General features: G+C 48.1%; 42 protein-coding genes. 28 read left to right on the top strand and 14 right to left on the bottom strand.

The window, feature by feature from the left end; all coding sequences use genetic code 11:
* Positions 1-2504: ribonuclease E (gene rne, locus C9J01_RS21260; protein WP_107300154.1), on the bottom strand; the 2504-nt coding region annotated here is incomplete at its 3' end.
* Between the two features lie 437 nt (positions 2505-2941).
* Between rne and rluC the strand changes: the two genes are divergently transcribed.
* The gene (rluC, locus tag C9J01_RS21255) at positions 2942-3889 is read left to right on the top strand and encodes a 23S rRNA pseudouridine(955/2504/2580) synthase RluC (protein ID WP_107300146.1); all 948 of its coding nucleotides are present in this window, start codon (positions 2942-2944) and stop codon (positions 3887-3889) included.
* A gap of 52 nt (positions 3890-3941) precedes the next feature.
* Here rluC and C9J01_RS21250 read toward each other — a convergent pair whose 3' ends face one another.
* On the bottom strand, positions 3942-4523 hold the full coding sequence (locus tag C9J01_RS21250) for a Maf family protein (RefSeq protein WP_107300145.1): 582 nt from the start codon (positions 4521-4523) through the stop codon (positions 3942-3944).
* Positions 4524-4825: 302 nt separating this feature from the next.
* Between C9J01_RS21250 and yceD the strand changes: the two genes are divergently transcribed.
* The 14 genes from yceD to ptsG all read left to right on the top strand — a co-directional run bounded on the left by yceD (position 4826) and on the right by ptsG (position 17254).
* Positions 4826-5341: a 23S rRNA accumulation protein YceD gene (gene yceD, locus C9J01_RS21245; protein ID WP_107300144.1), complete on the top strand. Its 516-nt coding sequence runs from the start codon at positions 4826-4828 to the stop codon at positions 5339-5341.
* A 19-nt stretch (positions 5342-5360) separates the two neighbouring features.
* Positions 5361-5531, top strand: a complete 171-nt coding sequence (gene rpmF, locus C9J01_RS21240) for a 50S ribosomal protein L32 (RefSeq protein ID WP_039468809.1) — start codon at positions 5361-5363, stop codon at positions 5529-5531.
* A 9-nt stretch (positions 5532-5540) separates the two neighbouring features.
* The gene (gene plsX / locus C9J01_RS21235) at positions 5541-6566 is read left to right on the top strand and encodes a phosphate acyltransferase PlsX (protein ID WP_107300143.1); all 1026 of its coding nucleotides are present in this window, start codon (positions 5541-5543) and stop codon (positions 6564-6566) included.
* 5 nt (positions 6567-6571) lie between these two features.
* Positions 6572-7528 carry a beta-ketoacyl-ACP synthase III gene (locus tag C9J01_RS21230; RefSeq protein WP_107300142.1) on the top strand — a complete coding sequence of 319 codons (957 nt, stop codon included), beginning with the start codon at positions 6572-6574 and terminating at the stop codon, positions 7526-7528.
* 92 nt (positions 7529-7620) lie between these two features.
* Positions 7621-8544 (top strand): ACP S-malonyltransferase, encoded by a 924-nt coding sequence (gene fabD / locus C9J01_RS21225; RefSeq protein ID WP_107300141.1) that lies wholly within the window; start codon positions 7621-7623, stop codon positions 8542-8544.
* Positions 8545-8569: 25 nt separating this feature from the next.
* Positions 8570-9304: a 3-oxoacyl-ACP reductase FabG gene (gene fabG / locus C9J01_RS21220; protein ID WP_107300140.1), complete on the top strand. Its 735-nt coding sequence runs from the start codon at positions 8570-8572 to the stop codon at positions 9302-9304.
* Positions 9305-9461: 157 nt separating this feature from the next.
* Positions 9462-9698, top strand: a complete 237-nt coding sequence (gene acpP / locus C9J01_RS21215; RefSeq protein WP_007467184.1) for an acyl carrier protein — start codon at positions 9462-9464, stop codon at positions 9696-9698.
* An 86-nt stretch (positions 9699-9784) separates the two neighbouring features.
* Entirely contained in the window at positions 9785-11023 is a 1239-nt protein-coding gene (gene fabF, locus C9J01_RS21210; RefSeq protein ID WP_107300139.1) for a beta-ketoacyl-ACP synthase II, read from the top strand.
* A gap of 89 nt (positions 11024-11112) precedes the next feature.
* The gene (gene pabC / locus C9J01_RS21205; protein WP_107300138.1) at positions 11113-11922 is read left to right on the top strand and encodes an aminodeoxychorismate lyase; all 810 of its coding nucleotides are present in this window, start codon (positions 11113-11115) and stop codon (positions 11920-11922) included.
* Positions 11916-12929: an endolytic transglycosylase MltG gene (gene mltG / locus C9J01_RS21200; RefSeq protein WP_107300137.1), complete on the top strand. Its 1014-nt coding sequence runs from the start codon at positions 11916-11918 to the stop codon at positions 12927-12929. Before pabC ends, mltG begins: the two co-directional genes overlap by 7 nt.
* Entirely contained in the window at positions 12929-13558 is a 630-nt protein-coding gene (gene tmk / locus C9J01_RS21195; protein ID WP_107300136.1) for a dTMP kinase, read from the top strand. Before mltG ends, tmk begins: the two co-directional genes overlap by 1 nt.
* 1 nt (position 13559) lies before the next feature.
* The gene (gene holB / locus C9J01_RS21190; RefSeq protein ID WP_107300135.1) at positions 13560-14537 is read left to right on the top strand and encodes a DNA polymerase III subunit delta'; all 978 of its coding nucleotides are present in this window, start codon (positions 13560-13562) and stop codon (positions 14535-14537) included.
* Between the two features lie 51 nt (positions 14538-14588).
* Positions 14589-15368 carry a TatD family hydrolase gene (locus C9J01_RS21185; protein WP_107300134.1) on the top strand — a complete coding sequence of 260 codons (780 nt, stop codon included), beginning with the start codon at positions 14589-14591 and terminating at the stop codon, positions 15366-15368.
* A gap of 455 nt (positions 15369-15823) precedes the next feature.
* Positions 15824-17254, top strand: a complete 1431-nt coding sequence (ptsG, locus tag C9J01_RS21180) for a PTS glucose transporter subunit IIBC (RefSeq protein ID WP_107300133.1) — start codon at positions 15824-15826, stop codon at positions 17252-17254.
* Positions 17255-17753: 499 nt separating this feature from the next.
* Here the strand turns inward: ptsG and C9J01_RS21175 are convergent, their stop codons facing one another.
* The 3 genes from C9J01_RS21175 to C9J01_RS21165 form a co-directional block, all read right to left on the bottom strand.
* Positions 17754-18653, bottom strand: coding sequence for a LysO family transporter (locus tag C9J01_RS21175; protein WP_107300132.1), 900 nt, complete (start codon positions 18651-18653; stop codon positions 17754-17756).
* Between the two features lie 205 nt (positions 18654-18858).
* Positions 18859-19782, bottom strand: a complete 924-nt coding sequence (locus C9J01_RS21170) for an HDOD domain-containing protein (RefSeq protein ID WP_107300131.1) — start codon at positions 19780-19782, stop codon at positions 18859-18861.
* A 98-nt stretch (positions 19783-19880) separates the two neighbouring features.
* Complete coding sequence (locus tag C9J01_RS21165) at positions 19881-20462, bottom strand: LON peptidase substrate-binding domain-containing protein (protein WP_107300130.1); 582 nt, start codon at positions 20460-20462, stop codon at positions 19881-19883.
* Positions 20463-20754: 292 nt separating this feature from the next.
* Between C9J01_RS21165 and C9J01_RS21160 the strand changes: the two genes are divergently transcribed.
* Together C9J01_RS21160 and dsdC are read left to right on the top strand one after the other, a co-directional pair.
* On the top strand, positions 20755-21342 hold the full coding sequence (locus C9J01_RS21160) for a TfoX/Sxy family DNA transformation protein (protein WP_107300129.1): 588 nt from the start codon (positions 20755-20757) through the stop codon (positions 21340-21342).
* A 147-nt stretch (positions 21343-21489) separates the two neighbouring features.
* Positions 21490-22392, top strand: coding sequence for a DNA-binding transcriptional regulator DsdC (dsdC, locus tag C9J01_RS21155; RefSeq protein ID WP_107300128.1), 903 nt, complete (start codon positions 21490-21492; stop codon positions 22390-22392).
* A gap of 81 nt (positions 22393-22473) precedes the next feature.
* Here the strand turns inward: dsdC and C9J01_RS21150 are convergent, their stop codons facing one another.
* The 4 genes from C9J01_RS21150 to C9J01_RS21135 all read right to left on the bottom strand — a co-directional run bounded on the left by C9J01_RS21150 (position 22474) and on the right by C9J01_RS21135 (position 26831).
* A complete protein-coding gene (locus C9J01_RS21150) occupies positions 22474-23022 on the bottom strand; it encodes a hypothetical protein (RefSeq protein WP_107300127.1) in 549 nt (182 codons plus the stop codon).
* Positions 23023-23252: 230 nt separating this feature from the next.
* Positions 23253-24242 (bottom strand): 2-hydroxyacid dehydrogenase, encoded by a 990-nt coding sequence (locus C9J01_RS21145; protein ID WP_107300126.1) that lies wholly within the window; start codon positions 24240-24242, stop codon positions 23253-23255.
* A gap of 133 nt (positions 24243-24375) precedes the next feature.
* A complete protein-coding gene (locus C9J01_RS21140) occupies positions 24376-24882 on the bottom strand; it encodes a response regulator (protein ID WP_107300125.1) in 507 nt (168 codons plus the stop codon).
* Positions 24879-26831, bottom strand: coding sequence for an ATP-binding protein (locus C9J01_RS21135; protein ID WP_107300153.1), 1953 nt, complete (start codon positions 26829-26831; stop codon positions 24879-24881). Before C9J01_RS21135 ends, C9J01_RS21140 begins: the two co-directional genes overlap by 4 nt.
* Positions 26832-27099: 268 nt before the next feature.
* Here C9J01_RS21135 and C9J01_RS21130 point away from each other — a divergent pair, with 268 nt between their 5' ends.
* The 6 genes from C9J01_RS21130 to C9J01_RS21105 all read left to right on the top strand — a co-directional run bounded on the left by C9J01_RS21130 (position 27100) and on the right by C9J01_RS21105 (position 34179).
* A complete protein-coding gene (locus C9J01_RS21130) occupies positions 27100-28413 on the top strand; it encodes a DUF945 family protein (RefSeq protein ID WP_107300124.1) in 1314 nt (437 codons plus the stop codon).
* A gap of 279 nt (positions 28414-28692) precedes the next feature.
* Positions 28693-29109 carry a CBS domain-containing protein gene (locus C9J01_RS21125; protein WP_107300123.1) on the top strand — a complete coding sequence of 139 codons (417 nt, stop codon included), beginning with the start codon at positions 28693-28695 and terminating at the stop codon, positions 29107-29109.
* A gap of 203 nt (positions 29110-29312) precedes the next feature.
* Positions 29313-30716 (top strand): MATE family efflux transporter, encoded by a 1404-nt coding sequence (locus tag C9J01_RS21120; RefSeq protein WP_237157031.1) that lies wholly within the window; start codon positions 29313-29315, stop codon positions 30714-30716.
* Positions 30717-30946: 230 nt separating this feature from the next.
* On the top strand, positions 30947-32362 hold the full coding sequence (locus C9J01_RS21115) for an SLC13 family permease (RefSeq protein WP_107300122.1): 1416 nt from the start codon (positions 30947-30949) through the stop codon (positions 32360-32362).
* 10 nt (positions 32363-32372) lie between these two features.
* Positions 32373-33695: an ATP-binding protein gene (locus C9J01_RS21110; protein ID WP_107300121.1), complete on the top strand. Its 1323-nt coding sequence runs from the start codon at positions 32373-32375 to the stop codon at positions 33693-33695.
* A gap of 10 nt (positions 33696-33705) precedes the next feature.
* A complete protein-coding gene (locus tag C9J01_RS21105; protein WP_039466044.1) occupies positions 33706-34179 on the top strand; it encodes a response regulator in 474 nt (157 codons plus the stop codon).
* Positions 34180-34256: 77 nt separating this feature from the next.
* Here the strand turns inward: C9J01_RS21105 and C9J01_RS21100 are convergent, their stop codons facing one another.
* The 4 genes from C9J01_RS21100 to C9J01_RS21085 all read right to left on the bottom strand — a co-directional run bounded on the left by C9J01_RS21100 (position 34257) and on the right by C9J01_RS21085 (position 39413).
* Positions 34257-34991 carry a YrhK family protein gene (locus C9J01_RS21100; RefSeq protein WP_107300120.1) on the bottom strand — a complete coding sequence of 245 codons (735 nt, stop codon included), beginning with the start codon at positions 34989-34991 and terminating at the stop codon, positions 34257-34259.
* A gap of 116 nt (positions 34992-35107) precedes the next feature.
* Positions 35108-35389, bottom strand: a complete 282-nt coding sequence (locus C9J01_RS21095) for a hypothetical protein (RefSeq protein WP_107300119.1) — start codon at positions 35387-35389, stop codon at positions 35108-35110.
* A 110-nt stretch (positions 35390-35499) separates the two neighbouring features.
* Positions 35500-36501 (bottom strand): substrate-binding domain-containing protein, encoded by a 1002-nt coding sequence (locus C9J01_RS21090; RefSeq protein WP_107300118.1) that lies wholly within the window; start codon positions 36499-36501, stop codon positions 35500-35502.
* 155 nt (positions 36502-36656) lie between these two features.
* Positions 36657-39413: a glycoside hydrolase family 3 protein gene (locus C9J01_RS21085; RefSeq protein WP_107300117.1), complete on the bottom strand. Its 2757-nt coding sequence runs from the start codon at positions 39411-39413 to the stop codon at positions 36657-36659.
* Between the two features lie 467 nt (positions 39414-39880).
* Between C9J01_RS21085 and C9J01_RS21080 the strand changes: the two genes are divergently transcribed.
* From C9J01_RS21080 to C9J01_RS21060, 5 genes are all read left to right on the top strand, one after another.
* Positions 39881-42304: a zinc/cadmium/mercury/lead-transporting ATPase gene (locus C9J01_RS21080; RefSeq protein WP_107300116.1), complete on the top strand. Its 2424-nt coding sequence runs from the start codon at positions 39881-39883 to the stop codon at positions 42302-42304.
* A gap of 199 nt (positions 42305-42503) precedes the next feature.
* Positions 42504-44627 (top strand): methyl-accepting chemotaxis protein, encoded by a 2124-nt coding sequence (locus tag C9J01_RS21075; protein ID WP_107300115.1) that lies wholly within the window; start codon positions 42504-42506, stop codon positions 44625-44627.
* Positions 44628-44756: 129 nt separating this feature from the next.
* Positions 44757-45206 carry a methyltransferase family protein gene (locus C9J01_RS21070; protein WP_107300114.1) on the top strand — a complete coding sequence of 150 codons (450 nt, stop codon included), beginning with the start codon at positions 44757-44759 and terminating at the stop codon, positions 45204-45206.
* A 39-nt stretch (positions 45207-45245) separates the two neighbouring features.
* Entirely contained in the window at positions 45246-45542 is a 297-nt protein-coding gene (locus tag C9J01_RS21065) for an antibiotic biosynthesis monooxygenase family protein (RefSeq protein WP_107300151.1), read from the top strand.
* 7 nt (positions 45543-45549) lie between these two features.
* Positions 45550-46068, top strand: coding sequence for a CPBP family glutamic-type intramembrane protease (locus C9J01_RS21060; protein ID WP_158264580.1), 519 nt, complete (start codon positions 45550-45552; stop codon positions 46066-46068).
* Positions 46069-46121: 53 nt separating this feature from the next.
* Here C9J01_RS21060 and C9J01_RS21055 read toward each other — a convergent pair whose 3' ends face one another.
* Complete coding sequence (locus tag C9J01_RS21055) at positions 46122-46298, bottom strand: CCGSCS motif protein (RefSeq protein ID WP_107300112.1); 177 nt, start codon at positions 46296-46298, stop codon at positions 46122-46124.
* Positions 46299-46474 lie beyond the last annotated feature (176 nt).

The following is a 46474-nucleotide window of genomic DNA, read 5'->3' as shown; positions in this document are numbered from 1 at the left end:
CCTGTCGCAGGGCGGGTGTCACGGATACGGCGGCGGCGCTGGCCACTTGCACGTAGGTGGCGAGGGGAGCGGCGGTTACGACGCTGGCCTTCTTGCTCACCGTTTTTCTCTTCAGACGTTTCTGCAACTGCTTTCGCTTCCTGAGCCATCGCAGTGCCCATTTCTTGAAGCTCAGACTTTGCTACTGGTGTTTCAGCAACTTCAGGCTTCGCCGCTTCGGCTGCATTCAACTCGGCATTGTCGACAATACGCACTTTCTTGCGCATTTCACGACGTTGACGGCGCTGTTTCACCTTGGCAGTTTTTTCCTGCTCCTGACGCTGCTCTTCAACAACCGGCTTGTCAGCTTTGGCTTTTTGCTCCTGATCGCGTTCGCGACGAGGTTTTTGGGCCTGGGCATCATCACGGTCACGACGCTGGCGTTTCTGGTCTTTGTCTTTACGCTGCTGCTGGGTTGGCTTCTCAGCGTTTTGCTCCGGCTTGTCTTTCGCTTTTTCATTGCGACGACGCGCCTGGCGCTGTTCACGCTGCTCAGCTACCTGCTGCTTCTTGTTGCTGTCCGCTTCCTGGCGGTCTGTACGCTCCTGACGACCACGGCGGTTGTCTTTGCCACCACGACGGTTGTCTTGCTGGCGCTCACCACGACGGCCTTCCTGACGCTCACCACGACGGTTGTCTTGATTGCGACGGTTGTCTTTGCGATCGCGACGGTTACGTTTATTCGCCTCTTTCTTCTCTTTAGGCTGCTCTTCTTGTTCAGGGCCTGAGAAGAAGCTTGCAATTGCCGAGAAGATACGGCTGAAGAAACCTGGCTTCTCTTCGCTCGCTTTAGCCGCCGGTGCCGTTTTCTTAGTTGGCTGTGGCTTGGCTTTCGGCGTTGAAGGTGTTTGTGCCGGTGCACTGAAGCCCTGAAGAACAGGCTCTTCGCGTTTCTTCGTTACACGCTCTTGTGGAGCCGTTTCTGCTGACTCGGCTTCACGTAGTGCTTCCAACGTGCTTGGCAGGTTGTAAGACAGCGTATCGTGCTCATCACCAGAACGGACACGAACCACTTCAAAGTGAGGGGTTTCCATGTTGGCATTTGGTACGATGATCACGCGTACATTGTGTGATTTCTCAATGTACTGTACCGAGCGACGTTTCTCATTAAGCAGGTATGAGGCAATCGCCACCGGCACAATGGCCAGTACCTGAGAGGTATTGTCTTTCAGTGCTTCTTCTTCGATCAGGCGAAGGATTGAAAGCGATAGAGACTCACTGTCACGGATGACACCAGTACCGCTACAGCGAGGACACACATGGTGGCTAGCTTCAGCAAGAGACGGGCTCAGGCGCTGACGAGACATTTCCAACAGGCCGAAGCGAGAAATACGGCCGATCTGAACACGGGCACGATCCATACGTACCGCTTCACGCAGTCGGTTCTCTACTTCACGCTGGTGGCGTACCGGCGTCATATCGATGAAATCGATAACCACCAAGCCGCCTAGGTCACGAAGACGAAGTTGGCGAGCAATTTCGTCTGCGGCTTCAAGGTTAGTTTGAAGTGCAGTCTCTTCGATATCGCCACCCTTGGTTGCACGGGCAGAGTTGATATCGATTGAGGTCAGTGCTTCAGTTGGGTCGATAACAATCGAACCACCAGATGGCAGGCGAACTTCACGCTGGAAGGCGGATTCGATCTGGTTTTCAATCTGGTAGTGGTTAAACAGCGGTGTTTCTGTGTTTTCGTATAGCTTCACACGGGACAGGAAGTCTGGACGAACCTGTTGGATGTGATCGCGGGCACGGTCAAAGATTTTCTTGCTGTCGATAACAATCTCACCGATATCACGGCGTAGGTAGTCACGAATAGCACGGGCAATCACGTTACTTTCCTGATGGATAAGGAAAGGCGCAGGTGCCGAGTCAGCAGCGTCTTTGACACGCTCCCAATGGTTAAGTAGGTAGTTCAGATCGTATTCCAGATCTTCAGCTGATTTACCAACACCGGCTGTACGTACAATCAAGCCCATGCCCTGAGGCAATTCAAGCGTGCTTAGCGCCGCTTTAAGCTGGGTACGCTCTTCACCCTCGATACGGCGAGAAATACCGCCAGCACGTGGGTTATTTGGCATTAGTACTAGGTAGCTACCTGCAAGAGAGATAAAGGTGGTAAGGGCGGCGCCTTTGTTGCCTCGCTCTTCTTTGTCAACCTGAACAATAACTTCCTGACCTTCTTTCAGCACTTCCTTGATATTAGGGCGGCCTTGGTAAGAGTAGTCAGCAGGGAAGTAATCGCGGGCGATTTCTTTAAGAGGGAGGAAACCGTGGCGTTCAGCACCGTAGTCAACGAACGCTGCTTCGAGACTTGGTTCGATACGTGTGATGCGTCCTTTGTAGATATTTGCTTTTTTAGATTCGTGGCCAGGGCTCTCGATATCAAGATCGAACAGCTTCTGTCCATCAACTAATGCGACGCGCAACTCTTCCTTCTGAGTTGCGTTAATCAACATTCTTTTCATTATATTGTACTCGTTTTTTTCATGTGCTAGTGCACTTAGCAACGTGTCTTTACTGGTGGTGCCGGACCCCAAGTCTGATCTCAAATGCAACCTCACGGCTGGAATTCAGGGGTGCTATGTGGCAACACGTATCATCCAACTGTACCAAGATGTTTAGATCTGAAAATGTACAGCTGGCTCACCGATGGTGACGGCGGTATCTGTCACACCAATAAATAATTTGCCACTAAAGGGCACTAAAAAAACACTCCGAAGAAATAAACGTCTTACGCCACATGCTGCGTTTTTCATCAGAGCGGTATATATAGTCATCAGTCGGGTGTTATTCTGTTCACCCTGTTGGCAAAGTAGGCAAATTTTCCTACCTCTGCACGCCAATGATAGCAGGGTGACTTTTTTGCGGCAATCTGCTTTGCATGCATGTTAGAATGAAACCCATGAAAGATGATAAACCAAAAGTGCAGTTCATCGAAATATCTGATGACTTTGCAGGCCAGCGGATCGATAACTTTCTTCGCGCACGGCTAAAAAATGTACCAAAAAGTATGATTTACCGCATTTTGCGTAAAGGTGAAGTGCGAGTGAACAAAAAACGTATAAAACCAGAATACAAATTGCAGGACGGTGATCTTGTTCGGGTTCCTCCGGTAAAGGTACCGGAAAAAGAAGACCAAGCACCGATTAGCACTAAGCTGGACAAGGTCGCTGAGCTTGAGGCGTGCATCATCTATGAAGATGACCACATGCTGATCCTCAACAAACCGTCCGGTACAGCGGTTCATGGTGGCAGTGGCTTGAAATTCGGCGCCATTGAAGCATTGCGGGCTCTGCGTCCCGATGCGCGCTTCCTCGAGCTCGTTCACCGTATCGACCGTGATACTTCCGGTATCTTGCTGGTAGCGAAGAAGCGTTCTGCGCTGCGTAAGCTACAGGAGCAGTTCCGCAACAAGACGGTACAGAAATACTACTTTGCCTTGGTGATGGGCGAGTGGAAGGCGAGTTGCAAGAAAGTGACAGCGCCATTGCTAAAAAACGAGGTCAACAGCATTGTCCGGGTTAACCCGAATGGTAAGCCGTCTGATACTCGTTTCAAGGTGCTAGAGCGGCTAGAGCAAGCGACGCTGGTACAAGCGAGCCCGGTAACAGGCCGTACCCACCAGATCCGTGTTCACTGCCAGTATACTGGCCACCCGATAGCTTGGGATGACCGCTATGGTGATCCGCGTTTTGATGCTTTTACCAAAAAGGTTGGGCTAGACCGTTTGTTCTTACATGCGGCAAACATTAAGTTTACCCACCCGGGTAGTGATGAACAGATGGACATCAGTGCGCCGATGGAGAGGAAGCTCAAGCAAGCAGTAGAGAAATTGCGCCGAAAAGCTTAATACCTTCCTTATATTGCTTTGTGACAAAACGGCAGTTCAGACTGCCGTTTTTTTATAGAACGCTGACGCCTTGCTTGGCGAGCATTTCCCTTAATGCAATGAGCGGTAAACCGACCAAGGTGTTCGGGTCGCGACCTTCCAGTTTGTCGAATAGAGCTATACCTAGCCCTTCACTTTTGAAGCTGCCTGCACAGTTGAGGGGTTGCTCACGTTCGACATAATTGCGGATTTCTTCATCGGTCAGGTCACGGAAGTGGACATGGAAAGGCTCACAGATAACCTCGCTAACGCCTGTTTGGACGTTGTGTAGGCATAGCCCAGTATAAAAGGTGATGGTTTTTCCACTGGCGGCTTTGAGTTGGCGGCAAGCATTCTCTACCGTATGGGGCTTGCCAATGATTTGGCCATCAATCACGCAAACTTGGTCGGAGCCTATAATAAGGTGCTCTTCATGCTCACTGGCACAGGCCCGAGCTTTTGCTTCGGCCAACCGGGTCACCAACTGTTCGGCTTGCTCGCCGGGTAATGGGGTTTCATCGGCATCAGGTTTGGCCGTGGTGAAAGGCAGGCCAAGTTTGTGCAATAAGGATTTACGAAAAGGAGAGGTTGAAGCCAGAACAAGTGGTTGGCGCATGATGATTACCGGGTTATTGCTAGGTTGTGTTAGTCTACGCATCTTGCTTTGTGAAGGCTACGTTATAATGGTAAGTAAAGCGGGGCTGCTGGTTGGGTTTTCACCAGTTTTTGTGTGTTATTTGAGCTGATGTGTGCTGCAGTACAAGTTGTTGGTGGATAGGCAGATAACAGACAAAATGGTGGAAGTGGTAGTGCTGGAGAGCTTGTATCAGGCATCGAGCATACGAATTGGCTAAATGCTGTTAATTCGCACACATTTCCTTTGACTCAAACTGATTACAAGGCTAATATTCGCGCCCTATGCAAAAGGTAAAATTGCCGCTTACGGTTGATCCGGTTCGCGCTGCTCAAAAAAAACTCGACTATGATGGCATCATCAAAGCCGAATTACTTGAGCGATTGGCCGAGTCAACGCAGAGCGTAACACGTGATGCAAACGTCACCTTGTCATTTGACTTGGACCAGCGTCGAATCGCATTTATGCGCGGTAGCGCAGATATCGAAGTGATGCTGACCTGTCAGCGATGTCAGGAAGGATTCAAACACGAGTATCGTGTTGAGTTCTGTTACAGTCCGCTCCTCAAACCAGAGGCAGCAGATGATTTACCGGAAGCTTATGAGCCGGCTGATGTCGACGAAAATGGTGAGATCAACCTGATTCAAATTGTCGAAGACGAATTGATTCTGGAATTACCTCAAGTCGCTATGCATGATGAAGCTGACTGCAAAGCCAGTGGAAACATGACTTTTGGTGAGATCCCCGTTGCTGATGAGCGTCCGAATCCGTTTGCAGTATTGAAAAATCTAAGTAAGTAATTTAACAGGAGTAGGGTTAATGGCCGTACAAAAGAGCAAAAAATCACGTTCAGCACGTGGTATGCGTCGTTCTCACGATGCACTAACAACTGCAGCTGTATCTGTAGATTCTGCAAGTGGTGAAACTCACCTACGTCACCACGTAACTGCTGACGGTTTCTACCGTGGCCGTAAGGTTATCAACAAGTAAGGTTGAGCCTTGAGTGGTCTAACCGTTGCACTTGATGCAATGGGCGGGGACTTCGGTCCTCATGTAACAGTGCCTGCCTCCGTGCAGGCACTGTTGCAATTCCCAGAGCTCAAAGTCATTTTATTTGGTGATCTAAGTGCGATCACTGCCCAACTATCCCTCCTGAATCAAACGAATCACCCTCGTCTTCGCATTGTTCACTGCGACCACGTAATAGCAAACGATACCCGCCCGTCTCAAGCGTTGCGCCGTAGCCAAGGCTCGTCAATGCGTGCAGCTTTAGAAGCGGTTTCAGAAGGTTCAGCCGATGCCTGTGTCAGTGCAGGGAATACCGGCGCCTTGATGGCTTTGTCCCGTTATATCCTCAAGCAGTTACCTGGGGTAGATCGCCCTGCATTGGTTTCTGCTATTCCGACTCAGAACGAGACCAAGACCTGGCTGCTAGACTTAGGGGCTAATGTTTCTTGTGATGCCGATACCCTGTTCCAGTTTGCGGTAATGGGGTCAGTATTGGCTGAACAGGGACATGCTGTCCCCCCACGGGTCGCGTTGCTCAATATTGGTGAAGAAGAGATTAAAGGTAATGATCTCGTCAAGCGTTGTGCCGAAATGCTGGCCGAATCACCAGATATCAATTACATCGGATATCTTGAAGGTGATCAGCTTTATAGTGGCAAGGCGGATGTGATTGTCTGCGATGGTTTTGTCGGTAATGTCAGCCTGAAAACCAGCGAAGGGGTGGCTAACCTGTTTATTAGTGCGATCAAACGTGCTATTTACGGTAATCCGGTTAAGCGGTTGATTGCTAGATGGCTGTTTAGTGACCTATTTAATAGCTTGAAACAGTTGAACCCCGACCAGTATAACGGCGCGAGTCTGTTAGGATTGCGCGGTATTGTGGTGAAAAGCCATGGTAGTGCTGATACAACTGCCTTTACCAATGCGATTGGTGAAGCGGTACACGAGGTCAAACGGCAAATACCGACAAAAATCAGTGACCGTTTGGAAGAAGTCTTACTCGAGAGGCATTATTAGTCTTCATGTATAGCAAAATTTTAGGTACTGGCAGCTATCTGCCGGAGCAAGTACGTTCTAATGCCGACTTAGAACAAATGGTTGAAACCAGTGATGAGTGGATTGTTGCTCGTACCGGTATTCGAGAGCGCCGCATTGCCGCCGAAGATGAAACTGTCGCGGTGATGGGGTATCAGGCTTCATTGAATGCTATTGAAATGGCAGGCATTGAAAAAGATGACATCGACCTGATCATTGTAGCGACTACCAGTGCGAGCCACGCGTTCCCATCGGCCGCTTGCCAAGTGCAAGGTATGCTGGATATCAAAGGCTGTCCAGCGTTTGATATTGCTGCGGCCTGTTCTGGTTTTGTTTATGCCTTGAGTGTTGCTGATCAGCATATCAAAACGGGTATGGCGAAAAATGTTCTGGTGATCGGTGCCGATGCACTTTCACACAAGTGTGATCCAGAAGATCGTTCGACGATCATCTTGTTTGGTGATGGTGCAGGCGCTGTTGTCATCGGTGCTAGCGAAGAGCCGGGTATTATTTCTACTCATCTTCATGCTGATGGCCATTTTGGTGGTCTACTCAGCCTTGCTACGCCAGAACACGGCCAAGCATTTAGTGACGACAAGTGGCTTTACATGGCAGGCAACGAAGTGTTCAAAGTTGCCGTTACCCAGTTGTCCAACCTAGTGAAGGATACGCTGGCTGCCAATAATATGGATAAGTCAGAACTCGATTGGTTGGTTCCGCATCAGGCAAACCTGCGTATTATCAAGGCAACAGCGAAGAAGTTGTCGATGTCGATGGATCAGGTTGTTGTTACACTGGACCGTCACGGTAATACCTCTGCAGCGACTGTACCGACAGCACTGGATGAAGCGGTCCGTGATGGCCGTATCCAGCGTGGCCAGACGCTACTGCTTGAAGCCTTTGGTGGCGGTTTCACCTGGGGTTCTGCGCTGGTGAAGTTCTAAACACCATTTTTTTAGTTTGGGCGAGTCAGGATTGTCTATTCGCCCGATTTAGCAAAACTGAGTTTTCAGTTACACAGAATAAGGATTCTCGAATGTCTAAGTTCGCGATTGTATTTCCGGGTCAAGGTTCTCAAACCGTAGGTATGCTGGCTGATTTGGCTGAGCAGTACGATGTGGTTAAGCAAACTTTTGCTGAGGCATCTGAAGTCTTGGGTTATGACCTGTGGGCACTGGTACAAGACGGCCCAGCTGAAGACCTAAATCAAACTCACCGTACCCAGCCTGCGCTACTGACTTCTTCAGTGGCTATCTGGCGTGTATGGCAAGAAGTGGGTGGCGCTCAGCCAGAAGTATTGGCTGGCCACAGCCTAGGTGAATACTCGGCATTAGTTTGTGCAGGCGTTATCGAATTCAAGGACGCTGTAAAGTTGGTTGAGCTACGTGGTCAACTTATGCAAGCGGCTGTCCCTGCTGGTGTCGGTGCAATGTCTGCCATTATTGGCCTGGACAACGACGCAATTGCCAAGGCATGTGAAGAAGCAGCCCAAGACCAGGTGTGTTCGCCAGTTAACTTCAACTCGCCGGGACAGGTTGTTATCGCAGGTAACAAAGAAGCGGTTGAGCGTGCTAACGTGCTTTGTAAAGAAGCCGGTGCCAAGCGTGCAATGCCACTACCTGTTTCTGTGCCTTCTCACTGTGCACTGATGCAGCCTGCCGCTGATAAACTGGCAGAAGCCCTAGAGAACATCACTTTCTCAGCGCCAGCACTACCAGTCATCAACAATGCTGACGTAGCGACAGAGACTGATCCTGCTGCGATCAAGACAGCGCTAGTTAAGCAGTTGCACAGCCCTGTTCGCTGGACAGAATCGGTTGAGCGTATGGCTGCTGAAGGTATTGAGTCTCTGCTTGAGCTAGGCCCTGGTAAAGTATTGACTGGCCTAACAAAACGAATCAATCGTTCACTGAGCGGCGCAGCGGTTAATGATACCGCTAGCCTTGACGCTGCTAAGTAACACATTTCATCAAAGAGGATTAACAATGAGCCTGGAAGGAAAAATTGCGCTGGTAACAGGTGCGAGCCGTGGTATCGGTCGTGCGATTGCCGAGATTCTAGTTGAACGTGGTGCAACGGTTATCGGTACTGCAACCTCTGACAACGGCGCAGAAGCGATCAGCGCTTATCTGGGTGACAATGGTAAAGGCCTTGCGCTAAATGTCACTTCACCAGAGTCTATTGAAGCTGTGCTAAAGCAGATCAAAGAAGAGTTCGGTGACGTAGACATCTTGGTTAACAATGCAGGTATTACCCGTGATAACCTACTGATGCGTATGAAAGACGACGAGTGGCAAGACATCATGGACACTAACCTGACGTCTATCTTCCGCCTGTCTAAAGCGGTACTACGTGCAATGATGAAAAAGCGTCACGGCCGTATTATCAGCATCGGTTCAGTGGTAGGTACCATGGGTAACGCTGGCCAGACTAACTATGCAGCGGCTAAAGCGGGCCTTATCGGCTTTACCAAATCTATGGCACGTGAAGTCGCTTCTCGTGGCATTACGGTGAACGCTGTAGCACCAGGTTTCATTGAAACCGACATGACAAAAGCCCTAAACGACGAGCAGCGTGCTGCCACACTGGCTGGTGTTCCAGCAGGTCGCCTGGGTGATCCGCGTGAAATTGCGGCAGCAGTGGCCTTCCTAGCCTCTGAAGATGCTGGTTATGTGACCGGTGAAACTTTGCACGTCAATGGCGGCATGTACATGATTTAATCAAAAAAGTTGCATAACTTGATGATGCAAGTCAAACTCAACTAGTTTTCACCGAAAATCGTGGTTTGACCAGCATCTTGAGTATTGCAACTTTTGCAGTATTGAATAAACTACAGCAAATCGCATTAGCGAATTCTTGTTTTAAGGAAATAGATTAATGAGCAACATCGAAGAACGCGTAAAAAAAATCATCGTTGAGCAACTAGGTGTAGACGAAGCAGAAGTTAAGAACGAAGCATCTTTCGTTGACGATCTAGGCGCTGACTCTCTAGACACTGTTGAACTAGTAATGGCTCTTGAAGAAGAATTCGACACTGAGATTCCAGACGAAGAAGCTGAAAAAATTACTACAGTTCAAGCTGCAATCGACTACGTTGTTGGCGCTTCTGAGTAATTAAAGAACTCCCTCCAGGCGGTCACCATGACCGCCTGATTTTCTTTTGAAACCTGTTTTATCCCCAATTCCCGGAGAAATTAATCGTGTCTAAGCGTCGCGTAGTTGTTACTGGCATGGGTATGCTATCACCGGTAGGTAATTCTGTTGAATCATCTTGGAAAGCCCTACTAGCCGGTACTAGCGGTATCAGCACTATTGAACATTTTGATGCTAGCGCATTCGCTACCCGTTTTGCTGGTATGGTCAAAGACTTCAACTGTGAAGAATACATGTCGAAGAAAGATGCCCGTAAAATGGATCTGTTCATCCAATACGGCATTGCAGCAGGCGTCCAAGCATTAAAAGACTCTGGCATTGAAGTCACTGAAGAAAACGCAGCCCGTATCGGTGTTGCTATCGGTTCTGGTATTGGTGGTCTTGGCTTGATTGAAGCTAACCATCAATCATTGATGGAAAAGGGCCCGCGTAAAATCAGCCCGTTCTTTGTTCCATCAACAATTGTAAATATGATTGCTGGCCACATGTCTATCATGCACGGTCTTCGTGGTCCAAATATCGCAATCTCTACCGCGTGTACAACTGGCCTTCACAACATTGGCCATGCTGCACGTATGATCGCATACGGTGATGCCGATGCGATGCTAGCTGGTGGTGCAGAAAAAGCATCGACTCCGCTAGGCATGGGCGGCTTCGCAGCTGCTAAAGCACTTTCTACCCGTAACGACGATCCTCAAGGCGCATCTCGCCCATGGGACAAAGAGCGTGACGGTTTCGTACTGGGCGACGGCGCCGGTATGATGATGCTTGAAGAATATGAGCATGCTAAAGCACGTGGTGCGAAAATTTATGCTGAGCTTGTTGGCTTTGGTATGAGTGGCGATGCTTACCACATGACCTCACCAAGCGTTGACGGCTCTGGTGGTGCATTGGCAATGGAAGCGGCTATCCGTGATGCTGGCATTAATGCTGACCAAATCGGTTACGTGAATGCTCACGGTACTTCTACCCCTGCAGGCGACGTTGCTGAAACGCTTGGTATCAAGCGTGCAATGGGCGCAGCCGTAGATAACGTGATGGTTTCTTCTACCAAGTCTATGACAGGTCACTTGCTAGGTGCTGCTGGCTCTGTTGAAGCTATTATTACTGCCATGGCTCTGGTTGATCAGGCTGTTCCGCCGACAATTAACCTAGACAACCCTGATGAAGGCTGTGATCTGGATTACGTCCCAGGCGAAGCGCGTCAGGCAAACCTTGAGTACGCACTGTGTAACTCATTCGGTTTCGGTGGTACAAACGGCTCGCTGCTGTTCAAGAAAATCTAACGATAACCTGTTATCATAGAGCGGCCCGGTGTTATGCACCGGGCCGTTTTTTTATCTATCGAATGTGAAACTAGCAGGTAAGCAGCAAGATGATCCTGATCAACGGGAAACCAGGCAACCAGGTTGCGGTAACAGACCGGGCGATGCAGTACGGCGATGGCTGTTTTACGACTATGCTGGTAGAAAATGGTGAAATTCAGCTGTGGAACTTTCACCTTGAGCGATTAAAGGAAACCCTTGCCTTGCTGGCTATTTCCGAGCCTGATTGGAATGATCTCACCGGGTTGGTCTGCAAATTGGCAGCCAACTACCCGCATAAAGGTGGCATCAAGGTGCTGATCAGTCGGGGGAGTGGTGGCCGGGGATACAGCGACTCAGGTTGCGAGGATACGCAAGTTGTTGTGTCTGATTTTGCGTGGCCTGCACATTATGAGAGTTGGCAACAAGATGGCATTGCACTGGGAGTATGCCAGCAACGTCTGTCACATTCGCCGATGCTAGCGGGTTATAAGCATCTCAACCGGCTAGAGCAAGTGATGCTTAAAAGGGAAGCAGAGCAGCACCAGTGGTTGGATGCAGTGGTACTGGATGTTGCTGGCAATGTGGTGGAGTCCATTGCCTCAAATATCTTTTGGCGCAAAGGTAACACCGTATATACCCCTAGCCTTGAGTTGTCGGGTGTGAGGGGAGTCATGCGGCGGCACGTAATACAGTTGGTAAGCGAATTGGATTATTGTTTAGAAATTGTCAATTCACCGCTCGATGGCTTGCTTTGTGCTGATGAAGTCTTTATTACTAATGCCCTTATGGCATTAGTGCCAGTTAATGAAATCAATGGAATAACATTTGCCCAGCGCTCCTTGCTGGGTGAACTGAACAAGAGGTTGTACACGTGCTAAAGAAGTTGGCAATAGCTGTGATCCTGCTGGGCCTAGTGGCTGCTGGTGGACTGGGGTGGTCTTATCAGCAAGTGAAATCATCGCTGGATATGCAGGCGGAAAACCAACAGGAAGTCTTGTTGACCGTTAAGGCTGGTACGTCATACCGTGGCCTGCTCAACCAGTTAGTGAGAGAGGATCTTTTTGCCGAGTCGCCATGGACACGCTGGATCCCAAGGCTTGAGCCGCAATTGGCAAACTTGAAATCAGGTACCTATCAGATCAACCCGGCGATGAGCCTGAAAGAGGTGCTTGCACTGGTCGCTTCTGGTCGTGAGCAACAGTTTGCCATTACTTTGGTGGAAGGCGAGCGCTTTGTCGATTGGCTGGCACAATTACAGCAAGCGCCACACGTGACCCACGCAACAGCGGGAATGAGTGAAGCAGATATTGCTAAAGCCCTAGGCGCTGATGTCGAAAAGCTCGAAGGCTACCTGTTGCCTGAAACTTACCATTACACAGCCGGTACGTCAGATCTGGAATTGCTACGCCGGGCTTACCGTGATATGCAGAACCTGCTGGGCACAGCATGGGATGAGCGCGATGCTGAAATTCCACTGAAAACCCCGTATGAAGCGCTGATTATGGCGTCGATCATCGAGAAAGAAACGGCAGTGGATGACGAGCGCGGCTTGGTGTCCTCGGTATTTATGAATCGTCTTCATAAGGGTATGCGCTTGCAGACGGATCCAACTGTGATCTACGGCATGGGTGATAAGTACGAAGGCCGGATCCGCAAACGCGATCTGCAAACACCGACGCCGTATAACACATATACCATGTTTGGCTTGCCGCCGACGCCTATCGCCATGCCAAGCGAAGCATCGGTACTTGCCGCAGTCAACCCAGACGACAGCACCTATTACTACTTTGTGGCTGATGGCAAAGGCGGCCATAAATTCTCGAGAACACTGACTGAACACAACCGTGCTGTCCGTGAATATTTAAGAATCCTAAGACAAAAATAATGACTGGTAAATTTATCGTAATTGAAGGGTTGGAAGGCGCAGGGAAAAGCACTGCCATCCAGCAAGTGATGCAAGTTCTGGTGGAGCAGGGGATTGGAGAGATCACTTCAACCCGTGAGCCGGGTGGTACACCGTTGGCTGAGCAGATGCGTGCCTTGGTGAAAGAAGGTCACCCTGACGAACCATTGACGGATATGGCTGAGCTACTGCTGCTTTATGCTGCCCGTTCGCAACTGGTTGAAAATGTTATCAAACCCGCTTTGAACCAAGGCCATTGGGTCGTAGGAGACCGTCATGATATGTCTTCGCAAGCTTACCAAGGCGGTGGTCGTGGCTTTGACCGTGTGGTGATGGAGCGCCTTCGCGACACGGTGTTGGGTGATTTCCGCCCAGACTTTACTCTCTATATGGATATTGATCCGGTACTTGGCCTTGAACGCGCCCGTGGGCGTGGTGAGTTGGATCGCATCGAAAAGATGAATATCGACTTTTTTCACCGCGCACGTGCACGCTTCCTAGAATTGTCTGAAGCTGACCCGAGTGTTGTGATTATTGATGCGAGCCAGACACTGGATGCGGTAACAGCCGATATTCGTCAGGCTGTAAAACACTGGCTGGAGCGTCAGTAATATGCTTTATCCTTGGCAGGAAAGTGTATGGCAAGGCTGGCAGCAGTTGCTCGCACAGGGAAGGATGCACCACGCTATCCTTCTTGTGGCCCCGCATGGTAGCGGCCGTGAAGCATTGGCCCACCACCTGGGTAAAACGGTATTGTGTCAAAATAGTGCTGCGGGCGCAGGTGGCGAACCTTGTGGGGTTTGCCATAGCTGTAAGCTATTTGAAGCCGGCACCCACCCGGATTTCCATGTTGTTGCTCCAGTCCAAGAGGGCAAGCAAATTGGGGTTGATGCGGTTAGGCAATGCAACCGCTGGGCGCTTGAAACCTCGCAACTAGGTGGCGAGCGTATTATCTTGATTGATGGTGCGGATGCCATGGGGGAAGCGGCGGCCAATGCGTTGTTGAAAACCCTAGAAGAGCCACCGTCTGGTTGCCAGTTTATCCTGTTGGCTTCTTCTCTTGATAATTTGCTACCAACCATTAATAGCCGCTGTAATAAGTGGCGTTTGGCAATGCCCAATGAGCAGGACACTAAGCGTTGGGTAGAAAAGCAATTGATGCAGACGATCAAGCTTGAGACCGTCAGGCTCAATGGTTCAGCACCGCTTGCAACCCAGCAGTTTATTGAGCAAGGTCAGGATATCCGCTATGCCAAGTTGCTGGCGGCTTTTGCTGAGTTTCTGCGACCGCCTTTTTTCGGCTTGTATGATGTCGCAGGCTTGTGTACCCAAGAAGGTCACCATAGTCTTAAATGGTTGAGCTATTTCTTGGTTGACTGTTTGAAGTGGCAACAGGGTGTCACGGCGCACTTGGTGCACAGTGAGTCACTGCCTTTGGTCGAGCAAGCGGCAAGTATGATCGCACCCATGACCCTATTGGATCAAACCCGGGAGGCGAGTAGTCTTTACCAGAAGCTTGAACGGCACCCGGGGCTGAATGCTGAACTGCTGATTGTTGAGTGGCTAACCGGCTTTATGGGCCAGCATTAATGCTTCAATTAAAGAAGCATCATTAAATTAGAGAATATAGAGGAAAGAACCGTGCTAGTTGATTCGCATTGTCACCTGGATAAATTGGATTACGAACAACTTCATACAGGGATTGATGATGTGTTGGCCAAGGCGAAAGCCCGTGGCATTGATTACTGCCTGTCTGTCGGGGTGACGCTTGATAGCTTCCCGACCATGATGGAGATGATTGAGCCTCATGACAACGTCTTTGCTTCATGTGGTGTCCACCCGCTGGATATCGAAGCGGGCTTTGATTACGACAAGCTTAAAGAGTACGCCCAACATGAGCGAGTGGTGGCGATCGGTGAAACTGGCCTTGATTACCATTACCAGCCTGAACTTGCTGAGCAGCAGAAAGAGATTTTCCGCCAGCATGTCCGTTTGGCTGTTGAACTGAACAAGCCACTGATCATCCATACGCGACTGGCTCGTGAAGATACCTTGCAGATCTTGCGTGAGGAAGGGGCTGAGAAGTGTGGGGGTGTATTGCATTGCTTCACGGAAAGTCTAGAGATGGCGCAGGCTGCCATCGAGTTGGGTTTCTATATCTCTATTTCGGGCATTGTGACCTTCAATAAAGCGTCTGAGCTGAAAAATGTTGTTAATCAGTTGCCTCTTGAGCGTTTGCTGGTTGAAACAGACTCGCCATACCTGGCACCGATCCCATACCGTGGCAAACAGAACCAGCCGGCCTATGTTCGTGAGGTTGCTGAATATATTGGCCTGTTAAAAGGGGTGTCGGTTGAAGAAGTCGAGCGGGTAACCACTGATAACTTCTTTACGCTTTTTTCGCGAGCTAAACGAAGCTAAGTATAAAAAAGGAGCCTAGGCTCCTTTTTTTTATACTTTTTGTCTCTCATTTATTCATTATTCAAAAAAGCTCAACAAAAGCTGCAAATAAAATCAAAAAACACTAATTAAAATTGATTTTTAACTTCGTAACGTAAAGTAACACAGCTTACATTACTGAAAGATAATTACAGGTTGGTGTAAGTGGTTTTTGTTGGTGTTTTTATTCTATAAATCAAGTATTTAAATTTAATTTGCATCTTTTGTAGTCGAAATTTCAACTGTGATCTATATTGAGTTTTGAAATTATATTTCATGACGTATTGGTAATTTTGACGGCCATCAAGTTATATTTAGCGCCACATTTTATACTTAACCTGTATTAAAAATGACGGTCTTGTTGGCAAGATGGCTACGGGGGTAGGCCGCCAATAAAGACTGAAAATCTAAATAAAACACTCACTCAGGAGCACATTATGTTTAAGAACCTTTTTGCGAACCTGCAAAAAGTCGGTAAGGCACTGATGCTTCCAGTATCAGTACTACCGGTTGCCGGTATCCTACTTGGTGTTGGTGCAGCTAACCTTGGCTTCATCCCAGAAATCGTTTCTAACCTGATGGAACAAGCAGGTGGTTCGGTATTCGGCCAGATGGCCCTTCTATTTGCTGTTGGTGTTGCACTAGGCTTCACTAACAACGACGGTGTTGCAGGTCTTGCAGCTATCGTTGGTTACGGCATCATGACCGCTACACTAAGCGTAATGGCTGGTGTGATGGGTGTTGAGTCAATCGACACTGGTGTACTAGGTGGTATCCTAGTCGGTGGTGTTGCGGCTTGGGCATTCAACCGCTTCTTCCGTATCCAACTTCCTGAATACCTAGGTTTCTTCGCTGGTAAGCGTGCAGTGCCAATCATTACTGGTTTCTCTGCTATCGGTCTAGGTATCGTACTTTCTATCGTATGGCCACCAATCGGCGGCGCTATCGGTGCATTCTCTGACTGGGCTGCTCACCAGAACCCAACAGTTGCATTCGGTATCTACGGTATCGTTGAGCGTTCTCTAATCCCATTCGGTCTACACCACGTATGGAACGTACCGTTCTTCTTCGAAGCTGGTACTTGTGTTAACGCTGCAGGCGAAACTCAGAACGGTGTTCTAACTTGTTACCTAGTTGCTGATGAAGCTTCTCGTATCGCTGGTAACGGCTTCGGTCAGCTAGCGGGCGGTTACATGTTCAAGATGTTCGGTCTACCAGCTGCTGCAATCGCTATTGCTCACTGTGCTAAGCCTGAAAACCGCGTTAAGGTAATGGGTATCATGGCATCTGCTGCTCTGACTTCATTCCTAACAGGTATTACTGAGCCAATCGAATTCTCTTTCCTATTCGTAGCTCCAGTACTATACGGAATTCACGCACTACTAGCAGGTTCTGCATACGTTGTTGCTAACATCCTAGGCTTTGTACACGGTACATCTTTCTCTCACGGTCTAATCGACTTCCTAGTTCTGTCTGGTAACGCACAGAAGATGGGTCTGATGGTTGGTGTTGGCCTAGTTTACGCTGCAATCTACTACGTAGTATTCCGCACTGTAATCACTAAGCTTGACCTGAAAACACCTGGTCGTGAAGAAGAAGAAGCAACTGCAGGCGCTGCAGCTGAAGGTTCTGAACTAGCGAAAGACCTAGTAATGGCATTCGGTGGTAAAGACAACATCACAGGCCTAGACGCATGTATCACTCGTCTACGTGTTGCAGTAGCAAGTGTTGACAACGTTGACCAAGACAAACTGAAGAAACTAGGTGCAGCCGGTGTTGTTGTTGCTGGTGGCGGTGTTCAGGCTATCTTCGGTACTAAGTCTGACAACCTAAAATCTGACATGGATGAGTGGATTCGTAACAACTAATACGAATTACTGATTCAATGATTCAAAAGGGAGCTTCGGCTCCCTTTTTGTTTTGTTGGAGCAGGTGCTGGATCCTGGGTCCTTGATCCTAGGAAAAGCGAGAAGAGCACGAAGAGCTAGAGCTTGGTGGGGCTAGGAGGAGTGGGGAAAGCATGAGATGCTGGGACTAAATCCGAAAACCTAGCTTCTCGAAGGATCTAAAATGGAAGAGTAAATATCTATAAATGGTTCCATCTAAAACTTAAGGCTGATTTCTATAGGGATTACCCTCTAGGCTCTATGGACATTTCTGCTCTTATCTAGGTTCCAGGAACTAGGATCTTTTCCGCCTTACCCAAGGCCAAGCACCCAGGACCGTTTTTCTAGGAACTCTGTATCAATAAAAAAGCGAGAGCCTCAGACTCTCGCTTTGCTTTTTGCTCTTACCTAGGTTCCAGGTTCTAGGATCTATTCCGCTCTTACCCAGCACCAAGGACCCAGATACCTGCTCTTCCTGCCTTTACAACGACAAAAAGAACAACATCAATACAGGAACAAGCAAACTAAGGATAAAGCCGCTGACGATAGCGATAGGCACACAACGGATACCGCCGCAGTTCTGGATAACGGGTAGGGTAAAGTCCATTGCTGTTGCACCGGCATAGCCGATAGCTGTGCTTGGGTAGCGGCTGATCATCATCGGGATGAGGCTAAGGGCGACAAGCTCACGCAGTAATTCATTGAGGAAGGCGACGCCGCCCATGACAGGGCCAAGGCTATCACCAATCAATATGCCCGCCAACGAGTACCAGCCAAAACCCGAGGCCATCGCAAGGCCCTGGTTGTAGGGTAGGTCAAGTAACCAAGCTGCAATCAAGCCACCGGGCAAAGACGTTGCAATAATGGTCAGCGCAATGATGATGCCTTTCTTGTTTAGCAATATTTGCTTGAGCGTCATACCGCTGTTTCTCAACTGGATCCCAATTAGAAATAGTAATAGCAGCAGAATCACTTCGCTGGCCTGATCGACCCAGCTAAGATCAATCCCCGCCATTAAACCGACAATCAGCCCACCGGCCACGACAAAGATCAGCTTTATAGACTCCATGACCATATCACGTAGCGGAAGTGTCTGGTGGCCATGTTCGGTTTCCGTGGGCATTAATCTATCTAGCAACGGCAAAGCCAGCAGGTTGCAACCACTGATGATCAAAAAGAATACTAAGGTGTAGGTGATGATCTGGTTGAGATTTTGCCCAATATTGTCCAGCCCGGCCAAGCTCAGTCCCATTAGGGTCAAGATCACCAAAACCAAGCGGCTGGTTTGGGTGTTGATAAAGTCCAAAACCGCAGGCTTTTTGACCGTGATGAGGTAGCCGATAATCAATGGCAGGAAAATATAGAGCATGCCTGAGAACATGTTGGTCCTTTTTATTGTCAGAGGGGCAACAGACGGGATTATCCATAAACCCGCATAGCGTCAGCTAGTCGATAGCACAGTGATCAAGGTCACTGTTTTCAGCAGCTTACAGTTTGGCTGAGAATGGGTCAATATCCATTCTCAGCCAAATTATGCAAGTGTCATATCATGGAGGCGATAAACAGCTATTGCAGCCTATACGGTCCTATAGTCCGCTGTTGCTGATCACCGTTTTGAGGCGTTGGTTGAATTCTTGGGAAGGGAGGTTAGTCAGCTCATACATGACTTCGGCACCAGCAAGGTCAAGTTCGACATGATGATCGTCGATAGCATCATCATTGCTCTTGAACATGAGCAAGTGATGGGCCATACGAGCAACATCGAGATAACCGGTATCTACATCGGTTGATGGATTTCGCAAAGACTGGTTAGTTGCGACCTCGAGGTAATCGATATCGAAGCCCCAGTGCTTGAGGATAACCTTGCTGGCTTCTTGGCAACTGTGTTGGAAGACATACTTGGCAATATCAATATCGAGGTAGTTGCCACTGTCAAGATAGGACTGATATTCATGGATCAAACTGAACAGTCCAATATCAGCAAACAAACCAGCCAATAAAGCTTTCTCTGGTTCAAGCTCTTTGGGAAATTCCTCGTGATTGGCGAGATCATGGCTGATTAATGCCATAGCTGCAGCCAGTTGTCGTGATCGCACAGCACTCTGTTTGAGCAGTTCGTTACATTCCTTGCTGAAGTGGTACCTCAGCTTAAGCTCTTCGATAGCCTTTGCGGTGATGATATCCCTTACTCGAAAGATGCCCAGTCGACTGACAGCGGTGTATATGTCATGGCACACCACATTGCGGCGGTTGAACATTAGGGTGTTTGATATTTTGACAATATAGGCTGTGATACCGGGATCGTCGATAAGCAAGTCAGCAACATCTCTAACGGTGGTTTCGTCATCGTTACAAAGGGCTTGAAGCTTATTGAGAACAGACGGGATAGGGGGGAGGATAAGTCGGTCCTTTCGGACTGCCGATTTAACTAGAGAGCAAAATTCTGACTCCAATCCCTTGATTATCTTGTCGTTTTCAGGTCTTAGCCAAAAAAAAGATACGTGAGTCATTTCTGTATTACGCAAATCATAGACCTGATTATTCTATCGGTACCGGATCGGGATAGATAGAGCGAACATCATAAATTCGCGAGTTACCGTTTGTATGCTTAATTTTCAGACGAATGGAACAGTTTATGTAGAAATCGAATGGTTAACTTAGCATTATCTTGCGTGATCAAGAGCTGCTTGTAGTGAACCTCAAGAGGAAGTAACTCAATCCAGCGCTGGCAAACCCAGGTAATGTCATCCCAGAGGGGCGCTGGGTATAAGGCGCCGATTTCGGGCATGGACTGGAAAAACAGTTTTAGTTTTTCAGCGAGCTCCTTATCACAGTCACGCATTTGCTCGGTGTGCCAGTTAGGGTAAAGGGTCGATTCCCCTTGCATTAAACCGTCATCGTCGAGAGAAATTCCGTGTAATCGAATTTTTTGCGTGCCCTCAACAACTATCGACAACAGGTTTGCTTCTGCCTGATCAAAATTAATCACTTTGCATTCGGTAGCAATCGCCGGGATCTGTTTCAGTTCACTGTCTTCCTCTGATTCATTAATCATGCAAATAGCAAAAGGGGTATTGGTCGCTAGTGATTCTTTTAGCATTCTTAGGTGGCGTTTCTCAGCGAGGGTATAGGAGGCCCTCCCCCCTGGAAGAAGATGAACACTTGTTGGGTAAAGAGCGGTTTTATTCATGATATTGCCTAGTGGAATACCCGCAGATTGGAAGCTAGTGATATGAATAAAGATAGTGGTTACAGGATATTTTGGGGATATCCGTCGCACTATACATTCGAAAAAATACGGTCGAAATTGCCACAATGCGCTTATTTTGCAATCCGTAATATGTCTAAATTCTCACTTTTAAATGTTACCTGTTTCATATGTGGAGTTTATGGCTTGGCTGTGTCAAAGTCATTTTAATGACGCTGCTCGGGTCAGCGTTTCCGGTAAATGACAGACCATTAACGTTTAATGGAGACTAATTGTGCTAGGGTTCAGGGAAGAGATATTTAATTATTTGCGCGAATTTGGTGTGTTTGAAAAGCGTTCCATGTTCGGAGGTACGGGTGTTTTCATTGACAGCGCAATGTACGCCATCATTACAGATGAAGCATTATTCCTTCGAGGTGGTGGTGAACTCGACCAGCAGTTGACGTTGTCGGGCTGTGAAAAGTTCAGGCATATCAAACGTAGCACGACAGCTGTCGTAAATTACTATGATATCACCCATCTCTATCATCAGGATTTGCCGTTGTGTGCAAAAATGGTCAAGCAGTCGATCGCGATTTCTACCTCTGAGAAAAGTTACAAGATGTCAGGTAGAAGCAAAAGAATCAGAGATTTACCTAACATGAGGCTGACACTGGAGCGTATGGTGAAAAAAGCCGGTGTACCAGATGTGAGTAGTTTTGTGTCTTTAGGGGCGGTGGAAGTTTTCCGTAAAGTTCGTATAAACCAAGGTAAAGATCTGGATGTTAAATTGCTATGGATGTTTGCCGGAGCAATCGATGGTTGCCACTGGACGTTACTGAAAGACGACCAAAAACAACGCTTATTACGTGACGTTGAATAAGTTGCTATCATTATTTTCAGATCTTAAAAAAGCGGCTGGTTACCAGCCGCTTTTTTATTTTTACCACATGAAAAGTGGTGGAAGAGGGGGCATCTCATAGGCTTTGGGTATATCATGTGAAAATAAGTCCATGCTGTTCAAAGATATATGCGATTACCACGTTTGACGGGGCCTGTACTTTCGGGGCTCCACTGCTTTTTGATTGCTGCCGATCAAATGAGTTTTACCCGTGCGGCAGAGATCCTTTGCCTAACACAAAGTGCAGTCAGTCATAAAATAAAGAACCTGGAAGAATCATTAGGGGTAAAGCTGTTCATCCGGCAACCGCGCAAGCTGACCCTGACTGATGAAGGAAAGCGCTTGAAGGAAGTGCTGGCACTTAACTTTGGTGATATAGCCAATGAATTACGGGATTTAAGGACATTAGAGCTAAGCGGTGATCTCAACGTTTCTGTTCCGCCTACTTTTGCCCAGCGTTGGTTATTACCAAGGCTGGGGAGCTTTATGGAAAAGTATCCCGCGTTACGTTTTCACCTTCGGACTAGAAATGAACTGGTGGACTTCCATACCGAGTCTTTCGACTGTGCTATCTACTTTGGTAATGGCAAATATACGGGCCTTCATGTTGTTAAACTCATGGATGAAAGCATGGTGCCAGTTTGTAGCCACGAGTATGCAGAGCAGCATGATTTGTATGGAAACCCCGCCAAATTAATGTCCTGTATGCTGTTACATGATGCCGCACCTTGGGCTAGGGCGGGTAAAAATGATGAGTGGCAATATTGGGCTCAGCAAAATGGTGTTGTCCTCCCTGAGACAGGATGTACCTTTGACCGTGCTGATTTGGCTTTGCAGGCAGCGGAACGTGGAATAGGGGTGGCAATAGGGCGAGCGTCATTTATTGCTGAACAACTTCAGACAGGGCGACTGGTCACTCCGTTTATGTTATCGGTGCCATCACCACAAAATTATTTCTTAGTATGCCGCAAGGAGATGGCAACATCGCCACGAATAAAGGCATTTATCGACTGGCTTGGCGAAGTGCAGTAACCCTTCCACTTTGCTTGTGACCAAAAGAAAACGCCCTGCAGGTGCAGGGCGTTTATCATTAATTAGTCTATCTATCGATATTTAGAACTTGAATCGAGTTGATAGCATAACCTGATCACCGTAAAGCTCGTTGAAACGACCCGTCACGCCAACTGAGAACAGTTCAGTTGCGTGGAAGCGACCGTATACGCTGCCGATTACTTCTTCATATTCATCAATGTTTAGGTGACCGATAGTACCGCCAACTTCTAGTTGTGGACCCAACCACTGGCGAATACCTAGGTTAACTTCTACACCGAATTTACCGCTTGAGCTTTTCAGTGCGCCTTTGTTTTTAGCGCTGCGAGCCTTAAGCTCACCTGTGATGTCAGCCCAGTTGTTTACTGGTGCGTGGAAACCTACACCAAGCGCTGCATCCCAGTCGCTGTCGAATTCAGTATCAACGCTACCGGTAATGTGGGCATTAGGGTGGATTGATGTGCTGAAACCAGCACCGTAAGTCAGCGGGCTGATGCCAATACGAGCTTCAGCGTAGTCGTAGTTGAAGTTGCTCATAGTCGGTTGAGCATTCGCCTGAGCGGCCGACACAGATGCCAGGACAAGACCTGAAGCAATTAGAATTTTACGCATGACAAATTTGTCCAATGGGCTAAAAATTAATTGCACTATTTTAATGGACAAAAGCCGGTGTTCATAGCAGTTTTGTGGAATTTTGCTGTCTTGTTTTTAAAGGGATTGGCGTAAAAGTCGACAAAATTGGTAAAAATTTGTGATCGTTTTGCGTGAGTGGCTTTTTGAGGCATGTAGGGCAGGCGGTGGCCTGCCCCTAAGTTGTTGCTGTTCAAATTGATATTTTGAGGTTATATCAATTCATTACCTGAGCGCTTTTCGTGTTCAAATTGCGTCATGTTGTTCAATGTGGTGTCGGCAATATTGCCAAGGGCTTCTTCAGTTAGAAAAGCCTGATGACCTGTGAATAATACGTTGTGACAAGCAGATAGGCGGCGGAAGACATCATCTTTAATCACATCATTCGATTTGTCTTCAAAGAACAGATCTTTTTCGTTTTCGTACACATCAATACCCAAAGAGCCAATTTTACTGCTTTTCAGCGCCTCGATAGCATCTTTGGAGTTGAGTAGTTCACCACGACTGGTGTTGATGATCATTACGCCATCACGCATTTTGTCGAAGGCATCGGCATTGAGCATGTGGTAGTTCTCTTCTGTCATCGGACAGTGCAGAGTAATAACGTCGGACTGACGGTAGATGTCATTCAGGCTGGTGTATTCCACACCCAACTCAATTGCCGTAGGGTTTTCGTATGGATCGAAAGCAAGAATGTTCATGCCAAGCCCTTTGAGGATACGAATAGTGGCAATGCCGATTTTGCCTGTACCAATAACCCCCACCGTTTTGCCGTGGAAGTTGAAGCCAGTCAGGCCTTCTAGGGAGAAATTTGCGTCCCGGGTACGTTGGTAGGCACGATGGATACGGCGGTTAAGGCTGAGCATCAGGCCAAGGGTATGCTCAGCAATAGCTTCTGGAGAATAGGCGGGTACGCGGACGACCTGAATACCAAGCGATTTAGCTGCTTCAATATCGACTTTGTCGTAGCCGGCACAGCGCATTGCAATCAGTTTTACTTGGTTTTCTGCCAGTGCTTCTAGCACTGGACGGCTTAAATCGTCATTGACGAAAGCACAAACGGCATCATAGCCCTGAACGATTTTGACGGTTTGAAGTGTTAAGCGGAAATCGTAAAAGTCGAGCTGATGGTTGTAGTGTTGATTAATCAGCTCGAATGAGTTTTGGTCATACTTTTTGGTGCTGAAGACTGCAACTTTCATGGATCACCTTTTCGGGTTGACTGTTCCTCGGCAGAAGCCTTGGAGTAGTGTAATTGATCTTATTGTTTTGTGACCAAGATAACACTTTTAGCCCTATCCCGAAAAGGTTTGTATGACAATTAAATTTGTAGGGTTATATGTCCGACAAAGATAAGCGGCGGTGGCTGAGGGCTTCCATGATCCGGTTGGTATCAAGGATCTGCATCCAAGCAAGCAGTTCTGCCTCCGACTCATTGTCGATCACATAGGTTGTCAGCTGATCAATGACGATCTGTTTGAGTTGGTCCCCATTCCACGGTTTGGCGATATAGTAATCCAAACTAGCGTTATTCACTGCCTGAACGGTTTCCTCGAGGCCAGCCTGGCCGGTCAGCAATACCTTACGCGCATTGCTAGACTCTTCTTGGTGTTTAAGTTCGATAAGGAAATCGATGCCTGTTTCGCCGGGCATAATGTGATCACACAAAATCAGTGCCAGCGGAATATGATCAGCGATGGTATCGGCAAGCACTTCTTTCGCCTCATCCACCGATTCAGCGGCTTCAATCACAAAGTATTCATCCAGTGCACGCAGATCATTAATCACGCTATCAAGTACTTCGCGCTCATCATCAACGCAAAGGATCAGATATTTGTTCATAGGCTCTCCTTAACTGCCTCGCCTAAAGGCAAAGTCACTATCATTTTGGTAAATAATCCAGGTTCGGATTCAACCCTGATGCTGCCATTGTGTTGATGGATGATCTGCTGGCAGACAGATAACCCTATACCCAGCCCGAAGTTGCCTTCTCGCTTGGTGGTGAAATTCAGTTCGAATACTTTTTCTTGCTGCTCTTGAGGTATTCCTTTGCCATTATCTTCGACGATGACTTCAATTGCTTGTTGTCCGTTTTGCTCGCCACTGACCATTCGGGTGACTACCTTGATTTCACCGGGTTCCTCAACGGCATCGAGGGCGTTGGAAATCAGGTTAGTCCACACCTGCTGTAAAGCGATGGGCTGGCAGTAAACAGGCGGTAGCGGGCTGTATTCTTTGACCACATGGTGCCGCTTCAATTTGTTTTCGAAGATCACTAAGGTGTCTTCCAACCCTTCATGGATGTCAACAAAATGGATGGATTCGTCATCTTGCCGTGCATAGCTTTTCAAGCTTTTGACCAGATCGGCAATGCGCTGGGCACAGACATTGATTGAGCGCAGGAAGTTGCCCATCTGGTAGTAATTTTCCCATTCAGATAGAACTTGAGGTAATTGATTTTTCTGCGGCAACAGCCATTGTTCTAGGTAGTGATCGTCATCTATGCCCATTTGAACGACCTTGCGGGCCAATTGCTTGTCGCCGAGTGTACCAGTCAGTTGTTTGGCGCGTTGACGGGCCTCTGATGTGGACAGTGGCCTTGATTGCATAGCCTGCTGCATAATGTCATTGCCACGGTCTTGGTTTTCATGGCTAAGCGTGGTGTTGGTGATGGTGCCAATGGTCTGTTTGAGTGTATCACTGCCTCGAAGAATGGCAGAAACGGGATTATTGAGTTCGTGTGCGACGCCTGCCACCAGTTGGCCCAACATGGCCATCTTTTCTTTTTCGACCAGTTGATGGTAGGCCTCATCGAGGGATTTCAGTGTTTGCTGCAAGCGCAGTTCGGTTTGAATACTGCCTTTTAGGCGGCGGTTGAAGTTACGTAGCAGCAGATTGGTGAACAATGGCAGCAACTCACTGCGTGAGTTCATGACTTTGTTGAATAGCTCGCGGTCGAGCTTGATGACATCCGTGCCGCAAAGGGTGACCCCTGTCGAGAAGGAGCTCTCGCCTGAAATGAATGACATACCGCCGACAAGATGACCAGGGCCAGCTCTTACGACCTCATGGCGGCAACCGTGCTCATCTTTTTTGTATAACGCGACCTCACCGCTGGTGATGAACCAGAGGAAATTATTCGGCTCACCTTCCTGGGTCAGGATGTGGTTGGCACTGTAGCTGCGACAGGCGCGGGTTTCGTCGTTGCTGGCAAAGAACTCGTGTAGCGCATCAATAACTTGGTTGGCTAGGCTGGTGTCGTCTAGGGTATGGCTATGCTGGATAAATCCAGAACGAAAACGTGACATTTGACGTTCGATGTGGGCATTGAGGATCCGGCGGTGATCAAGCAATTGGCTGTACTTGAGCCAGTCTTCATCAGGGTGCTTCAATACAAAATGGGTCAGCTCTTTGAGCAGAACTTGTTTGAGCTCTTGTGAGTTCCACGGCTTGGTAAGGCAGTAGTGCAGCCGGCCTTCGTTCACCGCTTGCATAATGGCATCGAGCTGGGGCATATCATTAAGCAGGACCGAGCGGGCTTGTTTGCTGGCCGGGTACTTTTCGAGGGAGACTAAAAAGTTAACGCCCTTGTCTTCGCCAAGTTCATTGTCACAGATAACCATTGCGACACGCTGGTTATTGGTCGCAATGTCTTCAAGGATCTCATTGGCTTCCGTAATGCTATAGGCATTATAGATATCAAAAAGATCGGCAAAATCAGCCAAATCCTGATTAAGCTTTTCCACGACCAGAGGATCGTCGTCCAGACAGACAATCGCAAAACTATTCACCATCACACCTTTCACGTCAAAATATTGCTATGTAACTGTTATATTTAGATACTTTGAATTAAGTGTATAAGAAATCAGCAGCCTGGACTGAGAGCCAACTAGCAATCGCGTGAGAATAATTTTCCCCCTTGCCGAAGGTGTGATTTCGAGCCTGTTTGCGCGATAGGTATCAAAATTTCCTAAGAAATCAATGCAGATTGATAAATTCATTGTTCAGCAAGCTATGATAGACTGAGTTTTTCATCTTCAGATCTGGGACCTAAAAATAATGCTAGGAAAAATCGGTGCCGTTGGTGGTGCTGTGGCAGTGGCGCTGTGTTGGCCGTTCGCCACGGGGCAAATTGGCGAGCGCATTTATCTTGATACATTGGGCCAATATGAAAACCCTTACCTTGCTGTGTCCAGCGATTCGTATCAGCGCGGATACCTTAGCTCAGAGGCAGTATCCAAAATTGAGCTAAAGGATGAGCTGAAGTTTCTTTTTGAAGATGAAGGCTTACCGACTGTTTGGTTTGTAAAGCACCATGTTAGCCACGGTTTTATGGGGGTTTCTTCAACCAGTGAACTGCTGGTAGATGAAGAGCTGAAGCCGATGGCTAATGCGCTATGGGGTGAAAATGTTGCGCCTGTTACTTTCACAACTAGCACCGCACTTACCCGAAAGACGGACTTTACCTTCCAGATCAATCCAATTGAAGCAACAGAAGTTAACGGCAACAATGTCGCTGTTTCCCCGTTTATTATGCAGGGTACGGTCAACGCGAAAGGAGCCGGTGAATTTCAATACCAGTTGCCTGCTGCCAGCCTGACTACAACAGCACAAGAAGAGATGGTACTAAAAGGCCTGAAAGGTGGTGGTAAGGGATACCTGGACGGGCAGTTCTGGATTGGCGATCAGTCCCTGACGCTTGAGGCTGTCAGCTTCAAGGATCTCAACTCCGAGCAGAGCTTGGATTTATCCGGTGTCGCTGTTGGCATGGAGAACATTCTGACTCAGCCAGAGGCCGCTGAAGGCGAAGATAAACCGGAGCAGCAACTGGCTAACTCTAACCATGTCAAAGTGGGTAAGCTGGTGATGCTCGATGGCAGCGAGTACAGCAACTTTAACTTCCAGATGGCCTTTTCCGATCTTGATTACCCATCGTTGAGCCGACTGGGGGATATGACGGATGATCTCGAAGAGCCGCTGACCGAACAGCAAGCCAAGGAAGTTTCAGATGCTTTGGATGCACTGGTAGCTAAAGGGCTGGCTTTCTCGGTAAATGATTTAAGTGTTTTGGCGCCGGAAGGACAGGTAACTAGCCGTTTGAATATGGCTATAGCCCCAGGGATCAGCAATATCTCTCAGAACATTGGTCAAATTGCCCAGAATTTGGGCGGCGATATTCATCTTAGCCTACCTGTCGATTTGGTCGAAGCGGATCCACTGCTTAGTGAGCGTGTCGACATGTTAGAGCAGAGCGCGATTGTTGAAAGGAATGAGACCCACTACCTGCTCGATATGCAGATAGAAGGTGACAAGGTGATCCTGTCGAACGGTGATCAACTGCCTTTTGCCATGCTATTTATGCTCTTCATGTAAGCCCTTACTTATCTTTTTACACCAATAAAACCGCTGAATTTTTCAGCGGTTTTTTATATCTTCCTTTCCTCGCGGCCAGCAAAAAACTTGGTGGGATGCCATGATAGGCAGCACCTATCAAGAAAATCATCTATTTCAATTTAGTAATTTCAAGGAAATAGACGACACTTAGATCAAAAGGAGGTGCTCCTTGGACGAGGAGGGCCAATCTGAAAAGTTAGCGCTAAGGGCTGTCAGCAGAGTGGTCGATGGTTCTGGCAAGTATGATTAGGGGGATGTATGGAGTCGTTGAAGGTCAAGGATTATATGAATGTTCGTCCGGTGACATTCGAACCTAAGATGTCTCTTTCTAAGGCACTGGATAAGCTACTTTCCGCCAAGCAAATCGGTGGCCCAGTGGTCGATGAGACGCGTAAAGTTGTCGGCTTTTTGTCTGAACAGGATATGATCCACAAACTGCTAAAAGTGGGCTATCACTGCCATGATACACATACTGTTGAAGAGTGCATGCGTGCGGATGTATTGACGGTTTCTCCTGAAGATTCGATTATCGAATTGGCCGATACCATGGCGGGGCAAAAACCTAAAATTTACCCTGTGGTAGAATACGGTCAACTGGTTGGGGTTATCACCCGCCGTGATGTGTTAACAGCGATCAGTAACCAAATTGGTGACTGCTTCAAGCACCCAGTTTAATTCAAAGACGTTGTCATCGACATAGAAAAGGCGCTGTGGGCGCCTTTCTTGTATTTCATCATACCCTGAGTGTTTGTTAATGCTAGCAAGGAGAGCCAGTGCCTAAGCCGTCCCAATCTTCCGAAGAAAATAACAAAACACAGCCAATAGCAGATAAAGACGCCAAGTTTGTCACTGGTTCAACGATGAAGCATATCGTCGTGATGTCAGGTACCGGTGCGGTTGGCTTGATGGCGCTGTTCCTGGTTGACTTGCTTGATATGTTCTTCATCAGTTTGTTGGGTGAAATTGAACTAGCGGCTGCAATCGGTTTTGCGGGTACTTTGGTTTTCTTCACCACTTCGGCTTCTATCGGTACTTCTATTGCGACGGGGGCTTTGGTTTCCCGGGCACTGGGTGCCAATAATCGCGAACAGGCACGAAATGTGACGGTAAATGTCATGATCTTTGCCGTTATTTTCAGTGCGGTGCTGGTGTCCCTTGTACTCGATAATTTGCAGTCACTATTGGCAATGATTGGGGCAAAGGGTAGGGTGGCTGAGGCCGCGACAGATTACCTGACAATATTGATGCCAAGCGCGCCAGTGGTGGCCGTTTCTATGGCAGCCGGCGCTGCGCTTAGGGGGATAGGCGATGCACGCCGTTCGATGTATGCCACTATTATTGGTGGGGCGGTGAATGCGGTACTCGACCCTCTGTTTATTTTCGGCTTTTCTATGGGCGTCGAGGGCGCGGCAACGGCGTCCGTATTTGCCCGAGTGGCTGTTATGGTGTTTTCAATCCATGCGGTTATTGTTCATCATAACCTAGTTGCCCGCCCCAAAATCGGTTCTTTTTTGTCTTCATTGCTACCCATCTCTGCCATTGCGTTTCCTGCGATCCTAACCAATACCGCGACCCCAATCGGCAATGCGATTGTGACTAGCCATATTGCCCAGTTTGGTGAAAGTTACGTGGCAGGCTATGCCGTCATAGGTCGAATTATGCCGGTGTGCTTTGCTTTGGTCTTTTCGCTATCAGGGGCCATTGGCCCGATCATTGGCCAGAACTTTGGCGCGGGCCGTTGGGATCGTATTCTGCGCTCATTATCAGATGCGTTGATGTTCGTTACAGCCTACTGTGTGGTGGTTTCTGTTCTGCTCTGGTGGGGGCAAGACTGGCTGATTGCGATATTTAGCTTAGAGCAGGATGCTGCGAGCCTTGTCTCGGTGTTCTGTACGATAATTGCGATTACCTTTATCTTTAACGGGGCCATGTTTGTTGCCAATGCGGCCTTCAATAACCTCAACCGTCCGACATGGTCGACAGCACTAAATATGGGGAAAGCGACCCTAGGCACTATTCCATTTGTTTGGCTCGGGGGAAAACTCGGTGGTGCAGAAGGGGTGCTGATAGGACAAGCTGTAGGCACCATTGCCTTTGGTATCTTCAGCGGTATGCTGGTGGTTAATCAGGTCCGAAAAATGGCCATGGAGCAGGAGCAGAAAGCGGAAGAACCAGAGATCCTCGAACCCAGTGTGCCACTTACGCCATTTTGTTCTTCGCGGACTTATATGGGACATGAAGATGTTATCGATGAGACATTAGCAACAGATGTGAAGACTTAAGTCTGGCCTTTTCGTAAGTCAATCATCAAAAAGAGTTACATTTCACTGGTTTATTGATCTGCTCCGGTGAAATTTCCTACCTATAGACGCACAATCACCCAATCTGGATTTTTACCGGTAGCCAAAAGCGCTACCGGTGCTGCTATTACTGCGTGTTTTTCATTGATGAAAAGTTGTTATCTGCAGTAATAGACACACAGGATTTTGTGTTTTAAGGGAATAATGTAAACATGCGTCAATATCTAAGGGTCATCATACCCGTTCTCATTCCTCTCATCATTCTGATGCTGCCTGCATCAGCGTTTCCTGTAGAAGGTTTAACGGTTGTTCAGCAACGTGTTATTGCTATCTTCTTGTTAGCGGCCTTGTGCTGGGTGCTGGAGCCGATACCGATTTATGCTACCTCGGTGGTCATTATCGTGTTGGAACTAATGCTACTCTCTGATAAAGGGCTGTACCTGTTCCGTGGGGCGGAAGGCCAGCCTCATTTCGGTGAGTTACTCAACTACAGCGATATTATGGCTACCTTTGCCAGCCCGATTATCATGCTGTTCCTCGGGGGGTTCTTCTTGGCGATGGCGGCAACTAAGTACCGTTTAGACGTTAACTTGGCGCGGGTATTGCTGAAGCCATTCGGTACCCAGCCGAAATATGTCATGTTCGGGCTGATGCTGATCACCGCTATCTTCTCGATGTTCATGTCAAACACGGCAACCACAGCCATGATGCTCTCTATCCTTGCGCCCGTGATTGCTCTGTTTGGTGCCAAAGACCCGGGCAAAATTGCTTTTGCATTGTGTATTCCGGTCGCAGCTAACATAGGTGGTATTGGTACCCCAATCGGTACACCGCCCAATGCCATTGCCTTGAAGTACCTGACGGGTGATAACCTGATCACTTTTGGTGAGTGGATGTTCTTTGGCGTACCTTTTGTTGCTGTCCTTTTGGTGTTTGCCTGGGTACTGATCAATACGCTGTATCCTGCGAAACAGGAAAAAATCGAACTGACCATCAAGGGTAAGTTCTTAATGACGCCAAAGGCGATCACTGTTTATGTGACGTTCGCCCTGACGATTATTTTGTGGTTGATGGGCTCTTCCCACGGGATGAACTCTTATACCGTCGCCCTGATCCCTGTTGCGGTGTTCTCGCTGACCGGCATCATCAACAAGGAAGACTTGAAAAAGATCTCGTGGGATGTGCTTTGGCTGGTATCGGGTGGTATCGCCCTTGGCCTTGCTTTGGATCAGACCGGTCTGGCCAAACTCATGGTGCATAGTATCCCGTTTGATAGCTTCTCACCTTATGTCGTATTGGGCGGCTCGGCATTGCTATGTTTGGTGATGGCAAACTTCATGTCCCATACCGCGACCGCTAACTTGCTGATGCCAATTATGGCAGCGTTAGGTACATCCATGGTGTCGCTAGTACCGCTAGGTGGTGAGATTACCCTGATCCTTGTCGTAACTTTTGCGGCTTCGCTGGGTATGTCACTGCCAATCAGTACGCCACCGAACGCACTGGCCCATGCTACTGGCCATGTCCAAAGTAACCAGATGGCACGGGTTGGGGTGATCATCGGGGTTGTCGGTGTGGTGCTTAGCTTTGCCATGATCTGGCTGTTACACCTGATTGACCATATCTAAGAGAGTCGCCATGCATCAACCAAAAGCCATGCAGCGGATCATCGATGTTTACTTTCGTGACCCGGCCAGAACCGAAGCGGTGAAGGCGGGGACACAGGTATTGATACAGGATGGTTATAACGACAAGTTGTATTGGGTGAAGAAAGGCGAATTGTCTGGCTACCTCAAGAACGAAGCGGATGTTACGGCCAAAGTTTTCAGGGTCGAGCAGGGCATGTTCTTCGGTGTCCACAGTTTCTTTGCCCAAACCTTGATGGCTTCGACCACGGTGGTGGCCGAGAAAGACAGCGAAATTGCTTGGATTGATCTCAAGACCCAAGCCGTTGAGCCGGAAACTTATGGTTCCTTGGCGGAGCAGTTCATGCCCGTCATGGTCCACGAGTTGGCCCAGCGCCAGATGATGACAGGGCTCCAGGCTATTGAGAAGGAAAAGGCCCTGCAAAAACTCTATGCGGCTGAGCAGATGACTACCTTGGGGCAGTTAGCTGCGGGCATTGCCCATGAACTGAACAACGCTGTCGGTGTTTTAAGCAGTAAAACCGAGGGTTTGCAGGAAGGGATTTGTCGTTTCTTGGAAGAGAACAAACCTGAAGTCAGTCCGTTCCTCGATTTAGGGATTTGTGATGGTCAGGCGGTAACGTCAGCACAGGCCCGTAAGCGGGCCAAGCAGCTGCAGCAAGATCTTGGTTTGGAAAGGGATCAGGCGAGGCAACTTGCCCGTGCAGTACCTGATGGCGACGTGCCACAGTACTGGCTGGATAACCTTGATGAAGCCCTGCAGTACTGGGATATTGGCCGGGATCTGCATGATATGAAGCTCGCTTCCAAACATGCTGCCAGTATTGTCCGTTCGGTGAAACAACTCGGTGGAACAGACAATGCGCGCCAGCCGGATGTTGATGTCAACGATACCATCCATAAATCACTGGCACTGCTGCAAAGCAACTTGAGGCGGGTCAATGTCGTCTTGCGCCCGGCAGTGCTGCCGACGATGACGGCAAGTACGACGGAGTTGGTGCAGGTATGGGTCAACATTATCAAAAATGCGTGTGATGCGATGGAGGATACTCCAGAACCACAGATCGAAATCATCACACGGCATTCAAAAAACCGTTTGCTGATCACTATTAGCAACAATGGGCCGATGATCGACGAAGCGACACGGCGCAAGGTATTTCAACCCAACTTCACGACCAAAAAAGGTGGGTTGTCGTTCGGATTAGGGCTGGGTCTTTCGATTGTACAGCGGATCGTCAATAGCTATGGCGGCACCATTGCACTCAAGAGCGACCCGGAAAAAACAAAATTTCGTATCAAACTGCCAATCGCGTAAGGGAATGGTTATGGAAAAACTAAACATCATCTGCGTGGATGATCAGAGGGAAGTACTAAGCGCTGTATTGAAAGATCTTTCACCGTTGAATGACTTCTTTCATGTTGAAGACTGTGAATCAGCGGATGAAGCTCTGGAGTTGATGGATGAACTGGATGCTGAAGGCGAGTTCATTGCTTTGGTGATTTCGGACCATGTGATGCCGGGTAAAACAGGTGTTGAGTTGCTCACGGAGATCTCTCAGGATTCACGTTTTCACAAAACTAAAAAGGTACTATTGACCGGGCAGGCGACGCACCAAGATACTATTGCTGCTATCAACCGAGCCCGTATTGAAAGCTATTTCGAGAAACCTTGGAAAGCTGATAGCCTGCTGACAACAGCCAGAAGCTTAATCACCGAATACATCTTTGACATGGGAATGGATTACCAACCATGGATGGAGATCCTTGATAATGGTGTGGTGTTCAGGCGTTTGAGTTAATCTGCCAGCTATTACACAGGTTTAAAATGTAATCCTGTTGCCTAGTCAGAAAGGGTGAGCGTTGCTCACCCTTTTGCTTATTGAGCAACGGTAAAAGCCGGGACGTCTTGTTTGCTAGCTACTGCGTCTTGGATAAATAGGTATGCCCGCCAGTAGTTAAATACACCACCGAAGAAAAACAACAGGCTACCGATTAAAAACTGCCATGAGATAAAATTGGCCAGCAAAGGTGAATACGCCATAGTTTCTTCTTGCCATAGTAAAGGGACTGAGCCAACAGCGAAAAGCACACTTCCTACGATGAAGGTTATTGCTGTTAGGTTCATCAGTTGGGCAATAGGCCGTGAATTTATTTTTCCTATATTGATAATATTGATCGTCGCGCCAACGACAAAAAGCAGGCTACCAACAATGAATAGGGTAGAACTGAGGGCCTGGTACTGGCTATCAATAAAGGTGGCAACCCTGCCTGCGACATACATCAGTGTCCCCAGCAGATAGATATAGGTCGCACTGTACTCGAGCCACTTCTTCTTGCTTTGTGCTTGACTAGCCCAATAGCGGTGGGTGTCATAGGTATCGTGGCAATTGATAGTTAGGTAACACAATGAGCCGGCGAAGAATACGATTTGTCCTAGCCATGAATAGGCTGAAAAGCTGGGAAAAAACAAAATGCTGCCCACCACAAACAAGATCCCGCCGAGTTTGTACATCACAGCACCAAGAGTCTCCCAGCGAAAGTGGCTCTTGAGATCGGCATCATGCCGGGTGATATCATGAATGCGGATACGGTTGGTAAACAGACGTGCCATTGATCGCCCTCTATAGTGATTTGCGAAGGCGAGGGTAACGGATAGGCGGGGTTAGGGGGTAATCGCTTTTGTATGATCACAGCCTACTGAAGGTTATAGCTGCGATCCTAACTAGCCTAGGCGGTAACGATATTGTTCCTCACCAACCCGCGCTTGATGTTCCTGCACATCTTGCCAAAACGAGAGATATCGTCGAAGTCCGGCGAGTCGCCCCGCTCCAACACACATTCCCAATAAGACACTTCCGACTCAAGCAATTCCATTAGCTTTTTCGGGCAACCGATACAACTGTTGTCCGGACCACAGACAAAAGTATCAGGATCATAGATAGGCAGTTCTTGCTTCACTTGTTCGATGATTAGCTGCATCGCGGTACGGCGGTCGGGTTTTTTAGCCATGGTAGAGCTCAATGGGGGTAAAGTGCGTCATTATAGGCTGATAGTGGTCGTTGTCTATCACCCCAAAGTACAGGGCGGTAGACTGGTTGTTGAACAAGATTTACTGTTGTTCAATCTTTTGTTGCTAATAAGTGGGCAGTGCTCTTTCTAACCACCAGTTCAAAGGGGGGAAGGGGAGCATCAAAGCCTTTTTTTATTATTGTTGCTTGGATTGATTGGAATGCTAACCGGCCAAACTCAAATAATGGTTGCCTAACTGTCGTAAGTTGGGGAATAAAATATGGACACATTTCATGGTCGTCAAAACCGACGACGGATATGTCGTCAGGTACCTTCAACCCATGTTGGTTGAGGGCCTGAATAGCACCAAATGCACTGTGATCATTTGCCGCAAAAATCGCCGTGAATTCTGTGCCGCTCTGCAGTAAGTGGCGCGTTGCCTTCAAACCGCTTTCCAATGAAAATCCCCCATTGATGATCAGGGAGCTATCAACGACCAACCCTGCATTTTGCAAGCTTTGTTTATAACCTTCTAGGCGGCACTCACCATCGAAAACCCCTTTGGGCCCTGTTAGGTGGGCAATGCGTGTGTGGCCAAGCTGTAATAAATGGTTAGTGGCCATTTTACCGCCCACGAGGTTATTGATATTGAGGGTTTGGGCTTCTGGAGACTCTTTCCTACAGCTAAATAAGACCGGGATCTTGCCTAATATCGCTTTTACTTCATACGCTGGGGCTAGGCCTAAAATAACAATGACGCCATCAAGGTTAAGGTTACGAAAATATTTGAGGTGCTGAATTTCTTGCGGCCGCTGCCAGTTTGAACTTTCGGTAATTAACTGGCTTTGGCTTTGTTCGGCAAGCCTTTTGATCCCTGTGAGAATTTTATTGCTGAAAGGACAGTCAAATGAGGGCAGTAAAATGCCTATTTTAAGTGCCTTTTCTTCTTGGCTTAACCGCTTGCGAGGGTGGTAGCCAAGCTGGTCGATCGCTAATCGGATGCGGCTTGATTTGAGCTTATCGATAGGTGAGGTTTGGTTCACAAAGCGGGAAACGGTTGCCGGTGAGACGCCTGCTAGCTTGGCGACGTCATAAATTGTTGAATTTGCCATATTCCCTCAGGCATGGTGGTAAGCCGTGCATTGTATGTAAGTTAGTGCTCGGCCAATAATAGAGTTTGTTATTGATGGGCTTAAGATCGCGAAAAAAGGCTAAAAAAGAGGGAGGCGCTAGCCCCCCTAAGTTTCACCTAGCGCGACTTTAGTTGTTATAAATCAGCACAGCTGAGCGGCTCTTCACCTTCATTTAGATCTTCTGGAACAAGGCGGATCTTGCCGATATCAATCTCAACGTTGTCGTATGAATACATGTTGAATGCCCGGGTTAAGCTGGCGAAATCCGTACCTGCTTGCTGAAAACAAGCCAGCGGGATCTTGATTGTTTGCCAATCAGGATGGCCTTGTTCAGGCATTATATTGCTGACGTCTAGTTCACCCCAGCCTCCCTCATGGTGGATGGAGACCGTTAGCTTATCATCTGGGCTATAGTCGATAACCCTGACATCGAACTGCAGTGATGAGTTGGCATTGAGGTAAGGGTAGTAATCTTCAGGCCCGTCGCTAGCGGTATGCATCATGACTTCAGCGGCAGCGCGGCCTTCCCATTCACCGTCGTTACCGGCGTAGTTAACTTTCAGCGCATCGAATTGGTGCTCATAGTTGATCCTTTCGGCGGTAATAGAGCCTGCATCAGTCACACCTGAGCCTGTGATTTCAGTTCTTCCCCAGCCGCTGGCTTCAGTCTGTAAATAGGGAAGGAATTCACCAGCGGCGGCAGCACTGAATACCTCCATAATTGAATCAGCGACTCCCTCATTCGGTGCGTCACGTCCACAACCATAGTTACGAGGGTCAAGAGGCAGCGCATTGAGATCACTCTCAGAGGCCGGTACTTCAGTTTTACCGGAATAGTCCAAACCGTAACCGTAAGGGAACAATGGCTGATGTTCAGCGCCATCGGTAATATCTTGTTCGCCATCTTGGTATTCGTAGCCTTCAAGGTTAGGGGCATGACGGTTGATCGTGGTTGAACACTTCATTTTTGGCCAAGAATAGGAAAGCTTGCCGCTAAACTTCGCACCATTTTGTTTAAATAGGACATCCGTGATCCCCCCAGCCTCGGTACCCGGTAGCCAGGCAGCAACAAAGGCATCAGAAAGGTTAATTTCCTCGTTGACGTAAAGAGGGCGGCCAGAATACATAATAGTCACGACTTTATAGCCAAGAGATTTCAGCTCTTGGATCTTGGCCAGATCTGCGGCGTAGTGAGATTTGATGGAGGCGTACTCAAGGGTTTGGTTGTCTTTGATATCCCCCATCATTTCCGCGTAAGGATCTTCACCTATCACAACAATAGCGACTGTTGTTTCTGGATCAGCTTGTGCAGTATCAGTAAAGACATTTTCTTCACCAACTAACTCTTCCAGCGCCAGTTTCATAGTTTGTGCACCGGGGAAGTCATCTTCAATGGTGTTGCCATCACCTTGCCAGGTGAGTGTCCAGCCGCCAGTTTGTTTGGTTATGTCATTAGCCGCACTACCGGTGAGGAGGAACTGGCTATTTTTCTTAAGTGGCAAGACCTTATCTTCATTTTTCAACAGTACCAAAGATTGGCTCACTGCTTCACGGGCCAGTGCGCGGTGCTCAGGGTGGCCCAATAATGACTGGTTACCTGCGTTGGTTCGATTTACCGGGGAAGGTTTTTCCCACAGTCCTGCCCGCATTTTAACTCTTAGGATACGAGTTACGGCATCATCGATTCGTTCCATCGGGATCAGGCCGCTGTTCACCTGAGCGATGACGTTATGGTAGAAACCTTGCCAGTCCTGACGGGCTGTTACCATGAAAATATCATTACCTGCTAACACGGCTTGTGGACAGTTATCAGCCGAACAGCCATTGATTTCGGTATGCCCATTCCAGTCAGTGACAACCAGTCCGTCAAAGCCCATTTTGTCTTTTAGTACGTCCTGTACCATGTACTTGGAGCCATGGAGCTTCTTGTTGTACTCACCGTTTTCAACGCCAGGGTGATCTTGCCATAAATCGTAGTTGGCATCGTCATGCCAGGAGTTGAATGAGGTCATCACGACCTGTGCACCGGCATCTAGACCAGAGAAGTAACCGACAGCATGGATATTGCGGAGGTATTCTTCCGAATAGTGGTTTTCACCACGGTCGACACCTTTGCGGGTACCACCATCGCCAACCCAGTGTTTTACATTGGAAATGACATTCTCTTGGCCTTTGATGCCATCAGCGCCATTTTGCAAGCCCTCGACCATACGGCCAGCATATTCGTATACCACCTCGGGGTCTTCCGAGTAACCTTCATAGACACGTCCCCAGCGGTAGTCGCGGGGTGTCGCTACTGTTGGGGCGAAGGTCCAGTCAAGGCCGGTTGCAGTGATTTCAGTGGCCGTTGCTTTCCCTATTTCTTCAATCAAGTCTGGGTTGCGGGCTGCACCCAAACCGATATTGTGTGGAAAGACGGTGGCCCGGAAGACGTTGTTGTGGCCGTGCACGGCATCTGTTGCCCAGATGAACGGGATACGGAATCCCCGTCCGGCCCAAGATTGCTCTGCAGCTTGGTGGTATTGGTTGGCAAGGTCTGCCCATTCTTGGGCTGTGGCATATTTATTGTTATTCGGCCAGGCACCGCCGCCATTGAGTAATGAGCCTAGTTTGTATTCAGCTACTTCCTCTGGGGTGACATCGGTCAGGTTGGGTTGGATCATCTGGCCGACTTTTTCTTCCAATGTCATCTGCGCCACGATGCTGGCAATCTCTGCTTCCATGGCAGCATCTTGTTTAATTGGAGAGTCAATTTGGGGCCATTCTGCATAATATGGCAGCTCAGTGGCCGGGGTGTCTTTGCCTCCCGTGTCCTTGTCATCGCTTCCACAACCCGATACTAATGCCGCTAGGATCATACAGCTGAGTAAGGTTCTTTTGTTCTTTAACATCATTCATCCTTTTTAGTTAAATCAATAGGGTGTGGGGGTAGGCGGGGAAAATCTTATCAACTGGAAGCGTTAAAAGTACGTTAATTTCATAACGGGGAATTTGTTTCATGGCTTGTGCGGCTTAGCATCACAAAGACTGCTTGGCTCTCAAAAATTATGCGCTGCTGTGAATAAATATTTGTAAGCCTATCAGGGCAGAAGTTTGAATTGGCTCAAAGTTAATGCTGAAACCATTTTTATCTGATGTATTGGGAAATTGTTATTAACGGAAAAACAGGCGGGTTCAAAGGGGATATTTTATTTGCCATATAAGCTTAATGGCAGCTTAAGAGACTAGTTATGGAAATATAGTAATAATAAAAACGCCGTAAAATTGCCTTCCTTAACTTGACCTTGGACTGCACTCCAAGGTTTATAGTTATGAATATGGTGAGCAAGCCATAGATCACAAAGACAAGGAGAAGGCCATGTGTGCCCAATGCAATAATAAGAAGTTACATGTACATGCTGTGAAAGCTGTCGGTGTGGGTCAGCCATCTGTTGTGGTGGAAAACAACCGAGTTGAATCATGCTGTTCCACAGGAACCAGCCAATCAAATACAACCTCTTCCATCTCGCAAGAATCGGATCTCTCGCCGGGTGATGACGATCCTGCCTCCAGTGCCTCCCTCGGATTTTCAGTCAATAAAATCACTTCCGCAGAGGCAGCGGCTGAGTCGTCATGTTGCAGTTCCGGTGGGTGTTGTTCGGCAGCAAGCGAAGACAGTACAGCAGACGATGTTACACCTGCCCCTCATAGTACAACCCTAAGCTGGAAAGTCGGCGGTATGGACTGTCCAAGCTGCGCCAACAAATTAGAAAAGGCTATCAATGGCCTTGATGGTGTTGCTTCAGCGAAAGTGATGTTTGCCACTGAAAAATTGGTAGTCAATTGTCAATCGGCAGCGATATCCGATGCTATCGTCGCGAAAACCCGGGAAACGGGGTTTCAGCTCTATACCAACGGCAAGGTATCAGAAGAAGAAAAGCCAGCCAGTTTGCTGAAACAAAACATGCCTGTTTTGATGATTGCTTTGATGATGTTGTTCTCTTTCATTATCAGCAAACAGTCGGATCTGATGGGGTTGGCTGCCTTTACCGCGACCACCTTGGTTGGTCTATTTCCTATTGCTCGAAAAGCTATCAGGCTAGCGAAAAGTGGCTCTCCATTTTCTATTGAAACATTGATGAGTGTGGCGGCTATCGGTGCGCTTTACTTGGGTGAAACAGCCGAAGCGGCAATGGTATTGCTGCTTTTCCTTATCGGTGAGCAACTTGAAGGTTATGCTTCAGCGAAAGCCCGCAGCGGTGTGAAGGCGCTGATGGCTTTGGTACCGGAAAAAGCCAGTCGCATTTTAGCTGATGGTAGTAAAGAACAAGTTTCAGCGAGTGAACTCAAGCCGGGCGATATTATTGAAGTTGCCCCGGGCGGGCGTTTACCTGCTGATGTTGAGTTGATGGATTCGGCGGCAAGCTTTGATGAAAGTGCTCTGACGGGCGAATCTGTGCCAGTCGAACGCCTCCCTGGCGAGCAAGTGATGGCCGGTGCCTTGGTGGCCGATAAAGTGGTACACCTGCGAATTACCTCGGAGCAGGGCGAAAATGCTATCGATCGTATCTTACACCTGATTGAAGATGCTGAGTCGCGAAAGGCTCCGCTGGAGCGTTTTGTAGACCGCTTCAGCCGTTGGTACACCCCGGCAATGATTGTACTGGCTGCTTTAGTGGTGGTGATCCCGCCGATGTTCTTCGGTCAGGCTTGGGATGAGTGGCTATACAAAGGCCTGACATTGCTGTTGATTGCTTGCCCTTGTGCATTGGTGATTTCCATTCCGGCAGCGATCACTTCCGGTTTAGCTGCAGCAACGCGCCGTGGTGCCCTGATTAAAGGTGGGGCGGCATTGGAGCAGCTCGGTAGAATCGAAACCGTGGCTTTTGATAAAACCGGCACTTTGACCGAAGGTAAACCGGTAATGACCGATATTGTCAGCTGGGATGGTGATGAACCGCGTTTATTAAGACAATCTGCCGCAGTAGAAATGGGATCTGCCCATCCACTGGCGCAGGCTGTGGTCAATGCAGCTAAAGAGCGTGGTTTGGACGTTGAAGAAGCCCAACAGCGCCAAGCTCTGCCGGGACGGGGTATTCAGGGACATACCGAAGGCGACATCTTGATGTTGGTCGCGGCAGATCGCCTGCCGGAAGGTATATCGTTGTCGGCACAACAAGCTGAACAAGCCTTTGCCCTTGAAGGTGAGGGGAAAACCTTGGTGGTAGCCCTGCGAAACGAGGTGCCTGTGGGGTTGATTGCCTGGCGTGATAACTTGCGCGAAGACAGTGCCAAGGCGGTTAGGCAACTCAAAGAGATGGGTATCCATTCCGTGATGCTGACGGGAGACAATCCGAGGGCAGCGGCAGCGATTGCTGGTGAAATCGGTATTGCTTTTGAAGCCGGCCTGCTGCCTGAAGATAAAGTGAAGCATGTTGAAACGGCTAACCAGAGTGCCAATGTGGCTATGGTGGGTGACGGTATCAACGATGCACCTGCTATGAAAACGGCTTCAATTGGTATTGCAATGGGCGGTGGTACAGATGTGGCATTGGAAACTGCTGATGCAGCATTGACCCACAACCGTGTTGCTGAGTTGCCTATGATGATTGCCCTGTCGAAAGCGACTCTGGCCAACATTAAGCAGAATGTGTTCTTGGCGCTGGGTTTAAAAGGTGTTTTCTTGATTACCACCTTGCTGGGCATGACAGGCTTGTGGGTGGCGGTCTTGGCCGACAGCGGAGCAACTGCGTTGGTTACCCTTAATGCGCTGCGCTTGTTGAAGTTTAAGTATAAGGAATAGGCTCATCTTTGCTCTGATTTGGTGCATTCGTTTTGTGCGTTGCACCAATTTGGGTGATGGGCACCAATCTTAAGCTTTTTATCATTTCTTTCAGAGGCTTGCCCTTATCATTGCCTAGTAATTCATAAAATACCAAACTAATGCGTTTGGTATTTTTTTTGCATTTAAAACAATAGGATGATGTATATGGATGGATACAATGCAGCTCTCACAGCAAGAAAAGAACTGGCTCCCTATTTTTGGCCCTAATGGCAAACTGGCGATGCGCAAAGCGTGCTGGTTAAACCGAGATAAAATCGCTTACCTTGAAGAGACTTTCGACAGTATTTCTAATACGCGGGTAAGGCTGCTTCAAACATGGACTGAAACGCAGTGGGACTTCCTTCAAGATGCGATGTTCTATCTCGCGACAAAACCGGTACAAGAGCAGCCGAGTGTGTTGGCACAGTTGCTACAGCGAAATAATGACTTTTCTGAGTTATTTATTGTTGATGCTAATGGCATGATCACCGCCAGTAGCTTCCCTGCCCATACCGGCCACAGCCACCGTCAGAAAGATGCCTTAGCCCAAGGAAGCACCCAGCAGTTTTTGCACGGGCCATATATTGATAAACAGACATTGGCGCCGGGCCCTTCAAGCTCAAGTTTCCACGACGAAGTGACATTGATGTTTTACCAACCGATAGAAGTGTCAGGCACCTTCATCGGATGTTTATGTGGCCGTGTTCCCAATGATGTGCTGGGGGATCTGATCCAGCGCGAAGCAGGACATATCTATAGTGAATCGGGCGATAACTACATCTTCATGGTGGATTCGAAGTTCGACTCGTCAATTAAGCCGGGAACCGCCCTGTCTCGCTCACGCTTTGAAGACAGTACGTTTTCCCATGGCGAGAACCTGAAATCTGGGGTTGGGACAGACTGGGGAGCGGTCAAAATAGATAAACACACCGAGTTTGAGATTATCTTTACTGATCCGGCGACCAAGAAGTTGCACCCAGGCGTCAGGGAGACAATCGCCAAAGGGAAAAACCTGTATGTGGAATATCCGGGCTATTCTGACTACCGCCATATTCCTGTGATAGGAAAAGGGGTGACATTCCAACTTCGTGGCTCTCCCGATCGATGGGGGATGATGTGCGAAGCCGATTTGGAAGAAGTCTACCGCCACCGTTCCCTTACCAAAACATTGAGTAATAAGTATGCGTTGATTTGGCTGTTTACCGTAGTGCCCCCGTTGCTGCTCGCGCATTTTATGGCACTGGGGATCCCTGCTGTGTGTATGATGATGGCCATGTCACTCATGGTTGGCTATGGCGTATTCAAGTACATGGTGGCAAAACCAATGGTTAGGCAATTGGAACAAATGACAGGGGTGATAAAAACCATTGCCGAAGGTGATGGCGACCTGAAACGCCGGCTTGATAGCCAGCAATTCCATCCCGACGAGACGGGGGATTTAGGGCGGTGGATCAACAGCTTCATCGATAACCTTGAGGGAGTGGTGGGCGGCATTATCTTTGCCTCCAATGAAGTTGAACAGGTAAGTAATTCAATGCTGCGCCGTTGTAGTGTGGTAGATGATTGTACAGTCCAAACCTCAGCCTCTATTGACTCGTTGTTAACTTTGACCCGTCATCAGCAAGCAGAAATCCATAAAGCAGAGCAATCAGCGCAGCAGTTGCAAGATTTAATGCAGAATATGGTCGATTCAGCGCAAGAAGAATACCAACAAGCGGTAAGCAACACTCAGGAAATCAAAGATATCGTTAAAGCGTCAGCAAATAGCGTGAATGAAATTAATGACGAGATGAAACATATTGAAGAGGTCGTCCGGCTTATTTCTGAAATTACCGAACAGACCAACTTACTGGCATTGAATGCGGCTATCGAAGCTGCCAGAGCAGGTGAGCACGGCCGTGGGTTCTCGGTGGTAGCTGACGAAGTGAGGAACCTTGCCACCAAAACATCAACAGCCGCCAACCATATTGGTGAGACGGTAAGTAAGTTGCGGGGGCAATCCAAAACGGCGGTTAGTTATATGGAGCAGGGCGTTCACAATGTCGAGCAGAGTTCGATGATATTGGACTCAAGCCAGCGAAGTGACAAGTTGCAGCAAGCTGTGGAATCTATGTTCCAGACCATTAATGTTATTGCCTCGACCAGTGAGCGTCATAGTGATACCTCAGAGGAAGCACAGAGCAGTATGTCTTCGCTGGAATTGTCCTCACAGCAGTTAACGCGTCGTACGACCTTGGTGAAAAACTCGATTATACGATTGCACCAGTTAGTTGACCGGTTTGAAGTCTCTGCGGCAAGCTAGGATGAAAAAACCATGCGGGTAGGTGAGACTATCATGTGTTAGAAAAGCCTAGTCACGTAAGGGGACCTGACGTTATATTGTTGCCTAAAGGATACAATATCTCATTTCATTTTGGCCAAGGAGAGAGCCATGCTCGAGTTAAAGGTCCCCCCTTTAATACTGTTTAACATCTTCGCTGCTGCGATTATATTGCCGGCTGATTTTCCGATCAGATTGGATAATGAGGGTTTCTTGGTGGGTGTCCTGCTCGTTGCCATCGCAATGGCGATAGCATTGTTGGCAACAATGACCTTCAAGCGGGCAAAAACGACGGTTAACCCTTACAGTTTTGATAACGTGAATACACTCGTGACATCAGGTGTCTTTGGTTATTCAAGAAATCCGATGTACTTAGCGATGGCACTAGCTCTACTCGGTATTGGATTTATTGTGGGTAAAGTTGTTTTGGCTGTGCTGGTGGTAATGGGGTTTGTGAGCTATCTGACTAAATTTCAGATATTGCCGGAGGAGCGCTTATTGGCAGGTTTATTCGGCTCAGAGTATCACCAATATTGTCAGCAGGTTAGGCGCTGGGTTTAGTAAGGAATGCTTTTTTAATGGTTTTCCAAGGGATGGATGATGTTTGCGGTTATTTTCAGGGCCAAAACGGGCCATCAGGATGCACAGTACTCAGAAATGGTCGCAGTGATGCGCGAACTGGCTTTTGGCAAATATGGCTGCTTAGATTTTATCGCGGTCACTGAAGGCGATCAGGAAATTGCTATCTCCTACTGGGAAACGGAGGAAGATATTCAACGTTGGCACCAAGACAGCCAGCATGCAGTAGCCCAACAGTTAGGCCGCGAGAAATGGTATCAGTCTTACACTGTTCAAGTGGTTGAAGTGAAAAGGCAGTATAGCTTTCAAAATATATAGGATGGCAATGGTGGTTAAGGACTTATATTTAGGGCTGTTGTCGTTCCCAAGGCATGGACTCAAACTAGGAATCGCTGCTGCGCTTGGCTTTAGTGCTTTTGCCGTAGGCTTTGGCTTATCCTCTGGCCTTTTTACATTTGCACCTGTGAAGTACCCCAATGCTTACTTTCTTATTCTTACCATGGTTATTTTTCCTTCCTTGCTAGAAGAAGGAATCTTTCGTGGCTTATTGATCCCTCGTAAGGTGTTTAGCCAATCGACTAGGCAGCAATGGCTCTACATTCTCGGAAGCTCGGTTATTTTTGTACTTTGGCATCCATTCAATGCTTTTCTGTTCAATACATCCGCTCAGCTATTTTTTTATGATCTACGATTTCTTCTGATCGTTATGGTGCTAGGTGTGACCTGTGGCTACCTATATATCAAGACGCACTCCCTCTGGCCATGTGTTGTTGTTCACTGGCTAACTGTCGTGTGTTGGGTTTTTATATTCGGTGGCAGAAACTTGTTAGGTGAAGTCGCTTAGTAATATGGGGTATCTCTTTCTCCTGAATGAATCATTGAAATACCCCTTTGCTGTTATGAACAAGAACCACAGCAGAACCCGGGCTCTCCGTGTTTTTTTGTGGTTTTTTCTTGTTCGGTACTTCCTTCTTTCTCTGCCTGTGCTTCAACAGAATTAGGTTGCTCAACCAACTTCTTATCTTCGGTATTGTTGTCCGATTTTTTGAAAATCTTGGTAAAAGAAATAGCCATAAGATTTAACTCCAAATGATGAAATGAGATTTATTTATTAAGTTGTATTTTGTATGTATGTTATAGTTTGCCCAAGATGACTGTCAATGGTTAAGTAGGAGGGAGAATGTTTGGCTGTTATGATAAAACCAAGCTGAAAGACTAATATTTTCAGCATTTATAAATAGATAAGGACT

The sequence above is a fragment of the Photobacterium rosenbergii genome (assembly GCF_003026455.1).
GTDB lineage: Bacteria > Pseudomonadota > Gammaproteobacteria > Enterobacterales > Vibrionaceae > Photobacterium > Photobacterium rosenbergii.
The sequence above is the reverse complement of the archived record's forward strand: the minus strand, read 5'-3'. Positions and strand labels throughout refer to the sequence as shown.

Excerpts from the sequence above, each read along its gene's own strand:
- rluC (WP_107300146.1), top strand. The coding sequence starts at position 2,942 with ATGAAAGATGATAAACCAAAAGTGCAGTTCATCGAAATATCTGATGAC.
- C9J01_RS21250 (WP_107300145.1), bottom strand. The coding sequence starts at position 4,523 with ATGCGCCAACCACTTGTTCTGGCTTCAACCTCTCCTTTTCGTAAATCC.
- yceD (WP_107300144.1), top strand. The coding sequence starts at position 4,826 with ATGCAAAAGGTAAAATTGCCGCTTACGGTTGATCCGGTTCGCGCTGCT.
- rpmF (WP_039468809.1), top strand. The coding sequence starts at position 5,361 with ATGGCCGTACAAAAGAGCAAAAAATCACGTTCAGCACGTGGTATGCGT.
- C9J01_RS21230 (WP_107300142.1), top strand. The coding sequence starts at position 6,572 with ATGTATAGCAAAATTTTAGGTACTGGCAGCTATCTGCCGGAGCAAGTA.
- fabD (WP_107300141.1), top strand. The coding sequence starts at position 7,621 with ATGTCTAAGTTCGCGATTGTATTTCCGGGTCAAGGTTCTCAAACCGTA.
- fabG (WP_107300140.1), top strand. The coding sequence starts at position 8,570 with ATGAGCCTGGAAGGAAAAATTGCGCTGGTAACAGGTGCGAGCCGTGGT.
- acpP (WP_007467184.1), top strand. The coding sequence starts at position 9,462 with ATGAGCAACATCGAAGAACGCGTAAAAAAAATCATCGTTGAGCAACTA.
- pabC (WP_107300138.1), top strand. The coding sequence starts at position 11,113 with ATGATCCTGATCAACGGGAAACCAGGCAACCAGGTTGCGGTAACAGAC.
- tmk (WP_107300136.1), top strand. The coding sequence starts at position 12,929 with ATGACTGGTAAATTTATCGTAATTGAAGGGTTGGAAGGCGCAGGGAAA.
- holB (WP_107300135.1), top strand. The coding sequence starts at position 13,560 with ATGCTTTATCCTTGGCAGGAAAGTGTATGGCAAGGCTGGCAGCAGTTG.
- ptsG (WP_107300133.1), top strand. The coding sequence starts at position 15,824 with ATGTTTAAGAACCTTTTTGCGAACCTGCAAAAAGTCGGTAAGGCACTG.
- C9J01_RS21175 (WP_107300132.1), bottom strand. The coding sequence starts at position 18,653 with ATGTTCTCAGGCATGCTCTATATTTTCCTGCCATTGATTATCGGCTAC.
- C9J01_RS21170 (WP_107300131.1), bottom strand. The coding sequence starts at position 19,782 with ATGACTCACGTATCTTTTTTTTGGCTAAGACCTGAAAACGACAAGATA.
- C9J01_RS21165 (WP_107300130.1), bottom strand. The coding sequence starts at position 20,462 with ATGAATAAAACCGCTCTTTACCCAACAAGTGTTCATCTTCTTCCAGGG.
- dsdC (WP_107300128.1), top strand. The coding sequence starts at position 21,490 with ATGCGATTACCACGTTTGACGGGGCCTGTACTTTCGGGGCTCCACTGC.
- C9J01_RS21150 (WP_107300127.1), bottom strand. The coding sequence starts at position 23,022 with ATGCGTAAAATTCTAATTGCTTCAGGTCTTGTCCTGGCATCTGTGTCG.
- C9J01_RS21145 (WP_107300126.1), bottom strand. The coding sequence starts at position 24,242 with ATGAAAGTTGCAGTCTTCAGCACCAAAAAGTATGACCAAAACTCATTC.
- C9J01_RS21140 (WP_107300125.1), bottom strand. The coding sequence starts at position 24,882 with ATGAACAAATATCTGATCCTTTGCGTTGATGATGAGCGCGAAGTACTT.
- C9J01_RS21130 (WP_107300124.1), top strand. The coding sequence starts at position 27,100 with ATGCTAGGAAAAATCGGTGCCGTTGGTGGTGCTGTGGCAGTGGCGCTG.
- C9J01_RS21125 (WP_107300123.1), top strand. The coding sequence starts at position 28,693 with ATGGAGTCGTTGAAGGTCAAGGATTATATGAATGTTCGTCCGGTGACA.
- C9J01_RS21120 (WP_237157031.1), top strand. The coding sequence starts at position 29,313 with ATGTCAGGTACCGGTGCGGTTGGCTTGATGGCGCTGTTCCTGGTTGAC.
- C9J01_RS21115 (WP_107300122.1), top strand. The coding sequence starts at position 30,947 with ATGCGTCAATATCTAAGGGTCATCATACCCGTTCTCATTCCTCTCATC.
- C9J01_RS21110 (WP_107300121.1), top strand. The coding sequence starts at position 32,373 with ATGCATCAACCAAAAGCCATGCAGCGGATCATCGATGTTTACTTTCGT.
- C9J01_RS21105 (WP_039466044.1), top strand. The coding sequence starts at position 33,706 with ATGGAAAAACTAAACATCATCTGCGTGGATGATCAGAGGGAAGTACTA.
- C9J01_RS21100 (WP_107300120.1), bottom strand. The coding sequence starts at position 34,991 with ATGGCACGTCTGTTTACCAACCGTATCCGCATTCATGATATCACCCGG.
- C9J01_RS21095 (WP_107300119.1), bottom strand. The coding sequence starts at position 35,389 with ATGGCTAAAAAACCCGACCGCCGTACCGCGATGCAGCTAATCATCGAA.
- C9J01_RS21090 (WP_107300118.1), bottom strand. The coding sequence starts at position 36,501 with ATGGCAAATTCAACAATTTATGACGTCGCCAAGCTAGCAGGCGTCTCA.
- C9J01_RS21085 (WP_107300117.1), bottom strand. The coding sequence starts at position 39,413 with ATGTTAAAGAACAAAAGAACCTTACTCAGCTGTATGATCCTAGCGGCA.
- C9J01_RS21080 (WP_107300116.1), top strand. The coding sequence starts at position 39,881 with ATGTGTGCCCAATGCAATAATAAGAAGTTACATGTACATGCTGTGAAA.
- C9J01_RS21075 (WP_107300115.1), top strand. The coding sequence starts at position 42,504 with ATGCAGCTCTCACAGCAAGAAAAGAACTGGCTCCCTATTTTTGGCCCT.
- C9J01_RS21070 (WP_107300114.1), top strand. The coding sequence starts at position 44,757 with ATGCTCGAGTTAAAGGTCCCCCCTTTAATACTGTTTAACATCTTCGCT.
- C9J01_RS21065 (WP_107300151.1), top strand. The coding sequence starts at position 45,246 with ATGTTTGCGGTTATTTTCAGGGCCAAAACGGGCCATCAGGATGCACAG.
- C9J01_RS21060 (WP_158264580.1), top strand. The coding sequence starts at position 45,550 with ATGGTGGTTAAGGACTTATATTTAGGGCTGTTGTCGTTCCCAAGGCAT.
- C9J01_RS21055 (WP_107300112.1), bottom strand. The coding sequence starts at position 46,298 with ATGGCTATTTCTTTTACCAAGATTTTCAAAAAATCGGACAACAATACC.